The 49,590-nt window shown below is 65.8% G+C and carries 39 protein-coding genes and 5 pseudogenes; 26 read left to right on the top strand and 18 right to left on the bottom strand.

Annotation, left to right across the window (positions count from 1 at the left end; translation table 11 throughout):
• Positions 1 to 13 precede the first annotated feature (13 nt).
• Both istB and istA read right to left on the bottom strand, forming a co-directional pair.
• Positions 14 to 781, bottom strand: coding sequence for an IS21-like element helper ATPase IstB (gene istB / locus GOHSU_RS13415; protein WP_005942777.1), 768 nt, complete (start codon positions 779 to 781; stop codon positions 14 to 16).
• Complete coding sequence (gene istA, locus GOHSU_RS13410; protein WP_155821268.1) at positions 778 to 2,058, bottom strand: IS21 family transposase; 1,281 nt, start codon at positions 2,056 to 2,058, stop codon at positions 778 to 780. Before istA ends, istB begins: the two co-directional genes overlap by 4 nt.
• Before the next feature lie 87 nt (positions 2,059 to 2,145).
• On the opposite strand from istA, the gene GOHSU_RS13405 reads away from it, so the two are divergent.
• Positions 2,146 to 2,901, top strand: coding sequence for a hypothetical protein (locus tag GOHSU_RS13405; protein ID WP_005942772.1), 756 nt, complete (start codon positions 2,146 to 2,148; stop codon positions 2,899 to 2,901).
• Between the two features lie 145 nt (positions 2,902 to 3,046).
• Positions 3,047 to 4,154 (top strand): annotated as a pseudogene (locus tag GOHSU_RS16640) (IS630 family transposase).
• 176 nt (positions 4,155 to 4,330) lie between these two features.
• Here GOHSU_RS16640 and GOHSU_RS13395 read toward each other — a convergent pair.
• Both GOHSU_RS13395 and GOHSU_RS13390 read right to left on the bottom strand, forming a co-directional pair.
• Complete coding sequence (locus GOHSU_RS13395) at positions 4,331 to 5,686, bottom strand: SMODS domain-containing nucleotidyltransferase (protein WP_005942767.1); 1,356 nt, start codon at positions 5,684 to 5,686, stop codon at positions 4,331 to 4,333.
• Positions 5,683 to 6,873, bottom strand: coding sequence for an SAVED domain-containing protein (locus tag GOHSU_RS13390; RefSeq protein ID WP_005942764.1), 1,191 nt, complete (start codon positions 6,871 to 6,873; stop codon positions 5,683 to 5,685). The genes GOHSU_RS13395 and GOHSU_RS13390 overlap by 4 nt, the downstream gene beginning before the upstream one ends.
• Before the next feature lie 194 nt (positions 6,874 to 7,067).
• On the opposite strand from GOHSU_RS13390, the gene GOHSU_RS13385 reads away from it, so the two are divergent.
• A complete protein-coding gene (locus GOHSU_RS13385; RefSeq protein ID WP_005942761.1) occupies positions 7,068 to 8,378 on the top strand; it encodes an ISL3 family transposase in 1,311 nt (436 codons plus the stop codon).
• A 458-nt stretch (positions 8,379 to 8,836) separates the two neighbouring features.
• Here the strand turns inward: GOHSU_RS13385 and GOHSU_RS16815 are convergent, their stop codons facing one another.
• Both GOHSU_RS16815 and GOHSU_RS13380 read right to left on the bottom strand, forming a co-directional pair.
• Positions 8,837 to 8,998, bottom strand: coding sequence for a hypothetical protein (locus tag GOHSU_RS16815; RefSeq protein WP_005942759.1), 162 nt, complete (start codon positions 8,996 to 8,998; stop codon positions 8,837 to 8,839).
• A 192-nt stretch (positions 8,999 to 9,190) separates the two neighbouring features.
• Positions 9,191 to 9,520 (bottom strand): hypothetical protein, encoded by a 330-nt coding sequence (locus tag GOHSU_RS13380; RefSeq protein ID WP_005942756.1) that lies wholly within the window; start codon positions 9,518 to 9,520, stop codon positions 9,191 to 9,193.
• 294 nt (positions 9,521 to 9,814) lie between these two features.
• Between GOHSU_RS13380 and GOHSU_RS17290 the strand changes: the two are divergent.
• Both GOHSU_RS17290 and GOHSU_RS13370 read left to right on the top strand, forming a co-directional pair.
• Positions 9,815 to 10,327: pseudogene (locus GOHSU_RS17290) on the top strand (IS3 family transposase); the annotation flags it as partial.
• 376 nt (positions 10,328 to 10,703) lie between these two features.
• Positions 10,704 to 11,375, top strand: a complete 672-nt coding sequence (locus GOHSU_RS13370; protein WP_005942751.1) for a DUF6308 family protein — start codon at positions 10,704 to 10,706, stop codon at positions 11,373 to 11,375.
• Positions 11,376 to 11,418: 43 nt separating this feature from the next.
• On the opposite strand, the gene GOHSU_RS13365 is transcribed toward GOHSU_RS13370, so the two are convergent.
• Genes GOHSU_RS13365 through GOHSU_RS13355 form a run of 3 tightly spaced genes read right to left on the bottom strand, consistent with a single transcriptional unit; the run spans position 11,419 to position 17,564 of the window.
• A complete protein-coding gene (locus tag GOHSU_RS13365) occupies positions 11,419 to 14,526 on the bottom strand; it encodes a type I restriction endonuclease subunit R (protein ID WP_005942749.1) in 3,108 nt (1,035 codons plus the stop codon).
• A 3-nt stretch (positions 14,527 to 14,529) separates the two neighbouring features.
• The gene (locus GOHSU_RS13360; RefSeq protein ID WP_005942746.1) at positions 14,530 to 15,831 is read right to left on the bottom strand and encodes a restriction endonuclease subunit S; all 1,302 of its coding nucleotides are present in this window, start codon (positions 15,829 to 15,831) and stop codon (positions 14,530 to 14,532) included.
• Entirely contained in the window at positions 15,828 to 17,564 is a 1,737-nt protein-coding gene (locus tag GOHSU_RS13355; RefSeq protein ID WP_024332606.1) for a type I restriction-modification system subunit M, read from the bottom strand. The genes GOHSU_RS13360 and GOHSU_RS13355 overlap by 4 nt, the downstream gene beginning before the upstream one ends.
• A gap of 1,426 nt (positions 17,565 to 18,990) precedes the next feature.
• On the opposite strand from GOHSU_RS13355, the gene clpB reads away from it, so the two are divergent.
• Together clpB and GOHSU_RS13345 are read left to right on the top strand one after the other, a co-directional pair.
• On the top strand, positions 18,991 to 21,549 hold the full coding sequence (gene clpB / locus GOHSU_RS13350) for an ATP-dependent chaperone ClpB (RefSeq protein ID WP_005942737.1): 2,559 nt from the start codon (positions 18,991 to 18,993) through the stop codon (positions 21,547 to 21,549).
• Positions 21,550 to 21,644: 95 nt separating this feature from the next.
• Positions 21,645 to 22,022 (top strand): PPOX class F420-dependent oxidoreductase, encoded by a 378-nt coding sequence (locus GOHSU_RS13345; RefSeq protein WP_005942734.1) that lies wholly within the window; start codon positions 21,645 to 21,647, stop codon positions 22,020 to 22,022.
• A 78-nt stretch (positions 22,023 to 22,100) separates the two neighbouring features.
• Here the strand turns inward: GOHSU_RS13345 and GOHSU_RS13340 are convergent, their stop codons facing one another.
• Positions 22,101 to 22,625 carry a hypothetical protein gene (locus GOHSU_RS13340; RefSeq protein WP_005942731.1) on the bottom strand — a complete coding sequence of 175 codons (525 nt, stop codon included), beginning with the start codon at positions 22,623 to 22,625 and terminating at the stop codon, positions 22,101 to 22,103.
• A 295-nt stretch (positions 22,626 to 22,920) separates the two neighbouring features.
• Here GOHSU_RS13340 and GOHSU_RS13335 point away from each other — a divergent pair, with 295 nt between their 5' ends.
• Positions 22,921 to 23,646 (top strand): peroxiredoxin, encoded by a 726-nt coding sequence (locus tag GOHSU_RS13335; protein WP_005942730.1) that lies wholly within the window; start codon positions 22,921 to 22,923, stop codon positions 23,644 to 23,646.
• Positions 23,647 to 23,923: 277 nt separating this feature from the next.
• On the opposite strand, the gene GOHSU_RS13330 is transcribed toward GOHSU_RS13335, so the two are convergent.
• Positions 23,924 to 25,135: a M20 family metallopeptidase gene (locus GOHSU_RS13330; protein ID WP_005942727.1), complete on the bottom strand. Its 1,212-nt coding sequence runs from the start codon at positions 25,133 to 25,135 to the stop codon at positions 23,924 to 23,926.
• 81 nt (positions 25,136 to 25,216) lie between these two features.
• Here GOHSU_RS13330 and GOHSU_RS13325 point away from each other — a divergent pair.
• The 3 genes and pseudogenes from GOHSU_RS13325 to GOHSU_RS13315 form a co-directional block, all read left to right on the top strand.
• A pseudogene (locus GOHSU_RS13325) lies at positions 25,217 to 26,161 on the top strand (TtfA family protein); the annotation flags it as partial.
• 251 nt (positions 26,162 to 26,412) lie between these two features.
• Positions 26,413 to 26,976: an orotate phosphoribosyltransferase gene (gene pyrE / locus GOHSU_RS13320; protein ID WP_005942721.1), complete on the top strand. Its 564-nt coding sequence runs from the start codon at positions 26,413 to 26,415 to the stop codon at positions 26,974 to 26,976.
• A gap of 122 nt (positions 26,977 to 27,098) precedes the next feature.
• Positions 27,099 to 27,758, top strand: coding sequence for a TrmH family RNA methyltransferase (locus GOHSU_RS13315; RefSeq protein WP_005942718.1), 660 nt, complete (start codon positions 27,099 to 27,101; stop codon positions 27,756 to 27,758).
• A 56-nt stretch (positions 27,759 to 27,814) separates the two neighbouring features.
• Here GOHSU_RS13315 and GOHSU_RS13310 read toward each other — a convergent pair whose 3' ends face one another.
• Positions 27,815 to 28,150: a YrhK family protein gene (locus tag GOHSU_RS13310; RefSeq protein ID WP_245551751.1), complete on the bottom strand. Its 336-nt coding sequence runs from the start codon at positions 28,148 to 28,150 to the stop codon at positions 27,815 to 27,817.
• Between the two features lie 34 nt (positions 28,151 to 28,184).
• On the bottom strand, positions 28,185 to 28,766 hold the full coding sequence (locus tag GOHSU_RS13305) for a TetR/AcrR family transcriptional regulator (protein ID WP_005942712.1): 582 nt from the start codon (positions 28,764 to 28,766) through the stop codon (positions 28,185 to 28,187).
• Positions 28,767 to 28,895: 129 nt separating this feature from the next.
• Here GOHSU_RS13305 and GOHSU_RS13300 point away from each other — a divergent pair, with 129 nt between their 5' ends.
• The 3 genes from GOHSU_RS13300 (at position 28,896) to GOHSU_RS13290 (ending at position 31,761) form a co-directional block, all read left to right on the top strand.
• Positions 28,896 to 30,038: an acyl-CoA dehydrogenase family protein gene (locus GOHSU_RS13300; RefSeq protein WP_005942709.1), complete on the top strand. Its 1,143-nt coding sequence runs from the start codon at positions 28,896 to 28,898 to the stop codon at positions 30,036 to 30,038.
• 48 nt (positions 30,039 to 30,086) lie between these two features.
• On the top strand, positions 30,087 to 30,848 hold the full coding sequence (locus tag GOHSU_RS13295; RefSeq protein ID WP_005942705.1) for an SDR family NAD(P)-dependent oxidoreductase: 762 nt from the start codon (positions 30,087 to 30,089) through the stop codon (positions 30,846 to 30,848).
• Between the two features lie 61 nt (positions 30,849 to 30,909).
• Entirely contained in the window at positions 30,910 to 31,761 is an 852-nt protein-coding gene (locus GOHSU_RS13290) for an SDR family oxidoreductase (protein ID WP_005942702.1), read from the top strand.
• A gap of 179 nt (positions 31,762 to 31,940) precedes the next feature.
• Here GOHSU_RS13290 and GOHSU_RS13285 read toward each other — a convergent pair whose 3' ends face one another.
• A complete protein-coding gene (locus GOHSU_RS13285) occupies positions 31,941 to 32,576 on the bottom strand; it encodes a TetR family transcriptional regulator (protein ID WP_005942699.1) in 636 nt (211 codons plus the stop codon).
• Positions 32,577 to 32,684: 108 nt separating this feature from the next.
• Here GOHSU_RS13285 and GOHSU_RS13280 point away from each other — a divergent pair.
• Positions 32,685 to 34,284 (top strand): annotated as a pseudogene (locus GOHSU_RS13280) (GMC oxidoreductase).
• 74 nt (positions 34,285 to 34,358) lie between these two features.
• On the opposite strand, the gene GOHSU_RS13275 reads toward GOHSU_RS13280, so the two are convergent.
• A complete protein-coding gene (locus GOHSU_RS13275) occupies positions 34,359 to 35,096 on the bottom strand; it encodes a VTT domain-containing protein (RefSeq protein ID WP_005942694.1) in 738 nt (245 codons plus the stop codon).
• A gap of 178 nt (positions 35,097 to 35,274) precedes the next feature.
• On the opposite strand from GOHSU_RS13275, the gene fbaA reads away from it, so the two are divergent.
• Complete coding sequence (gene fbaA, locus GOHSU_RS13270; protein ID WP_005942691.1) at positions 35,275 to 36,309, top strand: class II fructose-bisphosphate aldolase; 1,035 nt, start codon at positions 35,275 to 35,277, stop codon at positions 36,307 to 36,309.
• Between the two features lie 82 nt (positions 36,310 to 36,391).
• On the opposite strand, the gene GOHSU_RS16360 is transcribed toward fbaA, so the two are convergent.
• Positions 36,392 to 37,735: an Rv0361 family membrane protein gene (locus GOHSU_RS16360; protein ID WP_005942688.1), complete on the bottom strand. Its 1,344-nt coding sequence runs from the start codon at positions 37,733 to 37,735 to the stop codon at positions 36,392 to 36,394.
• A gap of 128 nt (positions 37,736 to 37,863) precedes the next feature.
• Between GOHSU_RS16360 and GOHSU_RS13260 the strand changes: the two genes are divergently transcribed.
• The 7 genes and pseudogenes from GOHSU_RS13260 to GOHSU_RS13230 all read left to right on the top strand — a co-directional run bounded on the left by GOHSU_RS13260 (position 37,864) and on the right by GOHSU_RS13230 (position 43,649).
• A complete protein-coding gene (locus GOHSU_RS13260) occupies positions 37,864 to 38,295 on the top strand; it encodes a DUF3151 domain-containing protein (protein ID WP_024332603.1) in 432 nt (143 codons plus the stop codon).
• Positions 38,296 to 38,338: 43 nt separating this feature from the next.
• Complete coding sequence (locus tag GOHSU_RS13255) at positions 38,339 to 39,487, top strand: FUSC family protein (RefSeq protein ID WP_005942685.1); 1,149 nt, start codon at positions 38,339 to 38,341, stop codon at positions 39,485 to 39,487.
• A 49-nt stretch (positions 39,488 to 39,536) separates the two neighbouring features.
• Complete coding sequence (locus GOHSU_RS13250) at positions 39,537 to 40,478, top strand: cation diffusion facilitator family transporter (protein ID WP_005942682.1); 942 nt, start codon at positions 39,537 to 39,539, stop codon at positions 40,476 to 40,478.
• Positions 40,479 to 40,552: 74 nt separating this feature from the next.
• Positions 40,553 to 41,203, top strand: coding sequence for a TetR/AcrR family transcriptional regulator (locus tag GOHSU_RS13245; RefSeq protein WP_005942678.1), 651 nt, complete (start codon positions 40,553 to 40,555; stop codon positions 41,201 to 41,203).
• 122 nt (positions 41,204 to 41,325) lie between these two features.
• Entirely contained in the window at positions 41,326 to 42,531 is a 1,206-nt protein-coding gene (locus GOHSU_RS13240; RefSeq protein ID WP_005942674.1) for a lipid-transfer protein, read from the top strand.
• Positions 42,532 to 42,607: 76 nt separating this feature from the next.
• Positions 42,608 to 42,829: pseudogene (locus GOHSU_RS16630) on the top strand (SRPBCC family protein); the annotation flags it as partial.
• Between the two features lie 148 nt (positions 42,830 to 42,977).
• Complete coding sequence (locus GOHSU_RS13230; RefSeq protein ID WP_005942669.1) at positions 42,978 to 43,649, top strand: polysaccharide deacetylase family protein; 672 nt, start codon at positions 42,978 to 42,980, stop codon at positions 43,647 to 43,649.
• Positions 43,650 to 43,700: 51 nt separating this feature from the next.
• Here GOHSU_RS13230 and GOHSU_RS13225 read toward each other — a convergent pair whose 3' ends face one another.
• Positions 43,701 to 44,498: a site-2 protease family protein gene (locus GOHSU_RS13225; RefSeq protein WP_005942667.1), complete on the bottom strand. Its 798-nt coding sequence runs from the start codon at positions 44,496 to 44,498 to the stop codon at positions 43,701 to 43,703.
• On the bottom strand, positions 44,495 to 45,148 hold the full coding sequence (locus GOHSU_RS13220; RefSeq protein ID WP_005942664.1) for a hypothetical protein: 654 nt from the start codon (positions 45,146 to 45,148) through the stop codon (positions 44,495 to 44,497). The genes GOHSU_RS13225 and GOHSU_RS13220 overlap by 4 nt, the downstream gene beginning before the upstream one ends.
• Before the next feature lie 63 nt (positions 45,149 to 45,211).
• Between GOHSU_RS13220 and GOHSU_RS13215 the strand changes: the two genes are divergently transcribed.
• The 3 genes from GOHSU_RS13215 to purT form a co-directional block, all read left to right on the top strand.
• The gene (locus GOHSU_RS13215) at positions 45,212 to 46,498 is read left to right on the top strand and encodes an adenylosuccinate synthase (RefSeq protein ID WP_005942661.1); all 1,287 of its coding nucleotides are present in this window, start codon (positions 45,212 to 45,214) and stop codon (positions 46,496 to 46,498) included.
• A 14-nt stretch (positions 46,499 to 46,512) separates the two neighbouring features.
• Complete coding sequence (locus tag GOHSU_RS13210) at positions 46,513 to 48,114, top strand: adenylate/guanylate cyclase domain-containing protein (RefSeq protein WP_005942658.1); 1,602 nt, start codon at positions 46,513 to 46,515, stop codon at positions 48,112 to 48,114.
• A 10-nt stretch (positions 48,115 to 48,124) separates the two neighbouring features.
• A partial coding sequence (purT, locus tag GOHSU_RS13205; RefSeq protein WP_005942655.1) for a formate-dependent phosphoribosylglycinamide formyltransferase occupies positions 48,125 to 49,590 on the top strand: 1,466 nt, incomplete at its 3' end.

Here is a 49,590-nt window from a genome sequence, read left to right as displayed (position 1 = left end):
TTTTGTCTGGTTTCTACTGGTCGTTGCTGATGAGGTCGCGTCGGGTTTTGGTGCGGTAGGAGTCTCCTGTGATGGTGATTACTTCGGCGTGGTGGACGAGTCGGTCGATGAGTGCTGCGGCGACGACGTCGTCGGCGAAGACTTCGCCCCAGCGGCCGAAGGGCATGTTCGAGGTGATCAGGATCGAGCCTTGTTCGTAGCGGGCGGCGATGAGTTGGAAGAACAGGTTCGCGGTGTCGCTGTCGAAGGGCAGGTAGCCGATCTCGTCGATGATCAGGAGCCGGTAGCGGCGTAGCCGTTTGAGTTCTTGGGGTAGCCGGCCGGCAGCATGGGCCTCGGTCAGGCGTGCGGCCCAGCCGGTGGCGGTGTCGAACAACACCGGATAGCTGTGGTGGGCGGCCTTGATGCCCAGGGCGATCCCCAGGTGGGTTTTGCCGACTCCGGGTGGTCCGAGCAGGATCACGTTCTCGCCTTTGGCGATCCAGGTGCTGGTGGCCAGATGCGCGATCACATCACGCGGCACCGACCGGGCGTGGTCGAAGTTGAAGTCCTCCAGCGTTTTGACTGCCGGGAACTTCGCGGCGTTGATCCGCAGCGTGGTGCCGTTGGCCTCGCGGTCGTTGACCTGCCGTTCCAGGAGCGCGGCGAGGTATTGCTCGTGGCTCCAGCCGTCGGTGCGGGCACGGTCGGCCAGCTCGGCCCAGCACCGCCGGATCGTCGGGGTCTTCAGTGCCCGGGTCAGGTACTCGATCTGCGAGCCGAGATCATCATTGCCGCTCACGAGACCGGCTCCAGGCCGCCGTTACCGCTGGTGAAGTCGACACCGTAGAGGCGGTCGTAGTCCGGTAGCGGCCGAATCGGCACGGTGTGCCCGTCGGAGTGTGCCCGTATTCGGGCGGCGTTGGCGGCCCGATTGTTCAGGTCCTGGAGCCGGTAGTTGACCCGCAGCTCCCTGGCAGCGGCCACATGCTGAGGATCGGCGATCGAGGCGTGTCGCCCCCAGAATCGGTCATGCTCGGCCACCAGGGTCTGCCCGTGACAGATCCGGACCGTGGTGGCGGTGGCGGTGATGTCGACGAACTTGCCGATCACCGCCGGATGGACCGAGTAGTCGTTGCCGTCCACGCGTACGTAGTAGTCCCGGGCCAGCCGGACCCGTTCGCGCAGCCCGCAGGCCGGGGCCACCGGCGGCAACGCGGTCATCGCGGTCACGTCCTCGCCGAGCACGTCGACCGGGCGGCGATCGCCGATCGCCCGCACGACCTTGGTGTTGGCGCACGTGTTGAGCCAGCTCTGCAGCTGGGCGTTGAAGTCGGCCGGCCCGGTGAACTCCCGGCCAGGCAGGAACGAGGTCTCCAGATACCGGTTGGTGCGTTCGACCATGCCCTTGTACTCCGGGTCCCGCGGCGGAGCCAGCTCCAGTCTGGTTCCCAGCGTCCCGACGAACGCGGTGGCCGCCTGCGTCGGCACCCCCTTGCCGCCGATCGCCGATTCACGGTCCCACACCAGCTTGCGCGTGACCGCCCCGACCTGAGACAGCAGCAGCCACATCCCGGCCAGGATGTCTCCGCCCTGCCGGGACGGGATCATCGTTGCCAGCCGGTACCGCGAATACGCCAGCGTCATCACCAGCACCGGCAACACCGCGAACTGGTTGCGGCCCAACGGGATTCGCCGATCGGGGAACCACAGATCCCACTGCGAACACCCACCGGGCTCGTACACCACCCGATCAGCCGGATCGACCCCGCGGTACTCCGGCCGGATCTGCCGGACACGATCCTTCAGGACCGTCATCGACCTGGTCCAGCCGATCCGCTCAGCGATCACCGTCGCCGGCATCGTCGGATACCCGGCCAGCAACGCCCGGATCTGCGGCTCAAACACATCGACCGCCGACCCACCGGGCTTGCGCTCATACTTCGGCGGCTCGGCCGAACGCACCGCCACCCGCACAGTGTTCCGCGAGACCCCCAAACGCCGCACGATCTCCTTGATCGGCACACCCTCGCTCAAATGTAACCGGCGGATCTCCGCCCACTGCTCCACTGAAATCACCCTCCAAGGATCTGACGGGGGTCAAGATTCACCCGTCGCCTGGGGGTCAGTTTTCACGCGTCGTCAACACGGCTATCAGCAGGTTCATTGATCGCGATCGGCCTTCCAGCAGGGGCCTTTCTAGCGGTGACTGTGGTGGGGTTTGTGAACCGCTGGGGGAGCTCAGCTTGGGGCGCGTACGGAACCTGGTTCACAGGTGTTGCGACATTCGCAGCCGTGATAGTCGCTCTTGTACAGACGCGCGTTGCTCGGCGAGAGGCCGATGAAGCCAGACAGGCGGCAGCCGCCGAACGTGACCGTGCGGAGGCCCAGTTCAGGCAGGAACTCAAAGCAGCCGATGAACGACTCGCTCGTGAGCTGGACTCCGCTCGACGGATAGAGCAGATAAAGACAATCCCTCCGATCTGGGATGTCATCGGGGAACTGAATCTCCTGTATCCCGGGTTGGTGGCTGCGCTGAAGGAAGCTCCGGGGCTGCCACGCACCCAGGAGTCCGCCGCCGAACTCATGCGTGTGTTCGGACCGTGGATGAACTGCTCTCACAGGGTGGAGATGGCGTTCTCACAAGCAATGATGATGGTGAGCGAGCCTCTCGTTCTGGAAGCTATCTCCGAATTGTACGAAGACACTCGGACACTTCACAGCCTGATGATCTCGGCTGCGAATGAGGCGGTGGCCGCCCAGATAGATCCGGACTTGACCGAGTTCGACAAGCTGATGGCCTCAATCCGGTCCAGGCGCAAATCAATCACGGCGCTCGTGCGCGAGCACCTGGCTGTCGTCGGACCGCTGGACTACGAGAAGTTCGGAAAGTCCGATCCGCTCGCGCCCAAGGAACGATAGGGAATCGGTACGTCGAGACAGCCATGCGTCTCACGATGGCCGCGCAGCTCGGTCGGAAACTGGCTATCTACAGTGAACACCAGCATCACGACTATTGTCGTGTGTCGTTAATTCCTAAACGCTTTGATGGGTGGGAGAATGGGGTATAGCGAATGCACCTGCTCCGGCTCTTGCGCTTCGTGATGGCGATGATGTTGAACCCGACAGGACCCTGCGGTCCACGACGGTCTCAGCTGGCCTAGTGAAACGAGCGCGGATCGTTTCCCTTGCCGCGCAGGGGGTGTCGAACGCGCGGATTCGGGAGTTGACCGGGGCGTCGAGTGCGACGGTAGTCAAGTGGCGGACCCGGTATCTGCATGACGGAATGGGCGGGCTGGCTGACACTGCCCGGCCGGGCCGGCCGCGGCTGGTTGACCATGCCGACATCGTCTCCGCGACGCTGGCGCCGCCGCCGAAGAAGTACGGGGTCACGCGCTGGTCCTCGCGTCTGCTTGGCCCGGCACTTGAAGATCGGCAATGCCACTGTTTCACGCGTGTGGCGCGAGTACGGGGTGCAGCCGTGGCGGGCGGGGACCTTCAAGTACTCCACCGATCCCGAGTTGGTCGCCAAGGTCACCGACGTGGTTGGTCTCTACCTCGCGCCGCCGGAGAACGCGATCGTGCTCCGTGCGGATGAGAAGTCCCAGATCCAGGCGCTGGACCGGACCGCTCCGATGCTGCCCATGCAGCCCGGGCAGATCGAGCGCCGGACCCACGACTACAAACGACACGGCACCTCAACGCTGTTCGCCGCCCTCGATATCGCGACCGGGCAAGTCACCGCTGCGGTCAAGCCCCGCCACCGCCACCAGGAGTTCCTCGCGTTCCTGCGTCAGCTCGACCGCACCTACCCCGGCGAGGAGCTGCATTTGGTGATGGACAACTACGCCACCCACAAGACTCCCGACGTGAAGGCCTGGCTCGCCGCGCACGAGAACTTCCACGTCCACTTCACCCCGATCTCGGCATCGTGGCTCAACCTCGTCGAAGTGTGGTTCGGCATCATCGACCACCAAGCCATCCGCCGCGGCGTGTTCACTTCAGTCAAAGACCTCAACGCCAAAATCCGCGCATTCATCAACGGCTGGAACAACCGCAAACATCCCTTCGTCTGGACCAAGACCGACGACGGGTCGGTGGAAGAAGCCGGGGCAACCGTCGTTCGCGAAGCAGCCGAGTTCGCGAGTAGTCGGGCGGCTGTCGAGGAGAGGTGAGTGCGCTCAGTGAGCCTCGTCAACGGCAGGCTGGCACGCATGGGGTAATGCAGAAGGACTACGGATCTACTCTTCTCACTCACCATCCCGGCTGATCTGGAGATGTGCGGGTCCTGACCGAATCTCGGCCGATTCCCGTTCTGCGTGACGCTGGCGTCGATGGAGCCGTCGGTGACTTAACGGGACATGATGATGACATCATGCGTTGCGGTAGCCACAGCTACTTCGTCCTTGACGATCCACGCCTGAACCCAATGCGCGCCGGGGAAGTTGCTTGTCTCCTCAATCTGCTTGCCGCGCTTGATGATCTCTCCGCGGAATGCCTTCCTCCTTGCTGCTTCAGGGCCGGCGTTCCGGACCTTCCAATACACATCGTAGGGTTCTTGCACCGTACAGCCGTCGATTTCGAATCGAAGTGAGCGCCCGATGGGGACCAGATTGCCATTCGCGCTGAGTGGGCGGTAACGCCCGTGGCCCTTCTTCGTTGGTGACATTCGGGCAACGATGCGGAAGGCGTCGGTGACTGACCGTTGTTCGGGGAAACCGAACTGCTCCGTGATGGTCATCTCTCCGGGGACCATTTGATGTTCGTAGGTCGGTGTAGCCGACGCGACGGATGCGGAGAGAACCTGTGCAGAGTTGACGTTGCTCGCGCCGAACGAGTCGCCGAGCAGCTTCCTCCATTTATCGATGCTCTCGGAGGCGTCGGCGTCGAGTGCTTTGCGAGCCAGCCGCGCCCAGCGTTTCAGCTGGCTCTTGAGGTTGTTGAATCCTGTCTGAGTGAGACGGTCTGCGAGGTTCTGACCGATGCGGTCGTCCACCCACGGCGGCGCCGAGTGGAGTTCGAGGTAGTCGCGGAGGTCCTCGAGTAATGCGGTGAAGGTTGTCGCGACGTTGCCGTAGCCGTCGAGGCTAGTGGAGCCCTCCACTTGCCCGGCGAGCAGCGCTGCCAGCACAACGGAAGGACAGTCGATGGAACTACGATCGCGTAGCCACTTGACGAGTCGGATAGTGCGGACGAGGTGGCCGTTGGTGGTGCTGTTCTGTTCGTTCAACCAGTCCGTTAGGGCGGTTGGATCCTGCCGAATGAACTCGTTGCGGGTGCGGTGCGTGATGTACGTGTTGCCGTCGGCGCGTTCGATGAACGGGACGACATCGATGTGGAAGTCGTTTGCGAACTGGATAGTCACGCATCGCTTTCCGAGCTCCGTCTTCTCCGCGTATCGGGGCACCGCGTCGAGCGCCTTCTTAAGTTCGACGGTGTACCTCTTCGGTTCCCACTCGTCCTGCTCGCTCATAGGTATCAGGACATCTGCATCGAAGTCGTTGCCATACAACGGCTTGATGATGGTCCTGTGCGCGAAGGATCCTTGTGGGATCAGGCTTCCATCGAGTTTGTCCTCAAGGATCACGCTCTCTTCGAGCGCTGTATCCAGCGCTGAGACTCGCGAATGCAGTGTGTCGATCCTCGACTGATTCAGGTTGACGTGATCGCGGAGAAAGAGATTGAACTCCCTGATGCGGGCGGTCATTCTGTGACCTCCATCGCGGCCTCGTAGCCTTCACCGGTGAGCTGATACACGATCATCTTCGGGTGGGCGGTACGCATGCGGTAACGCCCCAGGGCGATGGCGGCTGGGGCCGGTACGGACGCGACCAAGTGCACCGTATCGACATCCGGGAGGTCGTTCTCAATGCGTGCGAGTGCCTCGAGCCAGGCACTCGCGAACTCCTCCAGTGCTGCTCGGGTGTTGATGAGGTTGGAGTGAGGCATCTGTGTTGTCGGGGCGATGGTGATGCGTGGGAGGGGCCCCAGGCCCTCAGGAAGGCGGGATTCCTTTATCGGTGACGTCAGCGCGACGATAGCCGTTGCTTCGTTCGTGGGAGTGGGCGATGAGCGAACAGTGATTTCGAATGTCGGCGCCGGGGTTCCGTCATCCCATGTCCACGCGGTCACGTCGTCAGCACGTCTGCGTCTGAACAGGATGGTCTCTGTCTTGTCGTCGAGTTTCGACCCGAGGTAGACCAGCGAGGGGATCGGGGCGAGCGCAAAGACACTGATGGACTCGACGTCGCCAGCGGTGACAGCGTCTGCGACGCGAGCTGTGAGGCGGTCTATTTCTGTCCGGTGTGCTTCCCATGCCCATCCGTCGTTCGCGTTGCCAGGCAGATCGACGGTGAATGCGCCGTTGCGAGTGTCGTCGCCCATGCTGGTGTAGCCCTCGAGACGTAGTGCCTCGGCTACTTGTGGGAGCGAGACCGGCGCAGCGGTCCCGCGAATATCGGCGCTCACGGTCACAGTGGACGTGGGGCGCAGCACTGCAAAGTCGGTGACCTCGCGGACGCGGCGCTCATGCAGTTTCTTCTTCTGGGTCAGGAACTCCACCGTGTACTTGTCGCGGTACCTCTTGTCATCGATGCGCTTGTGGCAGCGGTAGCACAGCAGTAGGAGATTCCCTTCGAACGACCGCTCGGCTGCACTCAGGTCGGACTCGCCGCGTGGTGCGTTCTCTCCTGAGCCTGCACCGACTATGTGCGCGATCTGGCCGACGGGGATGGCATGCCAGAAATGGTCGGCTGCATCAAGAAGATAAGTAGCGCAGAGTACGCACCGCCCGGCAGCTTTCGCCCATATCCGGATCCGAGTAGTTTCTCCTATCTCCTTACGCCGGATCTGCGTGTCACGTGCCGTGGCTTCGCTGAACTCTGCTGTTTTCATAGTGCGCATCTCCTGGATACATCGAAGCGGCAATCTGGCTCTTCCGAATTGACGGTGTTTCGGTGAGTGGTGCGGGTGTCGGTGTAGACCACAACATGTAGCGGTCGCCGGCCCGGCGTGTGAGGGCGGGAAGTGGTCCTGGCCGGTGTAAGGGTGAAAGCTCCTACACCCACCCGATCACCGGAACCAGGACCGTGAACGAGCTTACCGCTGTTGCCGACACCATCTGCCGTACGACCGAGCTGGGCGTGACGATCTCCGGAGCCGGGATTGATGCCGCTGATCGGACCCATCTGTTCTGCGATCCGTTGGCTCCGGATGATCGGTGCCCGGACTGCGGGGAACCGGGTGTATTCCGTGACCGGGTCGACCGGGAACTGGTCGACGTCCCGACCTTCGCGTATCCGACGCGCCTGCATGTGCGGGTCCCGCGCTATCGGTGTGTGAACCCTGGCTGCGCGCGGGAGGTGTACCGGGCCCGGATCGACTCGATCGCTGCACCACGCTCGCAGGTCACCACCCGCACGACGAGGTGGATCCTGCAACGACTCATCGGCGACAAGATGAGCGTGGCCGCGGTTGCCAGAGCCCTGGGCTTGTCGTGGGACACGGTGAACACGATCGCCGCCGAGGCCGCCCGACGGCTGGCCTACGACGGCTCTCGCCTGGACACGGTGCGGGTGATCGGGCTCGATGAGCACAAGTGGAAACATGTTCGCGGGCACGGTGATTCGGGATGGGTCACCGTGATCGTCGACCTCACTGCGCTGGTGGACGGGACCGGTCCGGCCCGCCTGCTGGACATGGTGCCGGGGCGATCGAAGAAGGTCCTCGCCGATTGGCTCGCCGACCGTGACGACACGTTCCGGCACCGCGTCAAGACCGTCGCCCTCGACGGATTCGCCGGGTACCGCACCGCCGCTCACCAGGAACTACCGGGCGCGCGCACGGTGATGGATCCATTCCATGTGGTGCACCTGGCCGCCGCGAAACTCACCACCTGCCGCCAACGCATCCAGCAGGCCACCACCGGGCGCCGTGGCCACAAGGACGATCCGCTGTACAAGATCGGCCGGATCCTGCTCACCCGGGCCCACTTGCTCACCGAGAAACAGCAGGTCAGGTTGCAGGCGGGCCTGAGTGCGCACGACAGCCACGTCGCCGTCGAGGTGACCTGGCAGCTGTATCAGAAACTGATCGCCGCTTACGCGAACAAGAACCGGCGTCAGGGGAAGATCGCCATGTACAAGATCGTCAAGTCCATCCGCGCCGGCGTCCCCAAGGAACTGCCCGAACTGGCCCAACTCGGCCGGAGCCTGTGGAGCCTGCGGGCGCAGATCCTGGCCTACTTCGACACCGGCGTCTCCAACGGCCCGGTCGAAGCGATCAACGGACGCCTCGAACACCTGCGAGGCATCGCCCTGGGCTTCCGCAATCTCAACCACTACATCTTGCGATCACTCATGCACTCCGGCCAACTCGAAATCCCCACCCATGCACTCTGAATTCGGAAGAGCCGGCAATCTGCGGGTGACGCGTCGGGTTGACGCACTCTTGCGGGATGCTGGGGCGAGTCAGACTTGTCGGATCATGGTTCCTCCAACCCTGCCCAGTTCCCGGATGTCGCGGTGGCCGCTTTGGGTGACTTCACCATATATTTCGGCTCCGACACCCTCCTCTGACGTTGCAGCCGGAATCGGCGTGATGACGGCACTCGGTGTGCCATCGGCGTGTCGGTCCAAACTTTGAGCCCAGCAGTCCAGAGTTTCGTGCTCTCAGCCCAGACTCTCGGCGCCCGCGGCAGAGATGCCGCAGGCGTTGAAAGTCTGGACTGGTGACCTGGGGAGATGGTGAAAGTCTGGACTGGGTTATTCGGGAAAGTCTGGACTCGCGTGCAAAGTAGCATTGACTTGCGTATATGGACTGATGATGGAGCTGTGGTCCTGACGGGTCCCCGATAGGCCTACTTGGTGTCCGGGGAAGTGACAGGCTTCTTCACCGCAGAGTGGATGGAATATGCCGTGTACATGAAACCGACGATCCCGAGGTACATCATGCCCTCGTCCTCCAGATCATCGGGGAGACTCTTTATGCCGAACATGAGCGCCGCGCTGGCCGAGAACATGATGACCGCGACTATCAGATGCTTAGCCGCGGCCGACGATTTGAAGCGGGTCTCAACTCGGCTGAAGCTCTCCTTGCTGATCAGACCTCGCCGTACAAGAGTCTCTTCGAGTTCGGGATGCTCGTCCAGGAACTCTCCAAACGCTTCTTCGTCGATGTCGTCAAGTACCGAGAAGTCGAAGTCGTCCAGGAGCTAGGTGCCCTCGTAGGCGGCTCGGAGAGTCTCAGCCAGTAGCTCCGTGATGTGGGCGTACATCTCAGCGAAGTTGCCGACTTGTGTGTTGATCGAGGCGATGTTCTGAAGGGTATCGGCGAACCCGGGAGGAGCCTGGAAAAGCTTGCGTGTGAACTCCTCGGTCCCAACGCTGGTCGCGATTACCCCGCGCATCGCCTCCGTGAGCTGAGGGGAGACGATCGAATCAAACTGCTGGTAGGACCGCACTGAATCAGCGAGAGCCTTCATCCCCGGTGAAGCGGCGAAGTTCTGCGTGAAGGCGCTGAGGTCCACCAGTTTCTCCCCCACCGTAGAGTAGACGAACAAACTACGGAAAGGTCCGACATGAGCACGTCGGGCGCAGGCAACGGTAACGCCTACCGAAAAATGCAGGCCGACGCCGCGAGGATCGCCGCGCAAACGGCCCTCAAGATCCAGTTCGACCCCGCCACCGTCGGTGCTCTCAATCAGTTCGCGTCTATGTCCCCTGCGCTTGACGCCTACGGCGAAGGCATCGCGAAGCAGCTGGCCCCGGCCTTGGCCGCGTTCAACCAGGCCAACAGCTTTAAGATGGACGTCCTCACACCTGAGCTGGCACGTCCGCACTCGATCCCCGACCTGGTGAACCGTGACTTCGACCAGGGCGCACTGAAGGTGGTGTGGACTTCGGACATCACGTACCTGCGCACCGGACAGGGATGGCTGTACCTGTGCGCGGTCCGCGACGGCTGCTCACGGCGAGTCATCGGATACGCATTCGCCGATTCGCTACACACCGACCTGGTCGAGACCGCGTTACGCAACGCCCACACCTTCCGCGACCGGGCTACCGGTCCGACTGCTGGAGTGATCTTCCATGCCGACCGCGGCTGCCAGTACACCTGCGAACAACTCGCTGACGTCGCCGGCGAACTCAGCATCCGCCAGTCGGTCGGACGTACCGGGGTGTGCTGGGACAACGCCCAGCAAGAGAGCTTCTGGTCGACTCTGAAAACCGAGTTCAAAAACCGGCACGAGTTCGCCACCCGCGCCAGCGCGGTCACCGCCGTGTCCCGATGGATCGACCAGTTCTACAATCGACGAAGAAGACACAGCGCGCTCGGTAATATCGCCCCCCGCCGTCTTCGAAGACATCACAATTCACGAGGCGGCCAGCCAGGCCGCTTAACCGATGTCCACGAAACGGGGTCAACCCGAATGGAGACGATCCGAAGCTTGCTCGCACTCGTATCGTGAAGGCGGCAGCTGAGTGCCGAATCGAGCAGCCCAACGCTGAGGGGGATGTCGTGAACGCGAGTCGAGACGAGCGTCGCGATGGCGCCTCCCCCTGAGTACGCCGAAGACCTACCGGGACTGGACCTCTACCCGCCGCAAGTGCGGCGATGGTTGGCACGGCAGCGTGAGGCCCATCGAAGGGCGCGCGGCGACGCCGGCGTTACGGGGGAGCTCATTGAGTGAGTCTTAACGTCGCTGTCTTCGGGTACGGTCGGTCATGGCCATTGAAGGTATGCGCTTGCCGCCGATTCTCGACCCCGGGCAGGGCGAACTTGCTGTCGAGGTGCTCACCGCCTACTTCTACGCCGATCCTCTGCCCGTTTACAGTGGGTCCCGTTTCGAGAGGTTCGCCGGTGGCGGCGACCGCCCCGAAACAAGAGATGAGTTCGGCGCCGATGACCTCGTGGCGGTCACCCTTCTTGACGTCAGCTTCCCCGGTGACGCGGCCTTGCGGATTCTCGGCGACACCGATCCCGACTACCGCGACCAGTTGAGCGCACTACTGCGACGTCTCCCTACGTGGCTCGACCTCGTCGATGCAGACGAGGATGTCCTCGCTGATGCTGAGGAGTTGTGGTCATTGGTACGGGGCAACCGCGGCGTAGGTCGTGCTAAGACCAGCAAACTCCTGGCACGCAAACGGCCGAGACTGCTCCCGATCATGGACTCAGTGGTGGTCAAGACCGTCGGTCACAACCCGCGCCAGCACCTCTTCTATCAAAACCTCCAAGCCGCTCTTCGCGCCGACAACTGTCGGCTCGTCAGCCACCTCGATGAGATTCGGAAGGAAGCCGGGATCGAGAGTGACATCAGTACGATCCGAGTTTTCGACATCCTGGTGTGGATGTGGGGAAGTGGCCGGGTTGACCGCCTCGCCGTTCGCGGCTGATCAACGCAAACGTCGGACGAACCTCGGGGCACATGCCGTGGATCTACTGTGACGCCTGGTCGGCGACGACTCGGTAGAACCATTTGGCGATGTCGGCCAAGAGTCGGTCGCGGCCGGGGGTGTTGCTGAAGAAGTAGTCGCTCATTTTGGAGTGGGCGCCTTGGTTGTCGGCGACGGCGCCGGTGACGGCGAACTCGAAGTCCGGCGATTCGGTGAACTGTTTGGTGGTATTGACCCTGGCCTGCTGGACTAACTCGGCGTCGGCCAGCAGGGTGTCGAGCAGGGTTTCAATGAACGAGACCTTTTGTGCCTGGGAGAAGTCTTCGGACCCGAACAGGTCGTTGAGTCTGTCGAGGACCTCCTGGAAGGCGACCATGGTGGGGTCGCGCCGTTCACCAGTGCCGGCAGCGGTGAGTCCGGTTAGTCCGGTCTTGGTGGCGAGGCTGATGTCGGTCTTGCCCTGGTCGATCTGCTTGATCTGCTTCAGAACGACGTCGGATAGGTCGATGGGGGCGGTGTAGTTGTCGGGCTGGATGACGCGTTCGAGTAGGCGCAGGTAGATGTGCTTCTTCTCCAGTTCGGGGTCGCCGTAGTCGATGATCTGGGACATGAAGTCATACAGCCGCACGAACGAACCGACATCGCGGCGGAACATGTCCAGCACCGCCAACTCGGTTTTGTCACCTTCCCCACCGTTGTGCAGGAGAGCGGCGGTGTAGCGGTCGGCAAAGCGCTTCTTACCCGGATCGACCGCGGCCGATAGCGCGTTGTTGCCCTTGCCTTTGACGTAGGCGTCGGCGCACTGATCGATCTCAGCTTGGGTATAGATGCCGGTGGTGTCGAGTTTGGCGGTCAGGTCGTGGACCAGGTTGGGGTCGGTCTCGGTTTCCAGGAAGGCGTCGGTGAAGTACGGTTCGAATGCTTCGCGGATGGTGGCCGGTTCGTTGACGAAGTCCACGACCTGGGTCATCGCCGCGGTCTTCACGGTGCCCGACGGGGTGCGGTAGGTGCGGTTCAATCGTGACAAGGTCTGCACGGCGGTGACGCCGGAGAGTTTGCGGTCGACGTACATCGCACACAACAACGGTTGGTCAAAACCGGTCTGGAACTTGTTGGCCACGATCATCACCCGATACTGGTCGCCGGTGAACGCGGTGCGCAGGTCCCGGATACCGGGGTTCATGGAGGCTTCGGTGAAATCCTCCGGCCCAGACTCGGGGTCGTGAACCGTGCCGGAGAACGCGACTAGGGTGCCGTAACCGTAACCCTTGTCGGCGATATAGCGGTCGATGGCGAGTTTGTAGCGGACAGCGGCCTTACGGGAATCGGCCACGACCATTGCTTTGGCGTGCCCGTCGAGTAGGTCAGCGACGTTCTCGCGGAAGTGTTCGACGATGATCGCTGACTTCTGGGCGATGGTCTGCGGGTTGAGTTTGACCCACTTCATCACCGCCTTCGTCGCCTCGGACTGATCGACTTCCTCGTTCTCGGCCGCGGCGTTCTGGCCGATCTGGAAGGCGAGTTTGAAGTTGTGGTAGCCGGTCAGCACGTCGAGGATGTAGCCCTCCTCGACGGCCTGTTTCATCGTGTACACATGGAACGCCGCCGGTGGCTCATCGGGGGCGGGGCGGCGGCCGAACAACTCGAGGGTCTTGGCCTTCGGGGTCGCGGTGAACGCGAAGTAGGAAATGTTCGACGAGTCCGCTCGATCAGTGGCTTCAGCGGCCAGGATCGCCTCAACATCGATTTCCCCGCCGTCGTCGATGTCCTGGAGTTCCTCGGAGGTCAGGACGGCTTTGAGTTTCCCGGCGATCTGCCCGGACTGGGAGGAGTGAGCCTCGTCGGCGATCACCGCGAACGTCTTACCCGCTAGGCCCTTGTTCTCGCGGATCGCCGCCATCGCATACGGGAAGGTCTGGATCGTCACCACGATGATCAGCTTCCCGTCCAACAGGGCCTTGGCCAGAACCCCGGACTTGGAGGCCCCGGCTTTGGCGGCTTCCTCGCGGTCGATGGCGACCACGATCCCGGCGTCGTTGTCGATCTGGGTGATCGCATCCTGGAGCTGGGCGTCCAGGACGTTGCGGTCGGTGACCACGATGACCGAATCGAACACCTTGGCGTTATCGACCTGCAGGCGCGCCATCCGGTGCGCGGTCCAGGCGATCGAGTCGGTCTTACCCGAGCCGGCAGAGTGCTGGATGAGGTACCGCTGTCCCGGGCCTTCGGCAGAAACGGCTGCGGTCAGGTCGGTGACGGCCTCCCACTGATGGAACCGTGGGAACCGCATCGTCGATGACCGGCTGGTCTTGCCGCTGATCGGGTCGGTCGACTGTTCATGCTTGATGTACATCAGCCGGCCCAGAATGTTCAGCCACGCATCCCGCTGCAGCACCCGTTCCCACAGATAGGAGGTGCGTGATCCGTGCGGGTTCACCGGGTTCCCGGCCCCGCCGTCCTCGGTGCCGCGGTTGAACGGCAGAAAGTGCGTCTTGGCGCCGGCGAGGTTGGTGGTCATCCACACCTCGTCGTTGGAGACCGCGAAATGCACCAACGCCCGCGCCCCCGAGACGAACAGCGGCTCCACATGCCCAGACTTGGGGTCCTTCGGCAGACGCGTGGTCCGGTACTGGTCGATCGCATCGGTCACCGTCTGCGTGAAATCGGTCTTCAACTCCGCCGTGGCCACCGGCAGACCATTGACGAAGAACACCAGATCCACCGACCGGTTGTCTGCGGTCGAGAAATGCACCTGCCGCATCACCCGCAACCGCACCGCCGCATAATCAGTATTCCGCTTGACGTTCAAAGTTGTTTCGGGCCGAAACTGGCACATCGAGAACTTGCCCGACAGATGCGAAAACCCTTTCCGCAGCACATTCAGGGTGCCACCACCGTTAGCCAACGGCAGGTCCAGGACCTTCACGATCCGATCAAGCAGTTGCCCCTCCTGCTTCCCGACGTTCACACCCGGTTTGATGACCCTTTCGACCTGCTCGGGCTGGGTGTCGCGCAACCAGCCCAGCACGTCCTCGGGGAACAGGGCCCGTTCGCGGTCGTAGCCGGCGTCGATCGGCGAGTACAACCAGCCGTGGGCGGCCAGGTACTCGGCGAACTCCCGCTCGAACTCGACCTCATGGTGTTGCGCCACGACTCACGCCACCTCATCCCGCACATCGATCTGACCAGTCACAGCCGCGGTGATCAGAGCCGTCCGCCGCTCTGACGCTAACTCGACGAACCTCTCCGCTTCTGCAACCAGGAGATCTATCTTTGTCGTCTTCTCCTCGATGTGAGCTGCGATTCTGCGCTGTTCCACGAGTGGTGGCAGCGGCATCCGAAACTTTCGGACTTGCCACTCGCTCACATGGGGAACACTAACTCCAGTGAAGAGCGGCTCCAGGTACGCCCAGAACGCGCTGGACTCCAGGATGTAACGGAAGTATCCAGGATCCGCGACCGCACTCGGCCTGATTCTCATTACCCGCTGCACAAGTAAGGAGGGAACGTCATCGGTAGTCAGTACCGCGATGCGGACACCGCCGCCCACAAATGGCCGGTCCATGCCGAGAACCAAATCTCCAGGAATGAGCTGGTAAATATCGGGCACAGCATTATCGGATTGGTTCCATCGCATCATATCGGACCAATCCGTACCGCCGGGTTTTACATTGACTCCCCGAAGTAAGCGAACGTCCGATTCCACCTGCGTGAACCCGTCGCTCGGGAAAGCCCATCCAGCGGTGGTGTCTGAAACAAACCCCAGCTGCGTTGTCGTCCAATTCACGGGAAGTGTCGGGAGCCACGGCTCCGTAGGGTCCTTCGTCTCGCCTCCGTCGAGACCTGTGAATACTGTCGTCTCGATAATGGATTGTCTTCGGTCCAGCAGCAGGTCGATGAGTCGCTGCTGCTCCTCGATGAGCGTGTCAATCCGGGCCGTCTCCCGGTCCAGGAAGTTGGCGATGGCGCGCTGCTCGATGACTTCTGGGATAGGAATTGGTATCGCCGCTAGCTTCTCGGCGGTGAGGTGTGGCATCGACACCACGTTGCAGTACCGCTCGATGAAGCCGGACGCCCGAAGTGCAATCAAGTAGTAGGTCAGGAATCGCCCGTCGTTCTCGCCGACTGGGCGAAGCCGGTTGATCGAGTTTTGAAATCCCCAACCCTGGAGATCCGCTGGAACGTAGGCGGCCCGACCGTACCCGCCAACACCGCCCTCGACAACGACGACATCGCCCTGTCTCAAGCTGAGTGACTCAAGCTCGCCGGGTTTAAACCACATCAGTTTCGGGTCAAGCTGGAGCACTCCCTCTGGTTGGACATTTGCTGCTCGCATGTAGTTCGCTTCAATATCGTCACCGGAATTGGATGACTGCAGCATCTTTCCGAGTGTCACGTCGGCGATGTTTTTGATCTGCCCGTGACGCCACCTGGCGGATATCGGCGGCGGTTTCACCCTTCAACCTCCCTCAGTAGGTCCATGATCTTGGCGACTTGCTTGTTGAGGTCGGCGTCGATCTCGACGAGGGGACGGGGTGGGATGTACTTGTAGAAGTGTCGGGTGAAGGGGATTTCGTAGCCGACCTTGGTCTTCTTCTCGTCGATCCACGCGTCGGGGACGTGCGGGAGCACTTCGGTGTGGAAGTACTGGGCGATGGTGGCGTCGCGCCCGTGTTGGCCTTGGGTGTTGCCGCCGTAGGTGAAGGGGATGTTCTCGGTGTCGCGTTTTTTGGTGTCGGGTTTCGGGTTGCCCCTGCGGTCGGTGACCGGGTTGCCGTCGTCGTCGAGGAGGGGGCGTTCGACGGTGATGGTCCAGTAGCCGAAGTCGTCGGCGGTGAACACTTTGGAGTAGTCGGGGTCGGCGTCGTCTAAGGCGTCATAGAGGGCGAGGATGCGGTCGCGGGCGTCGGCGTCGAGTTCGCGGTTCTTGGCGCCCAGACTCTTGCGCATCTTGGTCCAGAAGCTGGTGGCGTCTATCAGCTGGATCTTGCCTTGGCGTTCGGGCTGTTTGGTGTTGTCCAGGATCCAGATGTAGGTGGCGATGCCGGTGTTGAAGAACATGTTGGTCGGCAGGGCGATGATCGCCTCGACCAGATCCGATTCCAGCAGCCACTTCCGGATCTGCGACGGCCCCGAGCCGGCGGCGCCGGTGAAAAGGGGCGAGCCGTTGAGGACGATACCGGCGCGGCCGCCGCCGTCGTGCGGGGCCCGCATCTTCGAGGCCAGGTGGCACAGGAACAGCATTTGGCCGTCGCCGATCGATGGGAGTCCGTGGGAGAAGCGGGAATTCGGGGCCAGGGCTTCTTTCTTCACTGCTTCGGCGGAGGCTTTCCAGTCCACGCCGTAGGGCGGGTTGGACATGCAGAAGTCGAAGGTGCGGTCGAAGAACTGGTCGTCGGACAGGGTGTCGCCCAGGCGGATGTTGTCTACGTCTTGGCCTTTGGCGATCATGTCGGACTTGCAGATCGCATACGACTGGTCGTTGATCTCCTGGCCGTACAGGCGCAGCCGTGCGTCGGGGTTGCGTTCGAGGAGGCGTTCTTCGGCGACCGAGAGCATGCCGCCTGTGCCGGCGGTGGGGTCGTAGATGGTGCGGACGGTGCCGGGTTCGAGCAAGGCGATGTTCTCTTCGGCGAAGAGCAGGTCGACCATGAGGCGGATCGCGTCGCGGGGGGTGTAGTGCTCGCCGGCCTCCTCGTTGGAGGCTTCGGCGAACTTGTAGATCAGGTGCTCGAACAGGTCGCCCATCTCGGCGTTGGGTACCCGGTCGGGATGCAGGTCGACTTCGGCGAACTGGGAGGTGACCAGATATAGGCGGTTCTTCTCGTCCAGGGTCGCCAGCTCGTTCTCGAACTTGAATCGCTCGAAGACGTCGATGTTGGCCGAGAAGCCGGTGATGTAGTCCATCAGGTTCGCCTGCACGCCCTCGGGATCTTCCAGGAGCGTGGTGAAGTCGAACGGGCTGGTGTTGTAGAACGACAGGCCCGTCTTGCGTCTGACCTGAACGTCCAGGGCGCCGCCGTCGTATTGTTCGGCCAGGCTGCGGATCTCGTCGCGGTGGGGTTCGAGGATGCAGTCCAGGCGGCGAAGGATCGTGAACGGCAGGATCACCCCGCCGTACTGGTGCGGCTTGTACACGCCACGCAGCTGGTCGGCGATGCCCCATACGAAATTGCCCAGCTTGCTCAACCCGTACATCTCCTTCGGTCAATCCCGGGGTACCAGCGCGTTACCGTCGACGTTCTGAGGAGTCGAGAAGGGACGGCTGGTACGCGTCTTCCTGGTAGATGCTCCACGTCACTCCGCTGAGTCTGCACCAGATCGACCGGACTGTCCGCGCTCCTGAAACCGTTGACGAACCTCCTGGATGTCCGATCGTGTCGTCGCGCTGATCCCGTGTCCTTCCCCCACACCGTTTGCGTTCGTCACTATCCACCAGTACTGATCATCGGGCGCTGCTGGTTCTTCGACAACTGGCAGTGTGACCACATCCTCTTTCTTGCCGAACCACAGCCGCGGTAGCTCTACCTGAGCGACATTCGGGACTCGCGCTCGGCGGCCGTCCGAGTGTTCAACGACCAGCGTCAGTTTCTGCTTCCTCGTGACCCCTTTGCCTGAGGTTCTGATTAGGTAATCTACGGTTGCGCAATCGGGTGCGGGAATCTCGTGGAAAACTCCGCCTACGACGGTGATACGTGGGTTGACCCATGACTGAAACGATCTGCGGAGGCGCGTCCTGCGGCTGAGTCGTACTTTCAAGTCGCCAGGCAGGTTGACTACCAGTTTTCTAGATCGGTACGTCTTTGAACCAACAGCCGCTTCTGCTCGCACCACGAGTGGCTTTTCGCGAACTGCGCCTTCTGCGTCGAGTGAGAGCTGACGTGCGTCGAAGTTCCACACGGCTCGACCGCCATGTGCGGCTAGGGTCAGCGGACACTGCGGGTTCTCGATTCCATTGAACGGTTTGCCGAAGACGTGGTTGTCGATTGAGCGGATCGAAACCTGGCTAACGACAGCTGGTGCACCACCGGTGTTCTCGACGACGACCTGGACAGTTCCACGCGCGATCGGAATCAGGAGTCCGCTGCTTGCAGATAATTTGAGGCGGGGTTGTCCTGCTCTATACGCCAGTATTGAAATCGCTATGGCCACGAACGAACTCGCGAGTGATAGCCATGCAATCATCCAGTCACCTCAGTGATTCAGCCGACGAGCATCCAAATGCAACCATCTAGCCCCTTGCTCAAGCCTTGCCGCACTCCTGCGCGTCTCGACGAGCGTACCCGGGCCGAATAGATTGTGGCGGGGTGTCAATTGGACAGCTGTACGGCTCGGATTTGGCCCTCAATCCAGACTTTGTGGCTGATGTTGCTGTAGTGGCACTACCGTCCAGTAATCCAGACTTTCGGTTCGCCAGTCCAGACCATGAGCGCCTGCGGCAGCAACGACGCTGTGTCGTAGATCACCGGCTCACCGCAAAGTTTAGTGGAACAGACTCAACTCTGGCGGTGTTGGAATCGATGTAAGGGCCGAACCCGGCTCTTAGACTTGGGCCCGAGGCGACGCTTCGGAAGCGCCCTATCGAACAGAGAACCTGAAAGAAAGGCGAACGCCAGTGGACAGCTTCACGCCAACCACCAAGACGCAGGCTGCACTGCAGGCTGCCGTTCAAGACGCGGCTGCGGCGGGTAACCCCGACGTGCGCCCCGCACACATCCTCGTCGCACTGCTCGAACAGTCCGACGGCATCGCGACGCCGCTGCTCAAGGCGGTCGGCGTCGATCCCGCGCACATGCTGGCCGAGGCCAAGGCCCTGGTCTCCCGTGCGCCCGTGGTCTCCAGCACCAGCGCCCAGCCGCAGCTGAGCCGCGAATCGATCGCGGCCATCAGCACGGCCCAGAATCTGGCGACCGAACTGAACGACGAGTACGTCTCCACCGAACACCTGATGGTCGGACTGGCCACCGGCGACTCCGATGCGGCCAAGCTGCTGCAGAACGCCGGAGCCGGCCCGCAGGCGCTGCGCGATGCCTTCCAGGCCGTCCGCGGCACCGCCCGGGTGACCAGCGAGAACCCCGAGGACACCTACCAGTCGCTGGAGAAGTACTCCACGGACCTGACCAAGCGTGCGCGCGCCGGCGAACTCGACCCGGTGATCGGCCGCGACAGCGAGATCCGCCGCGTGGTGCAGGTCCTGAGTCGTCGCACCAAGAACAACCCGGTCCTGATCGGTGAACCCGGTGTCGGTAAGACCGCGATCGTCGAGGGTCTGGCCCAGCGCGTCGTCGAAGGCGACGTGCCCGAATCGCTGCGCGATAAGACCGTCGTCTCGCTCGACCTGGGTGCGATGGTCGCCGGCGCCAAGTACCGGGGTGAATTCGAGGAACGCCTTAAGGCGGTCCTCGACGAGATCAAGGCCGCCGACGGCCAGATCATCACCTTCATCGACGAGCTGCACACCATCGTCGGGGCCGGCGCGACCGGCGACTCGGCGATGGACGCGGGCAACATGATCAAGCCGCTGCTGGCGAGGGGTGAGCTGCGGTTGGTCGGTGCCACCACGCTCGAGGAGTACCGCCAGTACATCGAGAAGGACGCCGCCCTGGAGCGACGTTTCCAGCAGGTGTACGTCGGTGAGCCCTCGGTCGAGGACACCATCGGCATCCTGCGCGGCCTCAAGGAGCGGTACGAGGTGCACCACGGCGTGCGCATCACCGACTCCGCACTGGTCGCCGCGGCAAGCCTGTCGGACCGGTACATCACCTCCCGGTTCCTGCCGGACAAGGCGATCGACCTGGTCGACGAGGCCGCCTCGCGCCTGCGCATGGAGATCGACTCCCGGCCCATCGAGGTCGACGAGATCGAGCGCATCGTGCGCCGGCTGGAGGTGGAGGAGCTCGCCCTGGAGAAGGAGAGCGACGACGCCTCCAAGGAGCGCCTGGACAAGCTGCGCGGCGAGCTGGCCGATCAGCGCGAGAAGCTCAACGAGCTGACCGCCCGCTGGCAGGCCGAGAAGAACGTGCTCGACAGCGTCCGCGACGTCAAGGAAGAACTCGAGCGTCTGCGCGGTGAGGCCGATCGGGCCGAACGCGACGGCGATCTGGGCCGGGCCGCCGAACTGCGGTACGGCACCATCCCCGGGCTGGAGAAGAAGCTCGAGGAGGCGGTCGAGAAGTCCGGTGCCGAGGCCGGCGCCGACGGCAGCATCATGCCCAAGGAAGAGGTCGGCCCCGACGATGTGGCCGATGTGGTCTCGGCGTGGACCGGCGTCCCCGCCGGCCGCATGCTCGAGGGCGAGACCGCCAAGCTGCTGCGCATGGAATCGCACATCGCGCAGCGTGTGATCGGTCAGGAAGAGGCCATCACGGCCGTCTCGGATGCGGTGCGCCGCGCCCGTGCCGGCGTGGCCGACCCCAACCGTCCGCTGGGCTCGTTCATGTTCCTCGGACCCACCGGCACCGGTAAGACCGAGCTGGCCAAGTCGCTGGCCGAGTTCTTGTTCGACGACGAGCACGCCATGGTGCGGATCGACATGAGCGAGTACGGCGAGAAGCACAGTGTCGCTCGTCTGGTCGGTGCGCCTCCGGGCTACGTCGGCTACGACCAGGGTGGTCAGCTGACCGAGGCGGTGCGTCGTCGCCCGTACTCAGTGGTGCTGTTCGACGAGGTCGAGAAGGCTCACCCGGACGTCTTCGACGTGATGTTGCAGGTCCTCGACGAGGGCCGGCTGACCGACGGCCAGGGCCGCACGGTGGACTTCCGCAACACCATCTTGATCCTGACGTCCAACCTGGGTGCCGGCGGCGACCGCGACCAGGTGATGGCGGCGGTGCGCGCCAGGTTCAAGCCGGAGTTCATCAACCGGCTCGACGACATCCTGATCTTCGAGGCGCTCAGCCCCGAGCAGCTGGTGTCCATCGTCGACATCCAGCTGCGGGGTCTGTCGGACCGCCTGGCGGCCCGCCGGTTGACCCTGGACGTCAGCGACGAGGCCAAGGAATGGCTCGGTGCCCGCGGATACGACCCGCTCTACGGTGCCCGCCCGCTGCGTCGCCTGATCCAGCAGGCCATCGGCGACCAGCTCGCCAAGGCGCTGCTGGCCGGTGACATCCGTGACGGCGACACCGTCCACGTGACGATCGACGAGGCGACCGACTCGCTGAAGGTCGGCTGACCCAGACGGTCGACGGACCCGCAGCCCCGCTCCCCGCGCAGGGAGCGGGGCTGCTCCCGTCTGTGGGGGAGACGGGCGGCGGTACGGTCGAGTTCATGAACGCCACCGTCGGCCAGATCGCCGAGGCCAAGTACGTCATGTTCACCACCTACAAGAAGGACGGCACCCCCGTGGCCTCCCCGCTGTGGGCCGCACGCGACGGCGCCGACCTGGTGCTGTGGACGGTCACCGACTCCTGGAAGGTCAAGCGGCTGCGCCGCAACAACAACGTGCTGGTGCAGGCCTGCGATGCGCGGGGCACCAAGACCTTCGGTCCGGTGGTGGCCGGTGTCGGCGAGCTGATCGACGTCGGGCCCGCCGTCGCCCTGATCGAGCGCAAGTACGGGATCATCGGCAGGCTCACCGTGCTCGGCTCACGGCTGCGGCGCGGTAGGGCCGGCACCATCGGAATCCGCGTGCACGACGTCGTCTGACCGGTGGTGTGCAGCGAAGCAACCAGGCCCCGCTCCGTTGGTTTCGGAGCAGGGCCCGGCCGATCGGGTGCTACCCGGTCACTTCTTCCAGACGATCGGGTCGCCCTTGTAATCGGGTGAGTAGGGCTCGGTGCCCTTGCTGAATCCGGCGCCGATGTAGTCCTCGCCGCCGCGCACGACGATGCACGAGGTGTACGACTGCCCCTTGCCGATACCGTCCGGAGTCGTCTTGACGCCGTCGCAGTTCTTGGTCCCCGGCACGACGTACTGCGGCGTGATGTTCTTCTTGTCCTGTCCGAGCAGATTCACGCCCGGCCTTCCGTCGCTGGGCAGCGGGGTATCCGAGGCGTTGGTCACGGTGAACTGGACGTAGACCAGCTCGCCGCGTGCCTCCACGTCGCCGGCCCCGGCGGCGTTCACATCGTCGGCGTTGCCGGGCACGATTCCGGTGACGGTGACGGTGGCCGGGACGGCGACTGAAGCGGTGGTCTGAGCCGCCGAATCCGACGCCGAGCCGCCGTTGTCGCTACTGGAGCAGCCGGCGACACCTGCGACGAGGGCGGCCGCGACGGCGCCTCCGAACAACACTTTCGTAACCCGCATGGGTGTGAATCTCTTTCTCGGATGGATGAATCGACCGAACGGTCGATAGCGCTCGTAGCGGAGGACATCGTCTTCGCGGCCGGATACGCGACCATGCAGCGGTCCGAGCAGGCCGACCGATCATCAGAGCGGTGCGGCGACAGCGTGCACACAGTCGTGGGTGGTCGCGGGCGGCACTCGGCGACGCGGCTGGTGCGCGGTAAGTGCGCTATGACTCAGCACACATTATTTGATACCCCGGGGGGTATAGTTTAGACTGGATCCAGAAAACGAAGTCCCACCGAGGAGGAACACCATGACTGACGACCAGAACAGCGCGCCGGCTCCGTTTCACATGCCCCGGATCGGTGACCCCGCACCGGAGTTCACCGCCGTGACTACTCAGGGCGACATCAACTTCCCGAGCGACTACAAGGGCAAGTGGGTCATCCTCTTCTCGCACCCGGCTGACTTCACCCCGGTGTGCACCACCGAGTTCGTCATGTTCGCCTCGATGATGGACGAATTCGCCAAGTACAACACCGAGCTGGTCGGGCTGTCGGTGGACGGCCTGTACAGCCACATCGCGTGGCTGCGGACCATCAAGGAGAAGATCGACTTCAACGGCCACAGCGACGTCGAGGTGACCTTCCCGCTGATCGAGGACATCAGCATGAACGTGGCGTCCAAGTACGGCATGATCATGCCGGGTGAGGACACCACCAAGGCGGTGCGCGCGGTCTTCGTGATCGACCCCGAGGGCATCGTCCGCACCATCCTCTACTACCCGCTGAGCCTGGGCCGTAACTTCGACGAACTGCTCCGTGTGGTCAAGGGCCTGCAGACCGCGGACGCGTTCAACATCGCCACCCCGGCCGACTGGCGTCCGGGCGACAAGGTGATCGTGCCGACCGCCGGCTCCTGCGGCACCGCCAAGGACCGCATGGGCGGTGAAGAGGGTGCGATGGAGTGCCAGGACTGGTTCTTCTGCACCAAGGATCTCCCGGCCGAAGAGGTCGAGGCAGCCATCCGGAAGGGCTGACCTCCGGACAGGCTGAGAAGTGTCGTACGTGTAAGGCGTACGACGGCAAGGGCGGCGACCTGTGGGGGGTCGCCGCCCTTTCGTCTGCCGTGGTCAGGCTTTCCGGCCCGCTCGTCCGGCCGGTTTGCCGGCCCTGCCGAAGCTACCGCGGGTCGTATTCCGTTTCCGACCGCGACCGGTCGGAAACGGAACACAAGGTTCACGCGGCCGCCGCGCCGGACCGCCGCCGCGCCGAACCCGCCGCAGCGCCGGTGCGGGTGCAGAACGGTCGGGCGCCTCAGGAACCGTCGGCGAGCAGGGCCACCGCGGTGCGCACATAGGCGCGCGCGGCGGTGACCAGCTCGGTCAATGACACCGACTCGTCAGGTTGATGCGCCTGGTTGTTGATGTCGCCGGGGCCCAGGACGATCGTCGGCACCCCCAGATCGCGGCTGATGAAACCGCCGTCGCAGGCGGCGCTCCAGCCGCCGATCGAGGTGGCGGCCCCGGACTGCTCGACGGCTGCGGCGGCCGCGAGCACCAGCGGCGCCTCGGCGTCGGTGGCGAAGCCGGGCATCTCCATCGTGGGAGTCACGGTGACCTCGATACCGTCACCGTCGATCCCGGCGGCGGTGATCTGGCCGGCGAGGCGATCGGCGACCGCGGTGACCGATTCACCGGGCATCAGCCGGCGATCGACACCCAGATAGCAGTTCGGCGGGACGATGTTGATGCCCTGACCGCCCTCGATCACGCCGATGTTCCACGTGCCGAAACCCAGTAGTGGCTCGGGATCGGCGGCCATCTCCGCCTGGTCGCGGCCGATCAGCCAAACCACGGCGGCCGCGGCCTCGATCGCACTGCGGCCGTCGGAGGGCCGGCCCGAATGCGCGGCCCGGCCGGTCACCTCGATCTGCAGGTACGACGCGCCCCGGCAGCCGCGCACCACCTGCAGGCTGGTCGGTTCGGCGACGATACAGCCGGCGTAGTCGTGCGGCGGTGGGTCGGCGACCACTGCCCGCACCCCCAGACCGTGCTCCTCCTCGTCGACGGTCGCCAGCAGCGAGACCAGCCCGGACAGGGTGATCCCGAACTCGCCAGCCCTCGACAGGGCCGCCATCGCCGCCACCACCGCGGCCAATCCGCCCTTCATGTCCGCCGCGCCCCGCCCGATGACCAGGTCTCCGTCGCGGCGCACCACGAACGGGTCGCCGGTCCAGTTCGGCCCGGTCGGCACCACATCGGTGTGCCCCAGAAAGAGCAGGCCGGGTGCGGGGGCGGATTCGCCCAGCGTGGCCAGCAGATTGGGCCGGTCGGGGGCCACCTCGGTGGTCGTCACCGCCAAACCGACCTCCCGGCAGGCGCGTGCCAGCACGGCCACCGCGGCACCCTCGGTGCCCCCGGGATTGACACTGGGCTGTTCGACCAATTCGCAGGTCAGGGTCTCGACCAGGGCGGCATCCACCGTCTCGGCGAGGGCGGTGATCGCGTCGGCGGACGGGGGTGGCATGCGGTGTTCCTCCTCTTCGGGCGGATGACGACCGTCGAGTCGCTATCCGTGAAATGGGCGTTCGATAGTAGGCTAAGCCCGATGACTACCGTCTACTTCGTGATTGCGGTCCTCGCGCTGATCGGCGCCGGGGTGCTTCTCTGGTTGGACCGTAACCGGTCCGAGCAGGTGCATCACCAGCGCGCTGTCTGGGGCGAGGAGCATTCCTTCAAGTTCCGTGAGTCCGACAGCAAACTGCGGACGGTGTTCCGCCGTGCCGCGATGGACGTGCCCGAAGGTGTTCCGGTGCGCGATGTCGCCTACGGACTCTACGAGGGAGTCGAGGCGGTGGTCTTCGACCTCGAGGAGACCGCGACGGTGGTGGCCGTGCGCCGCCCGACCGCCTCGTCGGTGACGGTGGACCTGCGCTACGAGGACGTGCTCGCCCCGGCCGAGACCGATGTGGAGCTGCTGGGTGCGATGGGTTCGCGGGTGATGTTCGCCAGCAATCTGGACGCCGCCCGCCGCACCTGCGACCGACGCATGGTCGCGCTGGCCACCGAGGCGCCGCCCTACATCGAGATCCTGTGGAACGAGGGCAACTGGGCGCTGGGCTCGATGCCGCTGACCGCCGATCCCGAACGCCTGGACGTGGCACTGGACACCGTGCGTCGCTTCGCCGATCTGCTGCTGGTGCTGCCGCCGGCGGTCGATCCGCAGGATGCGCCGGACCCGCGGGACCCGCACGGTCCGATCAGCGATGAGCTGGCCGATGAGAAGACCGAATCGCTGCGCGATAAGGCACGACGCCGTCGCGCCGAGCAGGACGCCGCGTCGGCTGAACCGGGCGCACCGGGCCCGCGTCCGGAAAACGGCCGTCCCGCCGCCGATCAGCCCGCCCCCGGGCGCCCGGTCTACGAGCGCCCCGCCGGCTACCGCCCGACCGGTCCCGGCCAGACTGTCCCCGGTCAGCCGGCCTACGAGCCCCCTCCGCGCTATGTGCCGCGCACCTCGCCGCTGGATGCCAGCCCCCGGCCGGCCCAGCCCCCGGCCGGCCCCGAGGGACCCCGGAGCGGTTACCAGCCGCGTCCCACCGAGGCTGCCGCCGACGAGATCGTCGTGGAAGAGGTCGACTACGACGAACTCCCCGAAGCCCGTTTCGGCGAGGAGCGGTTCACCCGCCCGCCGCGACCGACCCCCATGCGTCAGCGCCCGGCCGCTGAGCAGCCCGAGCTGCCTGACCTGCCGTCCATGCAGGTGCGCGACGACCGCGACCTCGACTAGACCCAGGAGCCCTCATGGCCGTCTCCGATTCGCCTGCCCTCGATCCGGGCGCCCGCCGACGCCTGGCCGCCCTCGTCGCCGAGCTGTCGGTGGTCCACGGCCGGGTCATCCTGTCCTCCGGTAAGGAGGCCGACTACTACGTCGACCTGCGCCGGGCGACCCTGCAACACGAGGCCAGCCGGCTGATCGGCCAGTTGATGCGGGAGCTGACCGCGGACTGGGATTACACGGCGGTCGGCGGTCTGACGCTGGGCGCCGATCCGGTGGCGACGTCGATCATGCACGCCGAGGGCCGGCCGATCGATGCCTTCGTCGTGCGCAAGGCGGCCAAAGCACACGGTATGCAGCGGCAGGTCGAGGGGCCGGACATCGCCGGCAAGCGCGTGCTCATCGTGGAGGACACCTCCACCACCGGTGCATCCCCGGCCAATGCGGTGATCGCCGCGCGGGCCGCTGGCGCCGAGGTGATCGGCGTGGCCACCGTGGTCGACCGCGACACCGGCGCCGACGAGGTGATCCGCGCTCAGGAGGTTCCGTACCGTTCCCTGCTGGGGCTGGCCGATCTGGGCCTCGCCTGACCTTGGCCGACCCCGCATCCGGTCCCGTCGAATCCAGTCCTGTCGAATCCAGTCCCGGCGACTCCGGATCCAGCGACTCCCGGCAGGCCGACCCGCGGCAGGATGCCCTTCGACAGGATTCGGTGGCCGGACCGACCGAATGGCACAGCGGTGTCGGCGGCCCGGTCGGAGTCGGTCCCTGGCTGCAGGAGTACGGCCGGCCGCTGCCCGACGATCCCCGCTACGACCTAGAACTCCTCGCCGACGGTGACCGGCGCAATGTGGTCGATGCGTACCGCTACTGGACCCGCGAGGCGATCGTGGACGATCTGGACACGCGCCGGCATCGCTTCCACGTCGCTATCGAGAACTGGGGCCACGACGCCAACATCGGCACGGTGGTGCGCACCGCCAACGCCTTCCTGGCCCAGAGCGTGCACATCGTCGGGCGCCGCCGCTGGAACCGTCGCGGCGCGATGGTGACCGATCGCTACCAGCACGTGCATCACCATCCCGAGATCGCCGACCTGATGCGCTGGGCGGGCGAGCACGGTCTGACCGTGGTGGCCGTGGACAACACTCCCGGCTCGGTCCGGCTCGAGCGCACCCGGCTGCCGGAGAACTGCCTGTTCGTCTTCGGTCAGGAGGGGCCCGGGGTCACCGAAGCGGCGAGCGCGGCGGCCGATCTGACGGTGTCGATCGCTCAGTTCGGTTCCACCCGCAGCATCAACGCCGGTGTCGCCGCGGGGATCGTCATGCACACCTGGGTCACCCAGCACGCCGACCTTGACCAGGCCTGGTAGCAGCCGTCAGGCGGTGGGCAGCCGGCGCGCTCTCTCGAAGCGGCTCACAGGCTGGCTCAGAAGTCGCGCTCGGATTCGGTGACGGCGTCGTCGGCGGTCGCCGGGTCGGTGCCCCCAGGGCGCCGGAATCGCTGCAGGTGGATGTGGCGGGCCATCCGGATCGTCGGGCGGATGAGCATCTCGATACTGCCCAGCACGAACAGCACGGTGCCCGCCGTCATGGTCGCGGGGGAGAAGAAGAGGAAGCTGCCGATCAGGAACCAGATACCGATCAGAATGTCGTTGGCGATGCTCGCGGCCTCGTAGCGGCGGCGCACGACGAGCTCTTCCGGGCCGATCCGCAGCACCAGTGCCTGCTCGGTCTGGTTGCCGTCGATTCCCAACGGACTCACTCCTTCTCTGTTGTGCGGTGCACGGTCTACTCGCCTACTTGCTGATCCCGCCGGTGAGGATCGCCGCCAGTTCCCGGTAGGCTTCGGCGTCGTCGAGCCCGGTACTTGTGCGCACGCCGCGCTGCTGGATGCGGGTGATCATGGTGGCGGCCAGATCGGCGGCGAACGCCGCGTGCACGGCCCGGAACTCGCCGTCGGCAACTCCCTGGTCGACCAGCTCTTTAACGCGGTCAGCAGCTGCTGCGGTGTTCTGCTCGTAGACCTCGCGGGCCGGAGTGAACGCGTCCAGATCGGCCATGAAGCGGTCGGACGCCGGGGCGAGGGTGGCGCCGATCGCTTCGAGGAAGCCGATGATCTGGGCGCGGGCGCCGACGATGTCGCGGGTGCGTTCGTCGATCGCGGCGACTGCACCGCGGAAGAAGTGGATCGTGGCCGAGCGCACGAGCTCGTCCTTGCTGTCGGCCAGCGTGTACAGCGTGGACTTGGAGCAGCGCAGACGGGCCGCGATCTCGTCCAGCGTCAGATGCGCGAAGCCCTCGGTCAAGAACAGGTCGACCAGGCCGTCGAACAGTTCTCCGCGCCGGCGGGTGGCGAACTCGGGGGCAGGACCGGTCATGGCCCGAATGATACTGGCAAGCCCCTTGCAGTACTACCGAGTAAACAGTACTGTCCCGGTTAATCCAGTACTACTCAGGGATCCGGCGCTGCCGAACGAGCCACGGCGCCGCCTCACGAAGGAGAATCGATGCCGGTCGATCGACTGTTGCCCACCGATGAGGCTTACGAGCTGATCGAACTCACCCGCGCCATCGCGGACAAGACGCTGGACCCGATCGTCGACGCGCACGAGAAGGCCGAGACCTACCCCGAGGGCGTCTTCGCGACTCTCGGCGAGGCCGGACTGCTGAGCCTGCCGTACCCGGAGGAGTGGGGCGGCGGCGGTCAGCCCTACGAGGTGTACCTGCAGGTCCTCGAGGAGATCGCGATGCGCTGGGCAGCGATCGGGGTGGCGGTCAGCGTGCACGGTCTGGCCTGCCATCCGCTGGCGACCTTCGGCACACCGGAGCAGCAGCAGCGCTGGCTGCCGGAGATGCTCGGCGGAGCCACGATCGGCGCCTACTCGCTGTCCGAGCCGGACGCCGGTTCGGACGCGGCGGCCCTGACCTGCCGGGCGACCGCCACCGACGACGGCTACCGGATCCGCGGCACCAAGGCGTGGATCACCCACGGTGGAATCGCCGACTTCTACAACCTCTTCGCGCGCACGGGGGAGGGCAGCCGGGGCATCTCGTGCTTCCTGGTCCCCGGCGACCTGGACGGGCTGAGTTTCGGCCGGCCCGAAGAGAAGATGGGTCTGGCCGCGGTGCCGACCACCTCGGCCTCGTACGACGATGCCCTACTGCCGGCCGAGCGGCGCATCGGCGAGGAGGGCCAGGGGCTCTCGATCGCGTTCAGCGCGCTGGATTCGGGCCGGCTCGGCATCGCCGCGGTCGCCACCGGTATCGCCCAGGCCGCACTCGACGAGGCCGTCGCCTATGCCAAGGAGCGCCAGACCTTCGGCACCGCCATCATCGACCACCAGGGACTGGGTTTCCTGCTCGCCGATATGGCCGCGGCCGTCGATGCCGCGCGGGCCACCTATCTGGATGCGGCCCGCCGCCGCGATCGCGGGCTGCCCTACTCGCGGCAGGCATCGGTGGCCAAGCTGACCGCCACCGATACCGCCATGCGGGTGACCACCGATGCCGTGCAGGTCTTCGGCGGTAACGGCTACACCCGTGACTTCCGCGTCGAACGCTTCATGCGCGAAGCCAAGATCACCCAGATCTTCGAGGGCACCAACCAGATCCAGCGTCTGGTGATCGCCCGCGGCCTTGCGGCTCGCTGAGCCGTCCTTGGACACCTCAATCCCTCCTCTGGAAAAGGAACATCACCAATGAAACTGACCGATTCTGTCGCCCTGGTCACCGGAGCCGCCTCCGGGCTCGGTAACGCCACCGCTCGCGCGCTGCACGCGGCCGGCGCCGCCGTCGTGCTGGTCGACCTGCCGTCCTCCGACGGTGCCGAGGCCGCCGCGGCGCTGGGTGAACGCGCCGTCTTCGTGCCGGCCGATGTCACCTCCGAGGACGATGTGGCCGCTGCGGTGGCCGCCGCCGCCGAACTCGGTGCGCTGCGCGTGGTGGTCAACTGCGCGGGCGTGGGCACCCCCGGCAAGGTTCTCGGCCGGGGTGGTCCACTGTCGCTGACCGATTTCGAACGGGTCGTGCGGATCAACCTGGTCGGCACCTTCAATGTGATCCGGCTGACCGCGGCCGCCATGGCCGGTAACGAGCCGGTCGACGGCGATCGCGGCGTGATCGTCAACACCGCGTCGGTGGCCGCCTTCGACGGCCAGATCGGCCAGCCGGCCTATGCGGCCTCCAAGGGCGGCGTGGCGGCGATGACCCTGCCGATCGCCCGCGAGCTCGCCTCCTCGGCGATCCGGGTCGTCACCATCGCCCCGGGCATCTTCGAGACCCCGATGCTGGCGGGTCTGCCCGAGGCCGCGCAGGCCTCCCTGGGTGCGCAGGTTCCGCACCCGTCGCGGTTGGGGCGGGCCGACGAGTACGCGGCGCTTGCGCTGCACATCGTCGAGAACGGAATGCTCAACGGCGAGACCATCCGGCTCGACGGTGCCATCCGGATGGCCCCCAAGTAGACCGCGCGCCGCAGCTCAAGCACTGATCGAGACATCACTGATCGAGAAGGACACTGAACCCATGACGACCACTCCTGACCGGCCGCTGGCCGGACGTACCCTGCTGATGTCCGGCGGCAGCCGGGGCATCGGCGAAGCCATCGCGCTGAGCGCCGCGCGCGCCGGCGCGAACATCGCGATGATCGCCAAGACCGCCGAGCCTCATCCCAAACTGCCCGGCACCGTCTTCACCGCCGCCGCGGCCGTCGAGGAGGCCGGCGGCCAGGCGCTGCCGATCGTCGGGGACATCCGCGACGACGAGCAGGTGGCCGCCGCGGTGGCCCAGACCGTCGAGCGTTTCGGCGGAATCGACATCGTCGTCAACAACGCCAGCGCGCTGGACATCACCGGCACCGAAGACCTCAGCATGAAGAAGTACGACCTCATGCAGAGCATCAACACCCGCGGTGCCTTCCTGCTGTCCAAGCTGGCGATCCCGTACCTGCGCGAGTCGACGAATGCGGACATCGTGACGCTGTCGCCGCCGCTGAACCTGGACCCGGCATGGTTCGACAAGATCGGCACCGGCTACACCATCTCCAAGTTCGCCATGTCGCTGGTGACCCTGGGGTTGGCCCGTGAACTGCAGGCCGACGGCATCGCCGTGAACTCGCTGTGGCCGCGCACCACCATCGACACCGCCGCGGTACGCAACATTCTGGGCGAAGACCTGGTCTCGGCCAGCCGGACGCCGCAGATCATGGCCGATGCGGCGATGGCGATCATCACCCGCCCGGCTGGCGGACCGACCGGCCAGTTCTACATCGACGACGAGGTCCTCACCGTCGCGGGCGTCTCCGACCTCGCGCAGTACCAGGTGAGCCCGGGGCCGATCGACGGGCTGGAGCTGGACTTCTGGATGGACCCCGCCTGAGTCGGCACATACCGCAACCCTCCCAAGCGAACGCGTCGGGAGATCACGCCATCCCATCGCAACGGTGATCTACCCCACATGGAGCCGAGAACATACTGCGCTGATAAGTCATGTGACTCAGAATGGCATCCGTGAAAGTGGAGGAGACGCCGCGGGAACGCTGTCCGCGATTCAGATGGTCAGGTAGCCGGTGCGAGCCAGAGGCCGATGAGCCCGTCGACCACTGCGGCCGAGAACGCTCGCCATGATTCGTGGTCCAGCGCTTCGGAGGCATTGCGTGAGTTCTCGAAGCTGGCGAACATCGAGATCAGTAGGTGCTGGGTCATCAGATTCCGCACGGTGACCGCGGTCTCCGGAAGGGGCGGCAGGCTGGCGTAGAGCCCGTCGAGGATGCGGCGCAATGACGATGATTCGGCTGCGGCCCGATGGATCAGCGACGTGTTTTCTGGATCCACGGCCAACTGTGCGCACAGGGCGGCGAAGTGCGTTCGGCGGGGCGCCGTTCCGAGGTACTCGAGCTGCGGCTGGACCAGGCAGCGAAGCCAGTCACGCACCTCGGTGATGTAGCTCAAGTCATCGACCATCCGTGCGCGGATCTGTTCGATCGGCTCGTTGTGGACCTCGAGGAGCGCTGAGAGGAGGCCGTCGCGGTTGCCGAAGTGGTAGCCGACGGCGTAGTTGTTCCCCTGGCCGGCCGCCTCGCAGATCTGACGGTTGGATACAGCGGCGATTCCCCGTGCGGCGAACAGCTCTTCGGCCGCAGCGAGCAGGAGTCGACGAGTCTGTAACGCCTGGGTGGTCGGCTCATCGCTCATGAGGCCATGATCGCCTATGGCGCTGTCGGCCATGGCGTAGGCCCACCGCCGGGAATTCGTGTCGCCAAACGAATAAGTCAATTGACTTAGGATATTCAAGGAGGAAGTATGCAGAAGAGGGAATCGACGATGATCGATCGTCGCAGCCTTCTGGTGGGAGCAGCAGCGGTCGGGGCTGCTGCTTTCGCCAGTCCACTGGGCAAGACGCAGGCCGCACCGGCCAGGGTCCGACTCACCCGAGAAGAACGCCGGGTGGTGGTGATCGGGTCGGGCTTCGGTGGCGGTGTCACGGCCCTGCGGCTGACACAGGCCGGTGTCCCTGTGCTACTCCTCGAGCGTGGGAGGGAGTGGCGGACCGGGCCGAACGCGAAGACGTTCCCCAGCGCTGCTGATCCAGACGAGCGAGCCCTGTGGCATCGCAGTGACCCCACGCTGTTCGGACGCCGGATGCCCGTCGGTCCCTATGTCGGTCTGATCGATGCGGTGGCCGGGGAGAACATGACGGCGCTGGCACCGGCCGGCCTCGGCGGCGGATCATTGATCTATCAGGGCATATCTCTGCAGCCTTCGCAAGCGGTCTTCGAAGAACACCTGCCCAATCGGCTGGACTGGCCGCGCCTGAATCAAGAGCACTATCCGCGAGTGGCGCGGATGCTGAAACTGGCGGTGGCTCCGGACCGGCTGGTGCGGCACGACGCGTACCGCGCCGCCCGGGCTTTTGCTTCCCGGGCACGACGGGCCGGGCGGCCCGTCTCGAAAATACCGATGCCGATCGACTGGAACTACGCACTGGCCGAACTACGGGGCGAAATGCGGCCTGCCTACACCGACGGCTCGGGTGCGCTCGGGGTGAACAACGGTGGAAAACACAGTGTCGACGTGACCTATCTGAAGCAGGCGAGGGCGACGGGCCTGCTCGAGGTCGCGACTCTGCACGAGGTCACCGACGTCGCCCGCGCGCAAGATGGACGCTGGAAGGTGCGGGTGAACCGCACTGACCTGCGGGGGCGGGTGCTGGAAAACAAGATCATCACCACCGGAACCCTGGTCATGGCGGCAGGTAGTGTGCACACGACGCGGCTGCTGGTGCGCGCCCGGGCAACCGGCGCGATCGCCGACCTCCCCGACGCAGTGGGTGCGGGCTGGGGCACCAACGCCGACAGGATTTACACGTGGACTTCGCCCACGGAAGACTTCGGTGCGCGGCAAGGGGGGCCGGTGGTCTTCGGCAGTCGCAACTGGTCCGATCCGTCCCGGGCCCACACCGTCATTCAGGCTTCGATTCCACCGCTCGGCGCCGATCTGCACACCACCATGATGGTGGGATTCGGCGTGAGCAAGGGGCGTGGCCGGTTCGTCTACGACTCCGGGCGCGGGGATGCGATTCTGCGTTGGCCTGCCGACGGGGACAGTGCCGTGCAGTGGCGCGACATCCATCCGACCGCGACCGCGATCGCCGGACCCGGTGCGATCCTCGGGGACTCGAACAAGGTGGTCAACACTACCTGGCACCCACTCGGTGGTGCGTGCATGGGGGACGGTTTGCGCCTTGTCCGGGCGGGTGCAGGACCAGCGTGGCCTCTATGTGATCGACGGAGCGCTGATCCCCGGGACGTCGGCCGCCTGCAATCCGTCGATGACGATCGCTGCCGTCGCCGAACGAGCGTTGGACGATATCGTCGCCAACGATGTGGGAAGGCTGATCTGATCCGCTCGGCGTGGCCGGGACGGTCGGGCTCGTCGTGCGCGGGACTCAGCGGATAGGGCGTTCCTCGCGCGGTATCAGGAGGCTTCGGGGCCGTCGTCCAGGTGCAGTTCGACGGGGATCTCTTTCCCGCGGTTGCGCCGGCGGCGGTACCACTCGAAGACCATCGGCAGAATCGAGACCAGCACGATCGCGATGAAGATCGGCTCGATCAGTTTCTGCACGATCTCGAACTGGCCCAGCCAGTAGCCCAGCAGCACGATGCCTGCGCCCCAGATGATCGCGCCGACCACGTTGTAGATCGCGAACACCGAGTACCGCATCTTGGCGGCGCCGGCCACGATCGGTGCGATGGTGCGCACGATCGGCACGAAGCGGGCCAGCATGATGGTGATCGGGCCGCGCTCTTCGAAGAAGGCGTGCGCCTCGTCCAGGTACCGCTGCTTGAGGAAGCGGGCGTTCGGTTTGAACATCGACGTGCCCAGATAGCGCCCGATCCAGTAGCCGATCTGGCCGCCGATGATGGCGGCGATCGGAATGAATATGCACAACTGCCACAGCTGGAAGTTGGCGTTGGCCACGGCTTCCCGGTGGGCGTCGGTGGCGCTGCCGGCGGCGATCAGACCTGCCACGAACAGCAGGGAATCACCCGGCAGAATCGGGAACAGCACACCCGATTCGACGAGGATCACCAGGAGCAGTCCCCAGAAAGCCCAGGCCCCGAACCACCCGATCAGGGTGTAGGGGTCCATGAAGCCCGGCATCAGGGCAACGTTCATCGTGGTGGTGGCGCTGGCCAACGAAGCGTCGATCACGGGGGTTCAGAGTACCCGGCGAACCTGGGAGTTTCCCTAATCCGTCGCCCCTAGCAGTGTGATCTGGGCCGTTGCAGCGGCCATCAGTGGCGGGTCCGGCCCATCGTGCACGCGTTACCGGCATACTGGGGAGGACAAGAAAACGCCTGAGTGCGACCCCATCGTTGGAGGACTCTAGATGCCCATCGCAACCCCCGAGAAGTACGTCGAGATGCTCGCCAAGGCCAAGGCGGGCGGTTACGCCTTCCCGGCGATCAACTGCACCTCGTCGGAGACGATCAACGCCGCGATCAAGGGTTTCGCCGACGCCGGCAGTGACGGCATCATCCAGTTCTCCACCGGTGGTGCCGAGTTCGGCTCGGGCCTGGGTGTCAAGGACATGGTCACCGGTGCGGTCGCACTCGCCGAATTCGCGCACGTGATCGCCGATAAGTACGACGTCACCGTCGCCCTGCACACCGACCACTGCCCCAAGGACAAGCTGGACACCTTTGTCCGCCCGCTGATCGCGATCTCGCAGGAGCGCGTCGACGCCGGCCAGAACCCGCTGTTCCAGTCGCACATGTGGGACGGCTCGGCCATCCCGATCGACGAGAACCTGGAGATCGCCAAGGAGCTGCTGGCCCTGACCTCGGCGGCCAACATCATCCTCGAGGTCGAGATCGGCGTGGTCGGCGGCGAAGAGGACGGTGTCGAAGCCGAGATCAACGACAAGCTGTACACCTCGATCGAAGACTTCGAGAAGACCGTGCACGCCCTCGGCCTGGGCGAGAACGGCCAGTACCTGCTGGCCGCCACCTTCGGCAACGTGCACGGCGTCTACAAGCCGGGCAACGTCAAGCTCAAGCCCGCCGTGCTGCTCGAGGGCCAGGAGGCCGCCGGCAAGCTGGTCGGCAAGACCGCCGCCGACAAGGTCTTCGACTTCGTCTTCCACGGTGGTTCGGGTTCGGCCAAGAGCGAGATCGACGAGGCGCTCAGCTACGGCGTGATCAAGATGAACGTCGACACCGACACCCAGTACGCCTTCACCCGCCCGGTCGCCGATCACATGTTCACCAACTACGACGGTGTGCTGAAGATCGACGGCGAGGTCGGTAACAAGAAGGCCTACGATCCGCGCAGCTACCTGAAGAAGGCCGAAGCCAGCATGACCGAGCGCGTGGTGGAGGCCTGCAACGACCTGAAGTCGTCGGGCAAGTCGATCTCCGCCTGATTCACGCTCCAGCGACGACGAAGCCCCCTGCCGCCCACGGGCGGCAGGGGGCTTCGTGCTGCCGGGCAGCGCCGATCCCGGGTCAGGGCTTGTCGCAGACCTTCCAGTCGCCGTCGATCCGGTGCAGGGTGATCTGGGCTGAGGTGGTCACATCGGGATCGCCGATGCTGTAGACGTCGACGCCCACGCGGGCGGTGTTCCCGTCGACGGCCACGCCGGTGACGTTCTTGAACGCCATCATCTGATTGCGGGCCTGCTGGGATTCGAAGGCCTTGCGGAACTCCTCGGGGGACACCGACTGGTAGTACTTCTGCTCTTCGCCGCAGGTGATCGACTGCAGTTTCGACAGATCACCGTCGTTCATCGCCGTCTGGTAGGTGCGGGCCGCGTCGGCCGCCCGGTTCTGCGGTGAGGTGTGGAAGACGAACCACCAGATCAGGACGCCGGCGACGATGAGCGCGATCAGTGCGGCCAGCAGTGCCCCCAGCTTGGCGCGGCTCTTGGTTTCGGCGGGCGGAGTGGTCGGAGCGATCACCTCGGGCTGATGTGGGGTCGACGACCATTCACCGGCGCGCTCGTCGGCCGGAGCTGCAGTGGCACCGGCCCCAGCGGTCGCGGCGGCAGCAGCGGCTCCGGCGGCAGCGGCTCCGGGTGCCGGCGCAGTGCCGCCGGCCACCGCGATTGTGTCGGTCTTCGCCTGCTCCGGCAGCGCGATCTGCGCGGTGTCGGTCGCGTCGTCGCCGGGTGTCAGATCCAGGGGCTGTTCGACGATGCCGGGGCGCTCGAGCTCGTCGGGGTGCACGCTCTCCACCGCTGTGCGGGGTGCGACCTCGGCCCGATCGCCGGCGCCGTCGACCGCGACGACGGTCTCGTGCGAGATTCCGCCGGCAGTCACCTCGACCTCGCGCTGGGCATCGGCGGCGTCGCCGGTGTCGGCGGCGTCCTCATCGGCGTCGTCGCCGGTCTTCGGAGTGGACCCGCTGCCCCCACCGGCCTCGTTAGCGGCCTCGGCTTCGGGGGTCTCGTCGGCGGTCGTCTGGTCGGTCGGCGTCTGGTCCACCAGGGCCTCGTCCACGGGTGCCTCGTCGGCGGGGATGTCGGCTTCAGACTCAGACTCGGCGGCCTCAGATTCAGCATCCTCGGTCTCGGCGTCCGTCTGCGGAACGGCCACCTCGTCGGTCACGATCTCTTCGGTCACCTCGCCGGCAGACCCGGTGAGCTCGGCGGGAACGGCGAACGCCTGGGTCGGCGCCTCCGCGCCCCCGCCGCCGAGCGCCTGGCCCGGCTCGATCTTCACCACAGGCGTGCGGGGTGCGGTGCTCTTCGCGGCCTGATCATCGGGAACCTGCTCACCGGCACGGCGTGCGCGGAAGGCGTCGACCACCTTCTTGACTGCACTGGTCTTGTCGTTGTCCGAAGTCGGCATGCTGCGCGGTTCCTAGAGTTCTGGGGGAGAGGCGGGTGCCGACGGTGACGGCACACCGTACGAGGATATCGAATTTCGACATCGCCAGCCCAGTCCGGTCGCCGCGCCGGGGGTGATTGAATGGCGGGGTGACCTCATTCGGAGATTTGCTGGGACCGCCGCCGACACTGCTGACCGGAGACGACGACGCAGAGTCCGACCTCCTCAACGGGGTGGACCCGTCGGCCGTGGCCGCCGCGCACCCGTCGGCCTCCATCGCCTGGGCGTATCTGGCCGAGGCCGCACTGACCGACGCCGAGGACGACGTCGCCAAGCAGATGGCCGGCTACGCCTTCGCCCGTACCGGCTATCACCGCGGCCTCGATCAGCTTCGCCGGCACGGCTGGAAGGGCTACGGACCGGTGCCGTGGAGCCATCAGCAGAACCAGGGCTTCCTGCGGTGCGTGGGTGCGCTGGCGCGCGCCGCCCGCCTGATCGGCGAGGAAGACGAGTACACGCGCTGCCTGGATCTGCTCAACGACTCCGATCCGCAGGCCGCCGCCGAACTCGGCCTGGCCTGACCCGCTGCCGGTCGAAACCGCCGGCTCGACCCAGAGGACGCCGATGACGACCGATCGGATCCGGGCGACGCGCTCGCGTCTGATCAGCCGGCTGCCGGCGGTCCTCGCCGTACGCGTGCGGCGCCTGGGGTTGTCGCTGGTGCCGATCCTGCAGTGCGCGATCGCCGCCGGACTGGCCTGGTTCATCGCCTTCGACGTCCTGCACCACACCGCACCGTTCTTCGCGCCGATCTCGGCGGTCGTCTCGCTCGGCCTGGTCCTGGCCAAGCGGTGGCGCCGGGCGATCGAGCTGATCGGCGGGGTGCTGATCGGCATCATCATCGGCGATCTGATCATCACCGCGATCGGCTCGGGCCCGTGGCAGATCGGCGTCGTCGTCTTTCTGGCGATGATGGTGGCAGTGGTGGTCGACGGTGCGCCGATGGTCACCACTCAGGCCGGCACCTCGGCGGTGCTGGTCGCCACGCTGCTCCTGCCGGACCAGTCCGCGGGCTGGGATCGCGTCCTCGACGCGATGATCGGTGGCGGTATCGCCCTGCTGATCGGCGCCCTGGTGCCCTTTAATCCAGCGCATCGGCCGCGCCGGGATGCGGCACTGGTGCTCGAGACGCTGCGAGAGCTGTCGGGGGATCTGGAACTGGCGCTGCGCCAGATGTCCACCGACGAGGTGGCCGCGGTCCTGCGCCGGGCTCGCGGGACCCAGGGCGCGATCGAGGCGATGCATTCGGATATGCGGGCCGGCCAGGAGGTCGGGCAGTTCTCGCCACTGTTCTGGCTGGAACGACCGCGGCTGGAACGCATCGCGGCCACCGCCGAACCCATCGACAACTGCATGCGCAACTTCCGGATCATCTCGCGGCGCGCACTCGGCCTGACCCAGCGCGGCGTCCAGGTGGAACCGGCGGTCCTGGACTTGATCGGCGCACTGCCCGAAGGCTTCGAGATCCTCCGGCAGATGATGCTCGCGCCGCCCAAGGGCTCGCCGGACGGGGCCGACGCCGCCCGGGTGCTGCGGTCGATCGTGCGCCGGGCCCGGCCGGCGATCAGCGAGACCCGCCGGCTGGTCGAGGAGGGCGGCGGCGACTTCTCCGAAATCGCCCTGCTGGTGGAGCTGCGCTCCCTCCTGGTCGACATGCTGATGGTTGCCGGCCTCAAGCGCGAGTCGGCCATCGCACAGCTGCGTCTGGACTGAGTCCGGCCCCACCTTGCAATACATGCGTGAAGCTGCATATATTCGGGTCATGGAACACTCGCATGGCGGTCATGAGGGGCACTCCCACGGTCCGAGCGCGGCGGAGTTGGCTGCCGACGCCGGATCGCGGCGACTGTGGCCGATGGTGCTGGCCGTCGTCCTGATCGGCAGCTACTTCTTTGTGGAACTGTTCGTCGGTATCGCGATCGGTTCGCTGGCGCTGATCGCCGATGCGGGGCACATGCTCACCGATGTGGTCGCGGTGTCGATGGGGCTGTCGGCACTGCTGCTGGCCCGGCACGGGCGGATCACCGATGCGCGTAGCTTCGGCTGGTTCCGCGCTGAGGTCTTCACCGCGGTCGTCAACGCGGTGCTGCTCATCGGCGTGGGGGTCTTCGTCCTCTACGAGGCGATCCGGCGGATCGGGGGCGAGTCTCCGGACATCCCCGGCGCGACGATGGTGATCGTCGCGGTGATCGGCCTGACGGTCAACGTCGTGGTCATGCTGCTGTTGCAGGCCGATTCGAAGAAGTCGATCGCGGTGCGCGGGGCCTATCTGGAGGTGCTCGCCGACGCGGTCAGCAGCGTCGGGGTCCTGGTGGCCGGTGTGGTGCTGATGACCACGGGCTGGCGCTATGTGGACGTGGTGGTCGCCATCGCCATCGCGATCTGGGTGGTCCCGCGCGCGATCCGGCTGGCCCGGGACGCCTTCCGGATCCTGAACCAGCAGACTCCCGATCACCTGGACATCGGTGCACTGCGGGCCGATCTGGAGGCCGTGCCGGGGGTCCTGGATGTGCACGATCTGCACGTCTGGTCGGTGACCACCGGCATGGACGTGGCCACGGTGCACGTCTCCAGCGACGGCGACTACGCGCGAGTGCTCGCCGACGCCCGGGCGGTGCTGACCGGCTACGGACTGCTGCACGCCACGGTGCAGGTGGATCCCGCCGGCGATCAGGCGGCCGGCTGCGAGAAGCTGAGCTGGTGAGTCCATCGTAGGAGAAGTGACATGCAGTCGTGCATGTTACTTCGGTGCGGTGGGCGGCGCGCTAGGGTGAACGCGTGGCAACCGGGGCGCAGGAGCGAGTAGGGCGGCGCACACAGGAACAGCGCAGCGCGCAGACGCGGCGCAAACTCCTGGATGCCACGGTCGCGTGCCTGGTCGACTACGGCTATGCCGGCACCACCACCTCGAAGGTGGCCGGACGTGCCGGAGTGACCCGCGGCGCGCAGCTGCACCACTTCGGATCCCGTCAGGATCTGGTGAGCGCCGCCGTGCAGCATCTGGCGGCGATGCGCACGGCCGAGGCGGTGGCCCAGCTCGGAGCGGTGCGCGATTCCGGCGACCCGGTCGGCGCCCTGTTGGAGCTGATCTGGGACCTGCACGACGGCCCGTTGTTCGTGGCCAGCGTCGAATTGTGGGTGGCAGCACGCACCGATCCGGTACTGCGCGAAGAGGTCGCCGCCTTCGAGCGCACCGTCGACGGGGCTGTCGCCGGGGCGGCGGCCGGACTGTTCGCCCCGGACGTCGAACGCGAGGTCCTCAACTTCGTCTACACCGCGATGGATGCGCTCCGCGGCATCCTGATCTCCGGTTTCATCGACCCGGGCTCCGGCCGTCCGCGCCGGCGCTGGGATCGTGCCTGCGCCGTTCTGCGTAAGGCCATCGATCCGGCCGCGCTGGTCTACCGGTCGGCGCCCGCCGGCGACTGACCGCCCCGAACGTCCTCTGCTGCGGCTACTGGCCGCGAAAGCATCGAGCTGTACAGTGATCCGCCTCACATCTCTTGTACATACATGCGTGCATGTTTGTATCTCTTCGTGGAGGTGCAGACATGACTCAGAAGGTGTTCGTCGTCGGTGTCGGGATGACGAAGTTCGAGAAGCCGGGCCGTCGCAAGAACGAGGACGGCTCGGATTGGGATTACCCCGATATGGCGCGCGAGGCCGGGACCAAGGCCCTGGCCGACGCCGGGATCTCGTACGAGAAGGTGCAGCAGGCTTACGTCGGCTACGTCTACGGCGAATCCACGTCCGGCCAGCGTGCGGTCTACGAGCTGGGGATGACCGGCATTCCGGTGATCAACGTCAACAACAACTGTTCGACCGGGTCGACGGCGCTGTTTCTGGCTGCTCAGGCGATCCGCGGCGGGCTGGCTGATTGCACGCTGGCGCTGGGTTTCGAGAAGATGCAGCCGGGTTCGCTCGGTTCGACCTACGACGATCGCGCGCAGCCGATGGACAAGCACATCCTGGCGCTGGCGGAGATCAGCGAGGTGCTCTTCCCGCCTGCCCCGTGGATGTTCGGGGCCGCCGGCCGTGAGCACATGGCCAAGTACGGATCGACTCCCGAGCACTTCGCCAAGATCGGCGAGAAGAACCACCGTCATTCGGTGAACAATCCGTACGCGCAGTTCCAGGACGAGTACACCCTGGCCGAGATCCTCGAATCGCGGATGATCTACGACCCGCTGACCAAACTGCAGTGCTCGCCGACCTCGGACGGCTCGGGTGCGGCGATTCTGGACTCCGAGCGCTTCGTCGAACAGCACGATCTGGCCGGCCAGGCGGTGGAGATCGTCGGCCAGACCATGGTCACCGACTTCGCGAACACCTTCGACGGCACCTGCGCCGGCATCATCGGCGACCACATGAACCGGGCCGCGGCCCGGGAGGTCTATGAGCAGTCCGGACTGGGTCCCGACGACTTCCAGGTGATCGAGCTGCACGACTGCTTCTCGGCGAACGAACTGCTGCTGTACGAGGCGCTCGGGCTGGCAGAGGAGGGGCAGGCGCACACCCTGCTCGATGCCGGGGACACCACCTACGGCGGACGCTGGGTGGTCAACCCGTCGGGCGGACTGATCTCCAAGGGCCACCCGCTCGGCGCGACCGGTCTGGCCCAGTGCAGCGAATTGACCTGGCAGCTGCGCGGCGACGCCGATAAACGGCAGGTCGACGGGGTCATCGCTGCTGTGCAGCACAACATCGGCCTGGGCGGCGCCGCGGTGATGACCGCCTACCAGCGCGCCGACCGCTAGACCGCAGACCTGTCATCACCCGCAACCACACCCGATCACCGGTTCTGCCCGGTGACCCGAAACAGAAGGATTCATCATGGGACACATCGAAACCACCGAGAAGCTGTCGGCCTCCCCGGACGCGGTCTGGGCGGTCATCTCCGACCCGCAGACCTGGGGTGACTGGTTCACCATCCACGAGCGCTGGATGACCGAACCGCCGGCCACGCTGGGCGCCGGCAGCACGCTGACCGCCAAGATCATGATGCTCGGCATGGCGAACAAGATCGAGTGGACCGTCGAGGAGGTCGACGCACCGCCTTGGCTACCATCGGCGCGTGGAGAGACGGACATTTCTGGCATTCCTTGCGGTCGGCGGCGCCCAGCTGCTCACCGGATGTTCAGCCGACAGCCGTGGCGACCAGGCCGCCGGGACCGGAACTGCCGGGACCGGAACGATCGGAGCGGTGCCAGCCGGCGAATCGGCGACACCGGCGGCGGCCGCGCTCCCGACGCCGAAGGTGCCGCTGCCGGACCATCCGATCACCGCGCTGCCGGGACCGGGGCGCTATCTGGCGCTGACCGTGGACGACGGCGCCAGCTCCGAGGTGGTCGGCGCCTATGCGCAATGGGCGGCCGACTCCGGCGCCAGGTTCACCTTCTTCGTCACCGGCCAGTTCGATGCCTGGCGCGACAACAAGAAGGCCCTGGCTCCGCTGGTGGAGTCCGGACAGATCCAGCTGGGCAACCACAGCTGGACTCATGCGGACCTGACCTCGCTGACCGCGGCCGGAGTCGCCCAGGAACTGGGCCGCTGTGAAAAGTTCCTGAAGAACACCTACGGGGTCACCGGCACCCCGTACTACCGGCCGCCGTTCGGCTACCGCAATGCCGCCGTCGACAAGGTCGCCGCCGACCTGGGATACACGATGCCGACGCTGTGGGACGGTTCGCTCTCGGATTCGGGTCTGGTCACCGAGAAGTTCCTGATCGGGGCCGCCCGCCGCTACTTCCGAGCCCAGCGCATCGTGATCGGCCACGCCAACCACGAGCCGGTGACCCGGGTCTACGGCAGGTTCAACGAGATCATCGCGCACCGGCGGCTGCAGACGGTGACGCTGAACGACTACTTCGCCTGACGGCCCGGATCAGACGGCCCGGATCAGACGGGCCGGTTCGGGCGGGCCAGGTCAGGCGGGCAGGGCCTCCCAGAACAGGAACAGGTTGCGGGCCTCCCAGATCAGCGTCAGATCGACGCCGAAGACGCCCATGATCGCGTAGATCAGGGTGAAGAAGCCCCGCGCGATCGGCGGGACGAAGAAGATCAGCCCGAAGACCACCAGGAAACCGAACGGTGCGATCTTGGCGGCGCTGCGCCGGGTCTCGTTCGACAGATACGGCTCGATCGCGCCGTAGCCGTCGAAGCCGGGCATCGGGATCAGGTTCAGCACGGTCGCGGTGATCTGCAGGAACGCCAGGAACAGCAGACCGGCGGCCAGATTCCCGCTGCTCTGGTCCGCAGGCAGCAGCCGCACGATGATCAGCAGCGCGAAGCCGAAGATCAGGTTGGTCAGCGGCCCGGCCAGGCTGACCCGGCTGCGCTGGCCCGCGGTCATGCCCGCGGTGTTCAGGTACACCGCACCGCCGGGGAAGCCGATGCCGCCCAGCAGGATGATCAGCAGCGGAAGCATCAGCGACAGCCCCGGATGGGTGTACTTGAACGGGTCGAGCGTCAGGTAGCCGCGCAACTCCGTGGAGTGGTCTCCGTACCGGAAGGCGGTGAAGGCATGGGCGAACTCGTGCAGGCACAGCGACACCAGCCAGCCGGCCAGGATCAGCAGCCACATGCCGCCGATCGCGGTCCCCGAACGGTTGTCCCCGCTGACCCACAGCAGCGCCCCGCCGGCCACTGTCGCGGCGATCAGCCCGTAGAACGTCGCGCTCGGGCGCACCGACCGCAGCGCGGTCCGGCCGGCGGAGGCGCTCACGGGCGGACCAGCTTCCAGTCGAGATGATGACGGTAGAAGGTGGACCGCTTCAGCACGCGCGGGGTGAGGACCCCCTCGCGTTCGACGGCCAGGTTGGTGCCCCCGGTCTGCACGGCGCGGCCGGTCAGCCATCCGCCGAACCGGAAACGACGATCCAGGCGGGCCCGCACACCGGGCGCCTGGGGCAGCGGCTCGATCACCACCGCCCGGACATCGCCGTCGAACAGGCGCGCCGAGTCGACATAGGTCTCGCCGTGCAGCGCGGTGACCTGGACCGGGGAGGTGCCGGTCAGGCCCACGTGCCGGGCGCGGCCGACCAACACGGTGGCCGCGTCGTCCCGGATCAACGGAAGCTCTTGTGCCACCCCGGTTTCGGCCAGGACGGCGGCGCCCTCGCCGTGCGGCAGGCTGTACACCTTGGTGGCGGGCGTGGCCGTCGGGGCCACATAGGCGACCTCGATGTCGAGGCGCTCGTGCCGCATCAGCACTCCCACCACCTGGGACAGGAACAGGTCGGGGTCGGCATACCCGGCCGGCGGGCGCACGATGAGCCGGCGCACGGCAGGGTCGGCCAGCGCCGCGTTCACCGCGCGCGACAGGGCGGCGGCTTCGGCGCCCGGGGGCGGCGGGACGATCTCGGTCGATACCACGCCAATAGGGTATCTGCGGGCCTCACCCAGTAGGGTTGTCCCCGAAAGGGAGGCACCTAGAACATGGCTGCGATTGTGCTGATCGGCGCCCAGTGGGGCGACGAAGGCAAAGGCAAGGCGACCGATCTGCTGGGCGGAAAGCTGCAGTGGGTGGTCCGCTACCAGGGCGGAAACAACGCCGGCCACACCGTCGTCCTACCCGATGGCGAGACCTTTGCGCTGCACCTGATCCCGTCGGGCATCCTCACGCCGGGCGTCAACAACGTGATCGGCAACGGTGTGGTGATCGACCCGTCGGTGCTGCTGACCGAACTCAAGGGTCTGGAAGACCGCGACGTCGACACCAGCGGACTGATGATCTCCGCCGACGCGCACCTGCTGATGCCGTACCACGTGGCGATCGACAAGGTGACCGAGCGGTTCCTGGGCAACAGCAAGATCGGCACCACCGGCCGCGGAATCGGCCCCTGCTACCAGGACAAGATCGCCCGCGTGGGTGTGCGGGTGGCCGATGTTCTCGACGAGAAGATCCTCGCCGAGAAGGTGGAGGCGGCCCTCGAGGTGAAGAACCAGATCCTGACCAAGATCTACAACCGCAAGGGCCTGGACCCGCAGCAGGTGGTCGAGGAGACCCTGGAGCTGGCAGAGGGCGTCAAGCACCGGATCGCCGACACCCAGCTGCTGCTGAACCAGGCGCTCGAACGCGGGGAGACCGTGCTGCTCGAAGGCAGCCAGGGCACCCTGCTGGACGTCGACCACGGCACCTACCCCTATGTCACGTCGTCGAACCCCACGGCCGGCGGTGCGGCGGTCGGCTCGGGCATCGGCCCGAACAAGATCCAGACGGTGCTGGGCATCCTCAAGGCCTACACCACCCGCGTCGGTGAGGGCCCGTTCCCGACCGAACTGTTCGACGAATGGGGCGAATACCTGGCGGTCACCGGCGGCGAGGTGGGCGTGACCACCGGACGCTCCCGGCGGTGTGGCTGGTTCGACGCGGTGATCGCCCGCTATGCGACCCGCATCAACGGCATCACCGACTACTTCCTGACCAAGCTCGACGTCCTGTCGGGCATCGAGGAGATCCCGATCTGCGTGGCCTACGACGTCGACGGCGTCCGGCACGACGATATGCCGATGACCCAGACCGGCTTCCATCACGCCAAGCCGATCTACGAAACGATGCCCGGCTGGACCGAGGACATCTCGGGCTGTCGCACCTTCGACGAGCTGCCCGAGAACGCGCAGAAGTACGTTCTGCGTATTGAGGAGCTCTCCGGCGCCTACGTCTCGTCCATCGGGGTCGGCCCCGGTCGCGATGAGACGATCGTGCGCCGCGACCTGGTCTGACCGGAGCCACGGCCGTGCCGGGCAGGTTCAGCAGGGATTACGGTTCCATCCTGCTCGGCTCCGCCGATGCCAGCCCGCGTCGGCAACGGCTGCGCATCCAGATCCTGCTGACCCTGTCGATCGTCGCCGTCAACGTGATCGGTGTGGTGATCGCGGTGGCCCTGGGCGCGGTCGGAATCCCCAAACCCGATTTCCTGCGCCGTGACCTGCTGCTGATCAACGTGGTCGGGATTCCCGTCTACGCCGCGTGCGCGCTGGTGGTGGGCGTCTCGATCGGCACCGTCCTGATGCTGCGCGCCCTGAAGTGGTCGATCGACGACCAGATCCCCACCCGGCGCGATGCGCAACGGACGATCCGGGCGCGCCGGCAGCTGGTGGCGCTGCAGTTCATCCTGTGGCTCGGGGCGGCGATCCTGTTCGGTTTCCTGTACGGGGCCGTCGACGTGGAGCTGGTGGCCAAGGCGGTGCTGATCACCGTGATGAGCGGGCTCGTGGTGGTGGCGCTGTCGAATGTGATCGTCGAGATCTTGCTGCGGCCGGTGGCGGCCAAGATCCTGCAGGCCGGGATGGGCTGGCGGGGCAGCTCGATGCGTTCGCGCGCCGTGCACGCCTGGATGGTGGGCACCGGTATCCCGCTGGTGGGCATCTTCATGGTGGTGTTCTTCGCCGCCTTCTCCCCGGACACCTCCAAGATGAACGTCTTCGTCTCGGTGACGGTGCTGTCGGGGATCGCCGTGGTGGTGGGCCTGACCACCCTGGTGATCGTCGCGCTGAGCGTTTCGGCGCCGATCCAGGGCGTGCGCTCGGGGATGGCGCGGGTCCGGCGCGGCGAGGTCGACGAGGACATCGATCTGGTGGTCTACGACGCCTCCGAGTTGGGGGAACTGCAGCTGGGGTTCAACAACATGGTGTCCGGGCTGCGGGAGCAGGAGCGGATGCGCGACATCTTCTCCCGGCACGTCGGCCGCGATGTGGCCGCCGCGGCCATGCTCGGCGACCCCGAACTCGGCGGTGCCGAACGGCTGGCCGCGGTGGTCTTCGTCGACGTGATCGGCTCCACCGAACTGGCCACCCGGCGCTCGCCCGCCGAGGTGGTGGACCTGCTCAACCAGTTCTTCGCGGTGATCGTGGAGGCCACCGAGAAGAACCAGGGCCTGGTCAACAAATTCCAGGGCGATGCGGTGCTGTCGATCTTCGGCGCACCCCTGGGCATCGACGATCCGGCCGGTGCGGCGCTGCGGACCGGCCGGGAGATCGCACATCGGCTGCTGACGGAGGTGCCGGATCTGCGTGCCGGGATCGGTGTGAGCTACGGGCCGGTGGTGGCCGGCAATGTCGGAGCCATCCAGCGTTTCGAGTACACGGTGATCGGTGACCCGGTGAACGAGGGGGCCCGCATCTCCGAGATCGCCAAACGGGATCCGCGGGTGCCGTGGGCCAGCCGCCGCGCCGTCGAAGCGGCCGAGCAGTCCGAGCGGACCCGCTGGAAACCGGTCGAGTCGATGGTGCTGCGCGGCCGCAGCGAGGAGACCGAACTGTACGTCCCGCGGGTGATCCCGAACGTTCCCCTCGCGCGTGGGAGATCGCCGCAGACGCCGGGCGAGCCTGCGCCGTAGACTGCGGGACATGACGTCGTCTCCCGATTCTGACGCCCCCGGAACCCCGGACCCCGGAACCCCCGCCCCGCCTGCCGAGGACGCTGCGGATCAGACCCCTGATCTGCAGACCACCGATCCACAGACCTCCGATCCACAGACCTCCGATCCGCAGGTCCCCGAGTCGAACGAGGAGCCGGCCGCGGTGGCCGGTCCGGTGCAGGTGCTGGGCACCCCGTTGTCGCCGAATGCGGTCACGGTGATGCTGCTGGGCTCGGGTGAGCTGGGCAAAGAGGTGACCATCGCGTTGCAGCGTCTGGGGGTCGAGGTGATCGCGGTGGACCGGTACGCCGATGCGCCCGCGCACCAGGTGGCCCATGCCGCCGAGGTGATCGACATGATGGATCCGGCGGCGGTGCGCGCGGTGATCGATAAGCATCGCCCGCGCTATGTGCTCCCGGAGATCGAGGCGATCGCCACCGATGCGCTGGTGGAGGTGGAGGCCGAGGGGATCGCCGAGGTGATCCCGAGTGCCAAGGGCGTGTCGCTGACCCTGGACCGCGAGGGCATCCGGCGCATGGCCGATCAGGAACTGGGGCTGCCGACGTCGTCGTACCTGTTCGCCGACAGCGAGGAGGAACTGCGGGCGGCCGCCTACCGCGTGGGCTATCCGTGCGTGGTCAAGCCGGTGATGTCGTCCTCGGGCAAGGGCCAGACGGTGATGTACAGCGACGCCGATGTGGCCGCGTCCTGGGAGGTCGCCATGACCGGCGGCCGGGTCAGCTCCACCCGGGTGATCGTGGAGAAGTTCATCGACTTCGACTACGAGGTGACGCTGCTGACCGTGCGCGCGGTGGATCCGGCCACCGGGAAGCTGGCGACCTACTTCTGCGAGCCGATCGGCCACCGTCAGTCCGCCGGCGACTACGTCGAAAGCTGGCAGCCGCAGCCGATGAGCGAGATCGCCTACGGCGCGGCGTGTTCGATCGCGGCGCGCATCGCCGCGGCGATGGGGGACCGGGAGTCGGCGGCCGGAGAGTTCAGCGGCCGCGGGATCTTCGGTGTCGAGCTGTTCATCAAGGGCGACGACGTCTACTTCTCCGAGGTGAGCCCGCGTCCGCACGACACCGGGCTGGTCACCCTGGCCACGCAGCGCCTCAGCGAATTCGAACTGCATGCGCGCGCGGTGCTGGGCCTGCCGGTCAGCACCGCGTTGCGTTCTCCCGGTGCCTCGGCGGTGATCTACGGCCGGCACGAGGAGCCGGCGATCCGGTTCGCCGGCGTCGCCCAGGCACTGGAGGATCCCCAGGTGGATCTGCGGCTGTTCGGCAAGCCGGAGAGCTTCGCCAAACGGCGCATGGGTGTGGCGGTGGCGACCGGCGCCGATATCGCCGAGGCGCGCCTTCGGGCCGAGGCCGCTGCGGCGCAGGTGGTGCCGCTGGCCGCCGGGGAGCCGGTGCCGGAGCGCCCGGCCGGGCAGCCCCCGGCCACCGACGA

Source organism: Gordonia hirsuta DSM 44140 = NBRC 16056, from assembly GCF_000333015.1.
Taxonomy (GTDB): domain Bacteria; phylum Actinomycetota; class Actinomycetes; order Mycobacteriales; family Mycobacteriaceae; genus Gordonia; species Gordonia hirsuta.
The sequence above is the reverse complement of the archived record's forward strand: the minus strand, read 5'-3'. Positions and strand labels throughout refer to the sequence as shown.

Bases quoted from the DNA above. Each gene is read 5' to 3' on its own strand.
- GOHSU_RS13395 (WP_005942767.1), bottom strand. From the start codon at position 5,686: ATGACCGCCCGCATCAGGGAGTTCAATCTCTTTCTCCGCGATCACGTC.
- GOHSU_RS13390 (WP_005942764.1), bottom strand. From the start codon at position 6,873: ATGAAAACAGCAGAGTTCAGCGAAGCCACGGCACGTGACACGCAGATC.
- GOHSU_RS16815 (WP_005942759.1), bottom strand. From the start codon at position 8,998: ATGTTCTCGGCCAGCGCGGCGCTCATGTTCGGCATAAAGAGTCTCCCC.
- GOHSU_RS13370 (WP_005942751.1), top strand. From the start codon at position 10,704: ATGGCCATTGAAGGTATGCGCTTGCCGCCGATTCTCGACCCCGGGCAG.
- GOHSU_RS13345 (WP_005942734.1), top strand. From the start codon at position 21,645: ATGAACGCCACCGTCGGCCAGATCGCCGAGGCCAAGTACGTCATGTTC.
- GOHSU_RS13340 (WP_005942731.1), bottom strand. From the start codon at position 22,625: ATGCGGGTTACGAAAGTGTTGTTCGGAGGCGCCGTCGCGGCCGCCCTC.
- GOHSU_RS13335 (WP_005942730.1), top strand. From the start codon at position 22,921: ATGACTGACGACCAGAACAGCGCGCCGGCTCCGTTTCACATGCCCCGG.
- GOHSU_RS13330 (WP_005942727.1), bottom strand. From the start codon at position 25,135: ATGCCACCCCCGTCCGCCGACGCGATCACCGCCCTCGCCGAGACGGTG.
- pyrE (WP_005942721.1), top strand. From the start codon at position 26,413: ATGGCCGTCTCCGATTCGCCTGCCCTCGATCCGGGCGCCCGCCGACGC.
- GOHSU_RS13305 (WP_005942712.1), bottom strand. From the start codon at position 28,766: ATGACCGGTCCTGCCCCCGAGTTCGCCACCCGCCGGCGCGGAGAACTG.
- GOHSU_RS13300 (WP_005942709.1), top strand. From the start codon at position 28,896: ATGCCGGTCGATCGACTGTTGCCCACCGATGAGGCTTACGAGCTGATC.
- GOHSU_RS13295 (WP_005942705.1), top strand. From the start codon at position 30,087: ATGAAACTGACCGATTCTGTCGCCCTGGTCACCGGAGCCGCCTCCGGG.
- GOHSU_RS13290 (WP_005942702.1), top strand. From the start codon at position 30,910: ATGACGACCACTCCTGACCGGCCGCTGGCCGGACGTACCCTGCTGATG.
- GOHSU_RS13285 (WP_005942699.1), bottom strand. From the start codon at position 32,576: ATGAGCGATGAGCCGACCACCCAGGCGTTACAGACTCGTCGACTCCTG.
- fbaA (WP_005942691.1), top strand. From the start codon at position 35,275: ATGCCCATCGCAACCCCCGAGAAGTACGTCGAGATGCTCGCCAAGGCC.
- GOHSU_RS16360 (WP_005942688.1), bottom strand. From the start codon at position 37,735: ATGCCGACTTCGGACAACGACAAGACCAGTGCAGTCAAGAAGGTGGTC.
- GOHSU_RS13255 (WP_005942685.1), top strand. From the start codon at position 38,339: ATGACGACCGATCGGATCCGGGCGACGCGCTCGCGTCTGATCAGCCGG.
- GOHSU_RS13250 (WP_005942682.1), top strand. From the start codon at position 39,537: ATGGAACACTCGCATGGCGGTCATGAGGGGCACTCCCACGGTCCGAGC.
- GOHSU_RS13240 (WP_005942674.1), top strand. From the start codon at position 41,326: ATGACTCAGAAGGTGTTCGTCGTCGGTGTCGGGATGACGAAGTTCGAG.
- GOHSU_RS13215 (WP_005942661.1), top strand. From the start codon at position 45,212: ATGGCTGCGATTGTGCTGATCGGCGCCCAGTGGGGCGACGAAGGCAAA.